39 protein-coding genes, 1 tRNA gene and 4 pseudogenes are annotated in these 45769 nt (G+C 59.5%); 22 read left to right on the top strand and 22 right to left on the bottom strand.

Going from position 1 to position 45769, the window contains the following annotated elements:
* Window positions 1-461, bottom strand: a pseudogene (locus tag M653_RS0126375) (flagellar motor protein MotB); the annotation flags it as partial.
* A gap of 196 nt (window positions 462-657) precedes the next feature.
* Between M653_RS0126375 and M653_RS0126370 the strand changes: the two are divergent.
* Window positions 658-1104, top strand: a complete 447-nt coding sequence (locus M653_RS0126370; protein ID WP_027146015.1) for a YcgN family cysteine cluster protein — start codon at window positions 658-660, stop codon at window positions 1102-1104.
* A gap of 148 nt (window positions 1105-1252) precedes the next feature.
* Window positions 1253-1642, top strand: coding sequence for a hypothetical protein (locus tag M653_RS01000000133585; RefSeq protein ID WP_027146014.1), 390 nt, complete (start codon window positions 1253-1255; stop codon window positions 1640-1642).
* Window positions 1643-1935: 293 nt separating this feature from the next.
* On the opposite strand, the gene M653_RS0126360 is transcribed toward M653_RS01000000133585, so the two are convergent.
* Window positions 1936-2646 (bottom strand): SIMPL domain-containing protein, encoded by a 711-nt coding sequence (locus M653_RS0126360; RefSeq protein ID WP_027146013.1) that lies wholly within the window; start codon window positions 2644-2646, stop codon window positions 1936-1938.
* Window positions 2647-2780: 134 nt separating this feature from the next.
* Here M653_RS0126360 and M653_RS0126355 point away from each other — a divergent pair.
* Window positions 2781-2856: transfer RNA gene (locus M653_RS0126355), tRNA-Ile, on the top strand.
* Window positions 2857-3047: 191 nt separating this feature from the next.
* Here the strand turns inward: M653_RS0126355 and M653_RS1000000137870 are convergent.
* Window positions 3048-3431, bottom strand: a pseudogene (locus M653_RS1000000137870) (tyrosine-type recombinase/integrase); the annotation flags it as partial.
* Here M653_RS1000000137870 and M653_RS1000000137865 point away from each other — a divergent pair.
* Entirely contained in the window at window positions 3333-3734 is a 402-nt protein-coding gene (locus M653_RS1000000137865) for a hypothetical protein (RefSeq protein ID WP_027146012.1), read from the top strand. The pseudogene M653_RS1000000137870 and the gene M653_RS1000000137865 overlap by 99 nt on opposite strands.
* Before the next feature lie 318 nt (window positions 3735-4052).
* Here M653_RS1000000137865 and M653_RS1000000136110 read toward each other — a convergent pair whose 3' ends face one another.
* The gene (locus M653_RS1000000136110) at window positions 4053-4301 is read right to left on the bottom strand and encodes a hypothetical protein (RefSeq protein WP_084636889.1); all 249 of its coding nucleotides are present in this window, start codon (window positions 4299-4301) and stop codon (window positions 4053-4055) included.
* A gap of 484 nt (window positions 4302-4785) precedes the next feature.
* On the opposite strand from M653_RS1000000136110, the gene hemN reads away from it, so the two are divergent.
* Window positions 4786-6120, top strand: a complete 1335-nt coding sequence (gene hemN, locus M653_RS0126340; protein WP_027146010.1) for an oxygen-independent coproporphyrinogen III oxidase — start codon at window positions 4786-4788, stop codon at window positions 6118-6120.
* A gap of 510 nt (window positions 6121-6630) precedes the next feature.
* Here hemN and M653_RS0126330 read toward each other — a convergent pair.
* The 5 genes and pseudogenes from M653_RS0126330 to M653_RS0126305 form a co-directional block, all read right to left on the bottom strand.
* Window positions 6631-7320, bottom strand: a complete 690-nt coding sequence (locus tag M653_RS0126330; protein ID WP_027146008.1) for a response regulator transcription factor — start codon at window positions 7318-7320, stop codon at window positions 6631-6633.
* Window positions 7321-7781: 461 nt separating this feature from the next.
* The gene (locus tag M653_RS01000000133575) at window positions 7782-8042 is read right to left on the bottom strand and encodes an exopolysaccharide production repressor protein (protein ID WP_245262363.1); all 261 of its coding nucleotides are present in this window, start codon (window positions 8040-8042) and stop codon (window positions 7782-7784) included.
* Between the two features lie 52 nt (window positions 8043-8094).
* Window positions 8095-8364: pseudogene (locus tag M653_RS1000000137860) on the bottom strand (ferredoxin).
* A 609-nt stretch (window positions 8365-8973) separates the two neighbouring features.
* On the bottom strand, window positions 8974-9420 hold the full coding sequence (locus M653_RS1000000136965) for a hypothetical protein (RefSeq protein ID WP_156938275.1): 447 nt from the start codon (window positions 9418-9420) through the stop codon (window positions 8974-8976).
* A 77-nt stretch (window positions 9421-9497) separates the two neighbouring features.
* Complete coding sequence (locus M653_RS0126305) at window positions 9498-11462, bottom strand: acyltransferase family protein (RefSeq protein WP_084636887.1); 1965 nt, start codon at window positions 11460-11462, stop codon at window positions 9498-9500.
* Between the two features lie 277 nt (window positions 11463-11739).
* On the opposite strand from M653_RS0126305, the gene M653_RS0126300 reads away from it, so the two are divergent.
* Window positions 11740-12210, top strand: coding sequence for a transposase (locus M653_RS0126300; protein WP_027146005.1), 471 nt, complete (start codon window positions 11740-11742; stop codon window positions 12208-12210).
* Window positions 12211-12529: 319 nt separating this feature from the next.
* Here M653_RS0126300 and M653_RS1000000136100 read toward each other — a convergent pair whose 3' ends face one another.
* The 11 genes and pseudogenes from M653_RS1000000136100 to M653_RS0126250 all read right to left on the bottom strand — a co-directional run bounded on the left by M653_RS1000000136100 (window position 12530) and on the right by M653_RS0126250 (window position 23471).
* Window positions 12530-13126, bottom strand: coding sequence for a sugar O-acetyltransferase (locus M653_RS1000000136100; protein ID WP_245262362.1), 597 nt, complete (start codon window positions 13124-13126; stop codon window positions 12530-12532).
* Window positions 13127-13469: 343 nt separating this feature from the next.
* A complete protein-coding gene (locus M653_RS0126295; protein WP_027146004.1) occupies window positions 13470-14453 on the bottom strand; it encodes a beta-ketoacyl-ACP synthase III in 984 nt (327 codons plus the stop codon).
* Window positions 14450-15709, bottom strand: a complete 1260-nt coding sequence (locus tag M653_RS0126290; protein WP_027146003.1) for an adenosylmethionine--8-amino-7-oxononanoate transaminase — start codon at window positions 15707-15709, stop codon at window positions 14450-14452. The genes M653_RS0126295 and M653_RS0126290 overlap by 4 nt, the downstream gene beginning before the upstream one ends.
* Window positions 15706-16344: a dethiobiotin synthase gene (gene bioD, locus M653_RS0126285; protein ID WP_027146002.1), complete on the bottom strand. Its 639-nt coding sequence runs from the start codon at window positions 16342-16344 to the stop codon at window positions 15706-15708. Before bioD ends, M653_RS0126290 begins: the two co-directional genes overlap by 4 nt.
* Complete coding sequence (locus M653_RS0126280) at window positions 16341-17486, bottom strand: 8-amino-7-oxononanoate synthase (RefSeq protein WP_027146001.1); 1146 nt, start codon at window positions 17484-17486, stop codon at window positions 16341-16343. Before M653_RS0126280 ends, bioD begins: the two co-directional genes overlap by 4 nt.
* On the bottom strand, window positions 17483-18481 hold the full coding sequence (bioB, locus tag M653_RS0126275) for a biotin synthase BioB (protein WP_027146000.1): 999 nt from the start codon (window positions 18479-18481) through the stop codon (window positions 17483-17485). Before bioB ends, M653_RS0126280 begins: the two co-directional genes overlap by 4 nt.
* Before the next feature lie 80 nt (window positions 18482-18561).
* A pseudogene (locus M653_RS1000000134700) lies at window positions 18562-18991 on the bottom strand (aspartate 1-decarboxylase).
* Window positions 18992-19048: 57 nt separating this feature from the next.
* Entirely contained in the window at window positions 19049-19930 is an 882-nt protein-coding gene (gene nadC, locus M653_RS0126265; RefSeq protein WP_032936148.1) for a carboxylating nicotinate-nucleotide diphosphorylase, read from the bottom strand.
* Between the two features lies 1 nt (window position 19931).
* On the bottom strand, window positions 19932-21473 hold the full coding sequence (locus M653_RS0126260; RefSeq protein WP_027145998.1) for an L-aspartate oxidase: 1542 nt from the start codon (window positions 21471-21473) through the stop codon (window positions 19932-19934).
* Complete coding sequence (nadA, locus tag M653_RS0126255; RefSeq protein ID WP_027145997.1) at window positions 21470-22444, bottom strand: quinolinate synthase NadA; 975 nt, start codon at window positions 22442-22444, stop codon at window positions 21470-21472. The genes M653_RS0126260 and nadA overlap by 4 nt, the downstream gene beginning before the upstream one ends.
* A 67-nt stretch (window positions 22445-22511) precedes the next feature.
* On the bottom strand, window positions 22512-23471 hold the full coding sequence (locus M653_RS0126250) for a membrane protein (RefSeq protein WP_027145996.1): 960 nt from the start codon (window positions 23469-23471) through the stop codon (window positions 22512-22514).
* A gap of 836 nt (window positions 23472-24307) precedes the next feature.
* Between M653_RS0126250 and M653_RS0126245 the strand changes: the two genes are divergently transcribed.
* Window positions 24308-24553, top strand: coding sequence for a DUF982 domain-containing protein (locus M653_RS0126245; RefSeq protein WP_027145995.1), 246 nt, complete (start codon window positions 24308-24310; stop codon window positions 24551-24553).
* Between the two features lie 132 nt (window positions 24554-24685).
* Here M653_RS0126245 and M653_RS0126240 read toward each other — a convergent pair whose 3' ends face one another.
* Window positions 24686-26338, bottom strand: coding sequence for an MFS transporter (locus M653_RS0126240; RefSeq protein WP_027145994.1), 1653 nt, complete (start codon window positions 26336-26338; stop codon window positions 24686-24688).
* An 894-nt stretch (window positions 26339-27232) separates the two neighbouring features.
* On the opposite strand from M653_RS0126240, the gene M653_RS0126235 reads away from it, so the two are divergent.
* The 3 genes from M653_RS0126235 to M653_RS0126225 all read left to right on the top strand — a co-directional run bounded on the left by M653_RS0126235 (window position 27233) and on the right by M653_RS0126225 (window position 30226).
* Window positions 27233-27922, top strand: a complete 690-nt coding sequence (locus tag M653_RS0126235) for an OmpW family protein (RefSeq protein ID WP_156938274.1) — start codon at window positions 27233-27235, stop codon at window positions 27920-27922.
* A gap of 338 nt (window positions 27923-28260) precedes the next feature.
* Complete coding sequence (locus M653_RS0126230; RefSeq protein ID WP_027145992.1) at window positions 28261-29292, top strand: LacI family DNA-binding transcriptional regulator; 1032 nt, start codon at window positions 28261-28263, stop codon at window positions 29290-29292.
* 577 nt (window positions 29293-29869) lie between these two features.
* Window positions 29870-30226 carry a membrane protein gene (locus M653_RS0126225; RefSeq protein WP_027145991.1) on the top strand — a complete coding sequence of 119 codons (357 nt, stop codon included), beginning with the start codon at window positions 29870-29872 and terminating at the stop codon, window positions 30224-30226.
* A 253-nt stretch (window positions 30227-30479) separates the two neighbouring features.
* Here M653_RS0126225 and M653_RS0126220 read toward each other — a convergent pair whose 3' ends face one another.
* A complete protein-coding gene (locus M653_RS0126220; protein WP_156938273.1) occupies window positions 30480-30776 on the bottom strand; it encodes a hypothetical protein in 297 nt (98 codons plus the stop codon).
* 297 nt (window positions 30777-31073) lie between these two features.
* On the opposite strand from M653_RS0126220, the gene M653_RS01000000133565 reads away from it, so the two are divergent.
* The 12 genes from M653_RS01000000133565 to M653_RS0126150 all read left to right on the top strand — a co-directional run.
* Complete coding sequence (locus M653_RS01000000133565; protein WP_051442809.1) at window positions 31074-31385, top strand: TrbC/VirB2 family protein; 312 nt, start codon at window positions 31074-31076, stop codon at window positions 31383-31385.
* A gap of 46 nt (window positions 31386-31431) precedes the next feature.
* Window positions 31432-31740 (top strand): VirB3 family type IV secretion system protein, encoded by a 309-nt coding sequence (locus M653_RS0126210; RefSeq protein WP_245262361.1) that lies wholly within the window; start codon window positions 31432-31434, stop codon window positions 31738-31740.
* Entirely contained in the window at window positions 31733-34081 is a 2349-nt protein-coding gene (locus tag M653_RS0126205; protein WP_245262360.1) for a DUF87 domain-containing protein, read from the top strand. Before M653_RS0126210 ends, M653_RS0126205 begins: the two co-directional genes overlap by 8 nt.
* A gap of 130 nt (window positions 34082-34211) precedes the next feature.
* The gene (locus M653_RS0126200; protein ID WP_027145987.1) at window positions 34212-35030 is read left to right on the top strand and encodes a type IV secretion system protein; all 819 of its coding nucleotides are present in this window, start codon (window positions 34212-34214) and stop codon (window positions 35028-35030) included.
* Between the two features lie 5 nt (window positions 35031-35035).
* Window positions 35036-36211, top strand: coding sequence for a type IV secretion system protein (locus M653_RS01000000133560; RefSeq protein WP_051442808.1), 1176 nt, complete (start codon window positions 35036-35038; stop codon window positions 36209-36211).
* Window positions 36212-36241: 30 nt separating this feature from the next.
* Window positions 36242-36916, top strand: coding sequence for a type IV secretion system protein (locus M653_RS0126190; protein ID WP_027145986.1), 675 nt, complete (start codon window positions 36242-36244; stop codon window positions 36914-36916).
* An 80-nt stretch (window positions 36917-36996) separates the two neighbouring features.
* Window positions 36997-37674 (top strand): TrbG/VirB9 family P-type conjugative transfer protein, encoded by a 678-nt coding sequence (locus M653_RS0126185; protein ID WP_245262359.1) that lies wholly within the window; start codon window positions 36997-36999, stop codon window positions 37672-37674.
* A gap of 15 nt (window positions 37675-37689) precedes the next feature.
* Complete coding sequence (locus M653_RS0126180) at window positions 37690-39102, top strand: TrbI/VirB10 family protein (protein WP_245262358.1); 1413 nt, start codon at window positions 37690-37692, stop codon at window positions 39100-39102.
* On the top strand, window positions 39099-40094 hold the full coding sequence (virB11, locus tag M653_RS0126175) for a P-type DNA transfer ATPase VirB11 (RefSeq protein ID WP_027145983.1): 996 nt from the start codon (window positions 39099-39101) through the stop codon (window positions 40092-40094). Before M653_RS0126180 ends, virB11 begins: the two co-directional genes overlap by 4 nt.
* A 1018-nt stretch (window positions 40095-41112) precedes the next feature.
* Window positions 41113-43161, top strand: a complete 2049-nt coding sequence (locus M653_RS0126160; RefSeq protein ID WP_027145981.1) for a hydantoinase/oxoprolinase family protein — start codon at window positions 41113-41115, stop codon at window positions 43159-43161.
* Window positions 43158-45293, top strand: coding sequence for a hydantoinase B/oxoprolinase family protein (locus M653_RS01000000133555; RefSeq protein WP_084636882.1), 2136 nt, complete (start codon window positions 43158-43160; stop codon window positions 45291-45293). The genes M653_RS0126160 and M653_RS01000000133555 overlap by 4 nt, the downstream gene beginning before the upstream one ends.
* A gap of 289 nt (window positions 45294-45582) precedes the next feature.
* On the top strand, window positions 45583-45769 hold a 187-nt coding region (locus M653_RS0126150; RefSeq protein ID WP_027145980.1), incomplete at its 3' end, for a transposase.

Here is a 45769-nt window from a genome sequence, read left to right as displayed (position 1 = left end):
TGCTGCTGCTGGTCGCGCTTTTTCCTGCGCGGCGACTGCTCGTCGGTGGCGGGTGCAGCCTGGCCGGCGGGAGCCTGCTCGGTCTGCTGCTGCTGGTCGCGCTTCTTCCTGCGCGGCTGCTGCTCGTCGGTGGCGGGCGCCGCCTCGCCGGCGGGAGCCTGCTCGGCCTGCTGCTGCTGGTCGCGCTTCTTCCTGCGTGGCTGCTGATCCTCGGCCGCGGGAGCGGACTGCTGGGCGGATTCCGTCTGCTGTTTCTGCTCGCGCTTCTTCTTGCGGAGCTGTTCCTCGTCGCTCTGCCCCTGGTCAGTGGGCGTGTCCTGCGCCAGGATGATCAGCGGTGTCCCCCCGCTTTGCATGGGGCCGAACGCGGCTGTCCCCTGAAGCGGGGACGCGCCTAACGGCGCGGATGCCATCAACAGGCCAAGGGCTGTGCCTGCCAGAATCCGTGGTTGGCGTTTCATCGAAATTCTCCTTGTGGGGTCCCATCCTTGCCGAAACCGCTTTTGACGAAATTGGTTCCAGTTGCCCATGGTTAGGGGGCGTACAGGGCTATTGGCCGGCCTTTTAAAGGCAACTTCATGTCATTCGGCCGGGTTCCGCCCTATTCCGGCTGTTGTCGCGCTTGACCTTGGCAGCGGCTGGGGCCACATGCCGGAAATGGAAACGCCGTTCTGGAAGACCAAGACGCTGGAAGCGATGAGCCCCACAGAGTGGGAATCGCTCTGCGACGGCTGCGGCAAGTGCTGTCTGTCGAAGCTCGAGGACGAGGACACCGGCGAAATCTACTGGACCAGCGTCGGCTGCCGGCTGTTCGACGCAGAAAGCTGCCGCTGTGCCGACTATGCCAACCGGCTGGCGCGTGTTCCCGATTGCGTCGGCCTGACGCCGCAGAATGTGCGCACCATCAGTTGGCTGCCGAGCACCTGCGCCTACCGGTTGGTGGCCGAGGGCCACGACCTTTACTGGTGGCACCGGTTGGTCTCGGGCAGTGCCGAAACCGTGCATGAGGCCGGCATCTCGATGCGCGGCCGGGTCAAGGCGAGCGAGACCGACCTTGCCGAACCGGAAGACTATTTCGACTACATGCTCGACGACGAACCCTGACGCGCGCAGAGGGGCCGGCGCTTTGCCCGCCGCATCACATGAACCGCGGATGAACAGCGAGTTCGTAAATAGTTCAGACAGGCCAGTGCATTCTCCCGCCATCGGTTTCACGAGGACGGGCGCGAGCCCGCGACAAGGAGAGAGAACCATGTATACCACCATCAAGACGGCAGCGCTTTCGGCTCTGGTCGGCCTCGGCACTCTGGCGGCCATCCCCGCCTACGCCGACAGCCTCTATCTCGGTTTCGGCAACAACAACGACCCGCGCTTCGGCGTCTATACCGGCGATGACGACGGCTATCGCCACCGCCGGGACGAGCGCCGCGACGACGAGCGCCGCGACGATTGGCGCCACGACGATTGGCGCCGCGGCTGCTCGCCGGACCGCGCCCTCGACAAGGCCGAGCGCATGGGGCTGCACCGTGCCCGCATCGTCGATGTCAACCGCCGCGTGGTCAAGGTGATGGGCCGTCAGTACGGCGACCGCATCGTCGTCGTGTTCGCCAACGAACGCGGTTGCCCGGTCATCTATCGCTGAAGAGATGATCTTCCGCAGATTGGTAGCGGCATGATCCTCTGCGAGGATTAGCAGCGGCATAATCCTCTGCGAGGATTAGCCGGGAGACCCTCTAGATGGTCGGTCTGGACACGCCATCTGCGATGGTCGGTCTGGGGGCATGATCTTCTGCGAAGATCAGCCTGGAGTAGCAGGGCCCCTGTCTATCGGACGGGTGCGGCTCGAAAAAACCTCGCGGGAGCGATCCCGCGGGGTTTTTCGTGCGTGCCAAGGGGTGACCGATGGCCGGCAGGACCGGCCATCGACTCAGCCGGTTACTTCAGTTCGAAGGTAACGGTGACCTGGACATTGTAGGAATTCTCGCCGGCCTGCACCGGCGCCGGGCCGGCCGCCGCGTCGAACGCCTTGGCGTTGATCGGCATCGGCGCCGGCCTGATGTTCTGATCCGTGATCTCAAGCACCCGGCCGAGACTGACACCCGCCGCCTGGGCCAGCGTCTTGGCCTTGGCCTCGGCGTCGGCGACCGCCTTCTTGCGCGCCTCGGTGACGGTGACCGCCGGATTGTCATTGGTGAAGGCAATGCCGCCGCCCTGGTTGACGCCGAGCGACACCGCCTTGTCGAGGATCTCGCCTGTCTTGTCGACGTCTCGTACCCGCACCGAGAGCGTGTTGGTCACCTGGTAGGCGACGAGTTCGGCGTCCTGGCCGCCGTCCGGCTTGTTGGTGTAGTTGTAGCGGGGGTTAATCTGGATGCCCGCTGTCTGCAGGTCGCGATCCTTGATGCCGGCGGCCTTCATCGCGGCGATCACGGCGGCCATGGCGTCATTGTTGGCGTCGAGTGCGGCGCGCGCCGTCTTGGCTTCGCGCATGACGCTGAGCGTCAGGATCGCCAGATCGGGCGCCACGGTTGCTTCGCCTTCGCCGGACACGATGATGCGGGGCGGCGTCGGCAGATCGGTGGCTCCAGCCATCGCCGGAAAAGCGATTGCAGCGGCGAGCGCGAAGGGCAAAAGATATCTGGTCATGAAAATCTCCTTGGTCTGCGATCAGGTCGCAGGGGTCGCGTAGAGCGCGATTATGGGTTGATTTGGGCGATCTGCGAAAGCCCGCCGGTAAAGCCTTGTGCCGCGATGCGAAAAACATTAATCCAGCCCGCGTGGGGCCTGTAGCTCAATGGTTAGAGCCGGCGGCTCATAACCGCTTGGTTGGGGGTTCGAGTCCCTCCGGGCCCACCATTATCGTTATTTATCAATGACTTACAGGTAGGTTCGCCAACAGGTTCGCCAAAAGGTTCGCCAAGTAGTGGTTTGCGGGTCACGAGACGCACGACTCGATCCATCCCCTGGACCGCCAGCCGTACCTGCGATGCCTCGCGCGAATAGAGCTCCGCATGATCGATATCGTCGTGCCCTAGTACGTCCATGAGCTGTCTGGTTGAGGCCTCGGCCTCCGCCAGATAAACACCGAGCGACTTCCTCAGACCATGTAGGGTCAGACCCTTCGGAAGACCGGCAAGCTTGCACCAATGCGCCATCATCCCAGTCAGTGATTTGGCGGAGAAGGGCTCACCATAGCCGTTGACCAGAACGGTCTCGCCGCGCCTGTCGGCTGCATCAAGGATCTCAGACAGCATCGGTGTGATCGGCACGAAAAGCCGTTTGCCACCTGTTCGTCCCTTGTTCTTGGCCTGAACGATATCAAACCCGTCGAGATGACGCTCGACACCATCGATCAAGACACTGCGGGTGACCCGCTGATCCCAGCGCAGGCCCGCGACGTCGCCGCGGCGGTTGCCGAGCCAAAGCGCCAAACCGTAGCAAGTGCGTGCTGCGGTGCCGAGCTGCCAACGGTTTTCGAATTGCGCCATCGCTTCGCGCGACCAGGCTTTCCAACCGGCATAGGCGGGCCGCCATTCGACCGCCGCAGTCGGATCGATTTCGATCCAATCTTGCCGCAGGGCGACATAGACCAGCTTGCGTATGCCCACCAGCAGGTGCTTGGCCTTATGGGGCGTGGCGATGAAGCGGCCAAGAAGCTCTTCAATATGGATACGTCTAAGGTTCTTAACCGCTACATCCCGCCACATGAGCGGGTGATCAGGGACCACTCGTAGTTCTAGAAATTCTTCGATCAGCCGCGTGTTCTTGCCCTTGCTGGCTTCGTCAAGCGCCAACCACTTGACTGAGATCTTCAACCGTTGAAAGGCCGCTCCGAATGTGTAGGGCAGGGCCGCTCCGGGCAGAAGGACGACGGGAGCCTTGGGAATCTTCCGGCCTTCGACCGCTGCTTGGTAGGCCTCCTTGAATCCCGGCTGATTGGGAGCTGGCAGACTAACCACACGCTCCTTCGTGCGATAGCGCCAGCGAACTTTGCCATGTCGGTCGGTGTAGGAGGAGAGGCCGGGATATTTGTCGGTCATGGTAGAATGAATCTATTCCCTGCGATGATTCCCTTGCAACAGGAAGTCGACGATATTCTCTTCATCGTCTCCCGGCAGATCGCCAAAGGCCGCTTCGAGTTTGAGCCGATCCCAAATCACGCGGCCGTCAACTTTCTTCGGCTTCGGCATGCGGCGATCAGCAACCATTTGGTCGAATTTGGTTATGCCCACGCCAACATATCGGGCGGCTTCTTCGCGTGAGAGACCGCGAGGAGGATAGGAGAGGGTGTCGCTTTTCATGACCTCTGCCCCGGTATGTGTCCACCTGTGGGCGGATTTCCGTTCCGAGATCAGGATCTAGATTGTATTAATCACCGTCGAAAGGGTGCCGATCAAGCTGTGCGGTAAATTGCGGTCAGGACGTATAAATAGGATGGTCGTGTGAGTTCGGGGGTTCGAGTCGAGAGAGCGCTACCGCCTTTCCCCCCATCCAACGACTTGCCAGTTCAGGATTCGTTGCTGCGGTTGAGCAGAGCCGTCTGCTGGTAATCAGTCCCGGCTCGCTCAATTGGCTCCGTTGTGACTGGCTGAGGTCTTGTCGACTAAGGCTTCACCTCGGCTTCGGCCAAGGCAGCAAACGGCGGTTTGCGGCCTGCGAAGAGGACTGCCAAGGAGGCACCGAGATCGCCTTCAGTCCGGCTAAGCCAAACCCATTGACATAGCGCAAAGACGTCGGAGGGCCCAGCTGCCACGATAATGCTATCTGAGGAAGGAACAGCGACCGTTGCAGAGCTCAATTGTGGCAAAATACGCCGAGGCTGGCCCGCCCTGGTACACCATCTATCCCGCTGCTCCGCATTTCTCAGCATCGGTCGGCGCCAAGGCTTGTGAGGAATGGCTGAGGCGCCTGCCTGCTAAAGAGCCCGTGTCGCTCTATCTCCATATTCCGTTCTGCCGATCGCTTTGCTGGTATTGCGGCTTCCCTACCACGGCCACTCGCCGGGATGCGCCGATCCTCGACTATCTGACGGTTTTGCGGGAAGAGATCCGTTTGGTCGCGGAGCAAGCGCCACAGGCGCTACCCGTCAGCGACGTGCACTTCGGCGGCGGAACGCCGACCCTGATCGGACCTGCGGGATTCCTGGCCCTGATGGAACTCCTGCGCCATCGTTTCGCGTTCAGGAAAACGGCTACGATCGCCATCGAGATCGACCCGCGCACATTCACGGGCGAAATGGCGGAAGCCTTAGGGACAGCCGGCGTGACCCGGGCGAGCCTCGGCGTGCAGAGCTTCGATCCCCTTGTTCAAAATGCGATTAATCGGGTCCAAACTGAAGCGCAGACGAAAGCTACGCTAGAGAGCCTGCGCCAGCACGGCATAAACTGCGTTAATGTCGACCTTGTCTATGGTCTCCCCAATCAGACCGTGCAGTCCTGTGTGCAGACCGCAGCCGCGGCGGTCGCCCTGCGCCCCGACCGACTTGCGGTGTTCGGCTACGCGCATGTCCCGATCTCCAGAAAAAACCAGCGCCTGATCGAAGAGGCCGCGCTGCCGGACATCGCTGCGCGCGCCGAACAAGCCGCGGCTGTGGCCGAGACATTGGTTACAGCCGGCTACCGCCAGATCGGACTTGACCACTTCGCCTTGCCGGACGACCAGCTCACGCTGGTGCAGCAAGCCGGTCGCTTGCGGCGTAACTCGCTGGGTTACTCAGCCGACACCCCCGAAACCGTGATCGGCTTCGGTGCGTCGGCCATTGGCCGTCTCGGAGATGGTTATGTCCAGAATGAAGTTGCAACCCGAACCTATAGCCGCAACATCAGAGCTGGCAGCCTGGCGACAGCAAAGGGCTGCCGACTCACCGGCGAAGACCGCGTCCGGGCCGCCATCATCGAGAGGCTGATGTGTGATCTGGAGGCCGATGTGCCAGCAATCTGTGCCGCCCACGGGTTTGACCCGATCCCTCTTCTCAATTCAGCTGAAGGGCTGGCCATGCTCGCCAAGGACGGAATAGTGGATATCAAAAGGGGGTGCATCCGCGTCAGGCAGGAGCACCGCTTTGTGACTCGGGCTGTTGCCGCCGCATTCGACACTTATCGACATCGCCCAGCCTGTTAGACCGGTCAAGGTGGGGAGCAGCCACAAGGGCATCACAGCTTGTCCTGATTGATACAGATCACCACTGGGAGGTAGCTAGACTAAGTGTGAGCTCATCCAGCCGACGAGAAATTGACCCTCTTTGCGCGTCGAAGAACACGATGGTATGGCGGGTGGAAGAGCGGGCGAGATCGTCATTCAGTCGCCATTGAGAATCTCGATGGGCGCCTACGTAGGACTCCCACCCCAATTTTGCACCGGTTCACATGCTTTGTTGGAGATCTGTATCTGATCAAATTTCATCCGCCGCAGCAGAGGGTGGCACAGCTGCGGCCGCTGCAGGTTGTCTCTGGCTGCGGCGACATCAACGTTCACAAGCCGGCGATCGCGGAGGGCGCTTCCGCGTGGCGAGCCATTCGAGAGGTTTCGGCTGGTTTTGCCAAACCGGTTTCCCGGCGCAGCTGACAGGCGTCCAGCGCCTCCTTTCTGATCCTAATGCTGATCTCGGCCTGTCAGACGCGAGCTTACCAACTACGGTTTCGGCGCCCTCTCATTCAGTTCAAGAGCATAACCGATGCCCCGTACCGTCCTGATAAGTAGCGTCGCACCGGACGCGCCTAAAAGCGCGCGTAAGCGATAGATTCCGACGTCAAGTGCATTGCTCGTCACTTCGTCGTCGAAGGCATAGAGACTGCCCAGCAGGAGCTCGCGCTGTGAAGTGCGACCAGCGCGGGTGAGCAGATGCTCAAGAATGCACAGTTCGCGTCGCGGGATCTTTAGAGGCTGACCACCGACCGAGACCTGGCGGCCGATTGGATCGAATGTGAGATTGCCAAACGTAACGTCGGAGTCGGCCTCCTGCCTTGATCGCCGCAGAACGGCTCGTATTCGGGCAATGAGCTCATCAGTCGAGACAGGCTTAGGCAAGAAATCGTCCGCGCCCCCGTTAAAGATCGCTATACGCGTATCTCGATCATCGAGGCTGCTCATGATGATGGCGGGAATAGAATGCCCTTCGCGCCTCAACCGCTTCAACCAGCCTAACGCACATCCGTCCGGCAGGGCTAACTCTAGCAGGAGAAATTCATAGCGCGCAAAACCAAATGCTACTGACGCCTCCTCGAGAGTAGGCACCACATCAACGGTGAAACCGTAGTCCAAGAGCGCTGCTTGCATCACCTGAGCAAGCTTTGCATGATGATCAACGAGTAGCGTTCGCATTTCGCATCCTATCGAAGAGGCTTGGCACGGATAGCGCTGTTGGCGCTGTTGAGGTGTGGAGCATTTTGTGAACTGGAGGTGCGCAATGTCCGCCTATCCTTCCAACGCATTGGCCGGCGTTGCAGAGCCTCCGGCCACCCTCTTGGTGGATTTCGGGCATGGCTCGGCCTGATGCGGGCTTCGCTTGGGATAGAGGATGGATGATACCCGCCGATTGTAGCCACAGGCCGCGAGCACGCACTTTCTTCCGTTGGCGGCTGCGAATGCAGGCGGCAGGAGCGTCCCTTTAACTCGGCAAAGGCCCCTCGACCGGCGATGAGGACGAAGCGAAAGGCGAGCTGCTGACGTTGGAACTCTCGTAGCATGTTCTCTCCGGCTGTGCGTGGCTGAGCTGAAACTGCTATCCACAAGTGTTCAAAGGGTCGTGTTCCAAAGGGAACCCGCCATCATCTTCTTGGCCGTCACGTGGCAAATCGCACGCCGATGCTGTGAAGAGGAAGGTTCAGTGCTCGCTGGCGCCGAACTTGTTGGCAGCCATCGAAATGATTAGCGTTTTGGGCAGCGCTCCCAAGCCAGCCAGACCGCCAGATCAGAAAGAGCACGCTTGCGAAATATCCTGCCTCGAAAAGCGGCGCGCAGGTTAGCGTCTTGACGATTGCCGCTCGGATGGAATGCGAGACGAGGTAAACAATGAGAGCGTTGGCGGGCAGGACCAACGCCATAACGTGGCAAAACATTCTCATGGGCACTGACGTTCTCCTGGCTTTCCGTCAGTCATGCTGCGCGGTGTTCGGCCGCAACATGGGTCTGGCAATTCTTCGCACAGACGTCGAGCCCAGGCTCCGCAGCCGATGCGGCGGCCGGCATGGTCGATGACCGTGATCATGCGATTGAGCTCGCCTTCGAAGTCCTCGTCGTCACAAATGCCGAGGATTTCACCCGCGTCATCGACGCCATAAAAAGGCATGACTCCGCGAGCAGGCCGCGAGCATCGGCCGCGGCGATGCAGATCGTGCCATCGAAAGCGGTCGGATAATCGGACATCCATCTGGAGCCGTCGCGGGCAACAAACGGGGCTGGTCATCGTAAATTCTCCACGCAGCGAGGTTCTCTCTTTTGGAGCCCCTGCCAACTCAGCAAAACGTCGAACGTTTTCCCGGTGACAGCCCTTATCTTGCGCCAGCCGACCGCGGAGGTCCTCGGCAAGGCCGTGCAAGTCTTCAAGGGACGCCGAAAAATAGCCACGTCTGCGATCTCAGTCGCATCGGCTGCGTTCAGATCCACGGCTTCAATAGGCCAGCGCCCCGTCTTGGGCACATTGTCTAGGGCGGCTAGCTTTCGAGAAGCTGACGAATATCAAAGGAATCGCGGTAAACGGGGGCGCCCCGAGAAACGACCTGAAAGGCGCTCACATGCGAAGAGCCAACACTGCTTGCCTGTCAGGGGATTCTTTCATTCCGGGTTCACGGTGTTCATAGCCTCGCATGACGCGGGTCGATCTGCGAGCCGGATCCAACTTACATACGGGCGCTGTTCTCAGCACCGACATTCCGCTTGCGACGAACAACGCCCACGCGGCTACGGCCCGCAGCCGGCGACCGCCTGGCCGAACAGAGCCCCTTGTTCCGGTTGACATGGCTATCTACGTTTGCATCAACACGTTGCGCTTCCGTGAGCCCGGCCGTCGCCCGCCTCTACCGGCGTGGGCGCATGGACAATCGCACATTCGAGTGGCTTACCTGGCTTATAGGTCAGCAACACGCGCAACCGCGCCTCACCGTAGATCCAGTCGGTCTTCGCCCGTTCGCCGACGGGAGGTGGCGGATCGACGACATGGCTTTCGATCCTCTCGGTTAGCACTCCGTGCTCCCAAAAGCCGCCGAGTCGGCTTCTGGAGACGGTGAGCCCCATCCGGTTCCGGTCCGCGCCTCGACCGCTCAGCTCGGCAAATCGCGCCAGCACGCTTGCGATGTGGCGAGCCGACGCGCCGCCACCGGGCGAGAGCCAAGTGATCAGCCATTTTCGCGCGTGACAGGTCCATGACACGAAAATTGCACCAAGATCGGACCGGATAGCCGATCGGTGTGCTGCAACAGGCATGTTCGGCCTCCATCGTACGATCTGATTTCCGACTCGCTTTGCCACAGCGCAGATCGCTGTCACTCCTGATATAGTCCCTAACGAGCAGCCCCGATCACCCTCTCAGCAAGTCTTGTCTGGCGAGCGATAATTTCTGAACCTTCATAGGAAAGGTGACCGCTGTCTCGGTAGAGGAATTTGCCATCTATTTCAGTTCTGCATGTTGTGTCGTCGCAGAGGAAGTCGTGGTAAGAGATAACTGATACGTCAGCCTTGGACGCCACTTGGTTCAGGAACTCGAGAGTGAGACCTCGGAACCGGCGGTATTCGCTGAGATCTATATTGCAGCCACTATGGCGCCCGAACAGGACACTGCCCCGGGCCTTTCGTTCAAGGCATTCGCCGATATCGAAGGTTCCGACTGGGGGTGGAGCAACAACAACAACTCGCTTTCCCAAGCCGCGGACGGCTTCGACGAGAGCCTTAATGCCCTCAACGGCTACAGCTAAAGAAGTTTCACGCTCCGTGGGCGTATCCGTCTTTAGATAGGCAGCGATGTCAAACGAGCTTGAGATGGCAACGGTCTTTATCTCCGGCCGAGTTTTCAAAATGCCCAAAACACTTTCATTGAATTGACTGCAGTCTTCGGCCGCGCGTGCATAGGGAGACGGTACGAGCCCTTTGATGAAGCTAGCCACTCCGATGGCTGGGGGGCACGCGCTCATCGTGAGCTGAGCCAGTCCGGCTCCCCCGACTGTTTTGGCCAAGCCGGGTACCAGCGCCATGGCAAATGAATCGCCCCAAACCAGCAATTCGGGCCTGTCTGTCGTCTGGCAGTCCTTGGGGATTTCCTGAGGAGGCAATCCGGGCCTGAAATCACATGCTCTTCCCAAACCATAATTGATCTGCCGGATCTTGTCGAAATCAACGTTGCTCTTGATTGCGACTGAGGGCCAGATGCCGAGGAGTAACGATGCTGCAACGAGCCCGGAGGTCAGTCGTAGACATGAGGTGTGGAATCCCCGCCTGAACGGCTCCTCCACGTATCGGTGAAGAGCCCAGCTCGCAACAAATGACGAACAAAGTCCCGCATAGATCGCAAGAGCAGGAGGCTCGCCCAGCCAAGCTGTGCGCACATAGACAAGAACGGGCCAATGGATCAGATAGAGCGAGTACGACACGTCCCCTATTTTTGCCATGCCTCGAACCACCACGTTGTCCGCGCTGGGCGCAAGCAGGAGGATCAAGGTTGCCCAGCAAACCAAGGCCGTATCCACGACCGGGTGCTGGTAACCGATAGGCAGGCTGGGAATAAAGAGGAGAAGTGTCAGCGCCGGGAGACGCAGTTTCGGAAGCTGGGCAGCCACGATAGGGATTGTGGGTAGCAAAGCCCCCAATGAACCGATGGCGAGTTCCCAAAATCGGGTCGGCAGAAGATAAAACGCAGCCGATGGATCGCGCGAGGCCAGATAGAGACATAGAGCCCAGCTTGCAACGAGGAGCGAACTAACTCCTCCCAGCCACCACTTCTTGGGAATCAAAACCAGGAAGGCAGGTAACAGCAGATAATACTGCTCTTCGACAGCAAGCGACCAAACATGAAGGAGAGGCTTGGTTTCGGCTGCCCCGGCGAAATAACCTGACTGAAGCCAGAGAGCGATATTGGCGGTAAATGTTAGCGCCCCGAGAACCTGGCTGCGGAACTCCCGCAGGCCCACCTCGGACAGGAAGAAAGGGGCAGCAATTGTCGTCAGCGCAATCACGGCATAGGCTGCCGGCAACAGGCGCTTGGCACGCCGATAATAGAATTCCCAGAAACTAAACCGCGATTGCTCAAGCTGCGTCCTGATGAGGCCGGTGATCAGGAAGCCCGAAATCACGAAGAAAACGTCAACGCCAAGATAGCCCGCGGCGAACGGTCCAAGCCGCGCATGATAGAAGACGACCAGCAAGACAGCAAGAGCCCGCAAGGCCTGGATATCCGTTCGGAAATATTGTTGCGTAGAGGATGGACTAGTTATTGATCTATCTTGAGTAACTGGCGGCTGCTGTATGGTATACATCTGGCTTCCTGGAAATGAAGATCGGAATATCGCGTCCCGATCATCCGTTGGACTTGACTGTCAGAGACAGACCATTCATTGGCAAAACAATGACAGGGAGCCCAACATTGGGCGCGGGCGGCTGCTTAAGTGCATGTGGTGGTGAGGCGCTTGGCCACTCTTCGTGGCATCACGTTCGGTGTAGGTGGTTAGACTCTCCGTCATTCCTGCGCCGCCCGACCGGCACCAGATTGTGAATTAGCGAAGCGGTAGGTAATTTGAAAAATTGTTTGTTTGGATGAAAAACATCCACACGGTGGATGGATCGGACATGCGGCAAGCTTTGCGGCGCTCTGATGCCGGTGCCGATCAGATCCGGCCGAAGGTGCCAAAGCTGGCCCCATCATGCATGAGGCGGATTTCTGTGCTCGCCTACAGGAGCTTCGCCGATTCGCATCGCGTCAAACTCTACAGCATGAAAACCGTCGAGCGGCTCGATGCCGAGATCAACTGGGGCACGGGCTTCGTCGGCAATTTTCCCAACGACCACGCAATCATCCGCCTGGTCGCGCCTTGCTACTCGAAGAATTTGAATGGTCGTGCGGAGGGCTCGCTATACGACGCTTGGTACATCAGTCAGCTTGGTACATCAGTCAGATGCGTGCGCTCGTCAGTTTACCGGCAGTGGCACGCTGATGTTTCCGGTACCTTTCGCGGAAGCGATGGCTCAGTAAGTCCCGGACGTGTTTCGAAAAGGACCAGGACTTAAGATGCAAGCTCAACGTTTGGCGTGGCCGCAGTGCGGGTGGGCATCACAAGAACGTCGCTCTCGAGATCCGCTGCCGTATCGAGGGTTCATATGCCCTGAGGGGTCGCGCTTTTGGCGGTTAGAAGGATGGCGCTGAAGCAACCACGAAAAGAAGCCTAGTCACATTGGTTTCCTTCCGACGAAGACAACCCAGCAGGGAGTCAACCTCCATCAGGAGTGAAGGCTAACTGATCCAATTGCCTACTCCTTTAAAAACTTACTTCACCCCTACACGATGCGCACTGACCCGTGCCGGAAAAGAAGAGTGTGACTGGTCAGCTTAGCCGCTGGCTGACGAGTAGGCTTCGCGCTCATCCGCAGAGATTTCTCGGATCACGCGACAAGGGTTACCAGCTGCAAACACTCCGGCTGGAATGTCACGTGTTACGATACTGCCTGCACCGATCACAGTGCCTGGTCCGATCGTCACGCCAGGCAGGATAATTGCCCCGGCCCCCACCCACACGTCTGATCCAATCTCAACTGGTTTTCCGTACAGTTGTTTCCGGCGAAGGGCAGCATCAAGTGGATGCATCGGCGTCAGGATTTGGACGCTTGGGCCGAAGAGCGCGTAATCACCTATACGAACTCGACAAGCATCGAGTACTATGCAGTTAAAATTGAAAAACACTTGCACACCTAGCTCTATGTTGGAACCGTAATCGCAGAAAAATGGTGGCTGTATCGACACAGTGTCTCCGCCTTTGCCGAAAATATGTTTACAAAGCGTCCGACGCAGGTCTTGGTCCGTATCACTGGAAGAGTTCATTTGCTGGCACAAAGCTCTTACCCTGTACCTCTCTGCAACGAGAGAAGGATCGAGAACATCGTAGGTCTCTCCAGCCAGCATTTTTTCAGTTTCGGTGCGCAGGGTCATTGAAGATCTCCTGGTGTAGAGGTTGTCGTCCAGCTTCTGACAGCAGGCTCATTTTTAGCTAGAAAACTAAGAGAAGGGGCATGGCAGGCCAGTTCCAGCTTATAGTCCCGCCGAGCCTACTGCGCACTTCAGTGCTGCGGCGACTCCACACTGCTTTTCCTAATGTGTGTTTCCCAAACATTGCAAATCGATTGCTATGATGGCGTCCATCGACGCCGTGAATGGCCGAGAGCCGCTCCCAGTTGGTCGGTCGTTCGATCAGGCACGGCGCGCCTCCAGCGATCTCGCGCCACGCGGCCAAGAAGGTCTATGCTCGTCAATGGCCCATCAGAGCACGGTCGGGCTAAACGCCAACCACCAGTGCCCCGCCGGCAAAGCCGGCACCAGCCGCCGCCAGCAGCAGTTTCTCGCCCGGATGAATGCGATTGGCGCCGTGAGCGATTGACAGCGACAGCGGTATCGTTGCGGCTGACGAATTGCCATGATCGGTGATGGTTTTGACGATGCGCGAGTCTTCGATGCCGAGCGACTTGCCCACCGCGTCGCAGATACGGGCATTTGCCTGGTGAGGCACAAAGCGGGCTACGTCTGCCGACGATAGGCCGGCCGCCCCCAGCGCTTGCCTGGAACAGCGGCTGATCATCTCCACAGCTTTGATGAAGACTTCGCGGCCGTTGGCGACGGTCATACGAGTTTCTGCAACGTCGATCTCGTCAGAAAACGGACGGTTGCTGCCGCCCGCCGGAATTTGGATCAGGCCATAAGCGGAGCCGTCCGAGGCGAGCGAGGAGCCGAGTATGCCGTGACCTGGGTCCCTCGAAGGAGCGAGCACCACCGCACCTGCGGCATCGGCAAAAAGGACGGCGCTTGCCCGCTCAGTCGGATTGATTCTGCGGCTCAATATATTGGCCGCGATGACGATGGCAGGCTTCTTGTTCAAGCCGACGAACCCGTCGGCAAAAGTCATGGCATAGATGAACCCCGCGCAGGCGCCGGCAAGGTCGACGGCGCCGGCGTGTTCGAGGCCGAGCATGTGCGCCACCAGCGGCGCACTCGGCGGGAGCAGATGATCAGGCGTCGAAGTGGCGAGCAGAAGCAGGCCGATCTCCTTGCGATCAACGCCTGCTGCCTCGAGCGCCTTGTCGCCTGCTTTTGTCGCCAGTCCAGAGAGGGTGTCCTGCGGTTCTGCCCAGAAGCGCGAGCGAATGCCGGTGCGCCGCTCGATCCAGCCGGGTTCCAGTCCTAGGCTCGCCTCGATCTCGGCATTGTTCACCTTGCGTGCCGGCACATGGTGGCCAAGCCCTACAATACGCGTCCTGTGATTCATGCGTTCGCAAGCTCGGTTGCCTCGTCTATTGTCGCGTAGAGCCGGTCGAGTTCGCCCGCCGTGACGCAATAAGGCGGCAGCACATAGATGATGTTGCCGAGCGGTCTGACCAGCAATCCGCGCTCGAGGAAAAAGGCGCGCAGCCTTGGGCCGACTTCGGCTAGATAGCCTGCGGTAGGGACGCGCAGGTCGAGCGCGGCAATCGTCCCGGTCGTGCGCACATTCTCAAAACGCGGATCCTGGCTGAAGCGCGCAATCATCTGCACCTGCATCCGCGACAGGGTGGCCACGCGCTGCGCCACAGGCTCATCCTTCCAGATGCCGACATTGGCGAGTGCTGCCGCGCAAGCAATCGGATTCGCGGTGAAAGAACTAGAATGAAAGAATGTCTTGGCCCGATCCCTGGAGAAATGCGCACGGAAGATCGCATCGCTGGCAAGCGTCGCTGCAAGCGGCATCGAGCCGCCGGTCAGCCCCTTCGAGGTGCACAATATATCGGGCGCGATCCCGGCCGCTTCGCAAGCGAACATGGTTCCGGTCCGACCCCAACCAGTCATCACTTCGTCGGCGATGAAAAGCGTTTCACAACGCTCGGCGATGCGCTTCAGTTCGGTGAGAACCCAGGCGGGATACATGAGCATGCCGCCCGCGCCGAGCACCAGCGGCTCGACGATGAGCGCGGCAACGCCGCGGTCGCACGTCAGCTGTTCGAAGGCATCGAGTGTTTTCTGCTCCTGGCCCGCGGCGGGGAAGGGGATGGTGTCTACCGCAAACAGCAGGGGCTCGTATGCTGCATTGAAGACACCGCGCGCGCCGACGCTCATGGCGCCGATCGTATCGCCGTGATAGCTGTGTTCCATGACGACGACGCGCGAACGCGGAGTGCCGTTGTTACAGTAGAAGCCGAGCGCCATTTTGAGTGCCACCTCAACACTTGTCGAGCCGCTGTCCGAATAGAAGACCCAGTCGAGCCCCGCGGGCGTCATGTCGATGAGTGCCGAGGCCAATTGCTCGGCCGGCTCGTGGCTGAGGCCGGCAAAGATCACCTGGTCGAGTGTCTCGGTCGCGTCCCGGATCGCCGCCATGATCTTCGGGTGACGATGGCCGTGGGTAACGACCCACCAGGAGGAGATCGCATCGAAAATGCGCCCTCCGTCCGATGTTTCCAGATAAGCGCCACCGGTCCGCGCGATCAGCGGCATGGCCGGTTCGACCGCGTGCTGGGTGAAGGGGTGCCAGACAGCTGAGCGGTTCATGCCGCGACCCCATTGAAAGCGGCCATGTCGAAATGTGTGGTGATGGCGACGCGGAGGGTGTCGGGTGTCAGCGGGTCGAGCAGGGGCAAGCGGCCAAGCACGCGCACCTGGCCTATGCCGGCGATCGTGCACTCGGTGTCGGGCCTCGCTTCACCGACAAAGGCAACACCAAGCAAAGGTATGTCACGGTGGCGCAGCGCCTCGATCGAGAGAAGCGTATGGTTGATCGTGCCAAGCGCGGTGCGCGCGCACAGCACGACCGAAGCTTGCCACCGGGCGAAAACGTCGATGAACAGGGTCTTGCGTGTGAGCGGTACCAGCAGGCCGCCGGCGCCCTCGACAACCAGCGGGCACTCGAGCTCCGGCAGGGTGAGGCGGTCAGGTTCAATCGTCACTCCCTCTAACTCCGCGGCGCGGTGCGGCGACAGCGGCTTCGACAGACGGTAGGCTTCCGGCACGATCCGCTCCGGTGGCAGCGCTGCCAGGCGGGCGGCGGCCTCGCTGTCGGTCCCGCCGTCCAGCCCTGACTGAACGGGCTTCCAGTAGGCGGCGCCAAGCGCTCCAGCCAGGCCGGCGCAAACGACTGTTTTGCCGATCCCGGTATCGGTACCGGTGATGACAAAGATCCTGCTCATATCGATATGTGCTCCCGTTCTTCGGCAAGTGCATTAAACAGCGCCGCAACATCGCACTCGTTCACGTTCAGTGTCATTGAGATCCGCAGCCGTGCCGTGCCTTCTGGCACGGTTGGCGGTCGAATGCCGCGCACGTCGAACCCGCGCATCTGCAGCGCCTCGGCCAGCGCCATCGCACGCGCGTTGTCGCCGATAATGACGGGCAGGATTGGCGAGCCGCTCGCGGGCAAACCCAGCATCTGAATTTTCTGGCCGGCAAGAGCCACCAACTTGGCCAGGCGCTCGCGCCGCTCGGGCTCGTCGGCGAGGATGTCAAGTGCGGTTGCAGCCGCTACTGCCATCAGCGGCGAGGACGCTGTGGCATAAATGAACGGCCGGCAGCGGTTGATGAGATAATCGCACAGCACCGCGGGCGCGGTGACGAGGGCGCCCGACGCTCCCAGCGCCTTGCCGCAGGTGTGAAGCACCAGGACATTATCGCGCCCCTCGAGATCTTGAGCGAGACCGCGGCCGCCCGGACCATAAACGCCAGTGGCGTGCGCCTCATCGATATAGAGGAATGCATCGTGACGGTCTGCGATCTCGATCAGTTGGCGCAGCGGCGCCCGGTCGCCATCCATGCTATAGAGGCTCTCGACCACGATCCAGGCGCGGCCCGCGCCGCCGGCCGCGCGCCAGGACTGGATTGCGTCTTTCACCGCATTCGGATCGTTATGCCCGGCAATCTTGACCTCGGCACGACCGGCTTGCGCCCCCTCATGCGCGCTGACATGGACGAGTTCATCCAGCACGACCAGATCGCCCTTCTGGGGCAAGGTCGTCAGCACCGCGAAATTGGTGACATAGCCGCTGCCGAAAAACAGCGCGCGCTCGGCGCCGAAAAAATCAGCTGCCTTGGCCTCCAGCGCCTCGTGCTCGGGCGTGTTGCCGCGCAACAGCCGCGAGCCGGTCGCACCGACAGGCGTACCGGCAGCAAGCGCTTCCGTAAGCGCCCGCGCAATGCGCTTCGAACGCGCCAGGCCGAGATAGTCGTTGGAGGCGAAGTCGAGCCCTGAGCGGGCGGTCAGGCTGCGCAACCGGTTCTTGCGGGCGAGCCCGCGCAGGCTGGCCTCGTAGCGGTCGAGCAAGGTTCGCCCGTTCACAGGGCTTCGCGCGCAACCGGCTTGATGCCGAGCCGGTGCAACAGGGCGCTGTCCTTGTCTTCTCCGGGATTCTCGGCGGTGAGCAAGGTGTCGCCAACGAAGATGGAGTTGGCGCCGGCGAAGAAGCACAGGGCCTGCATCTCGTCGCTCATCGCCGTGCGGCCGGCAGATAGGCGCACATCGGATTTTGGCATGAGGATGCGGGCGAGTGCGATGGCCCGCACGAATTCGATCGGTTCGATCGGATCGGCCTCTGCCAACGGCGTGCCGGCGATCGGGATCAGCATGTTGATCGGCACGCTCTCGGGCGGCGACGGCAGGTTGGCGAGTGTAACCAGCATGTCGATGCGGTCAGCCTTCTCTTCGCCCATCCCGACAATGCCGCCGCAGCAGACATTGATGCCGGCCTCGCGGACATTGGCGAGCGTGTCCAGCCGGTCCGCAAAGGTCCGCGTCTTGATCACCTCGCCATAGTAGCGTTCCGACGTGTCGATGTTGTGATTATAGTAATCGAGGCCGGCCTGTTTGAGCCGGTGCGCCTGGTCGAGGTCCAGCATGCCGAGTGTCATGCAGGTCTCCATGCCGAGACCCTTCACACCCTCGATCATGGCGAGCAAGGCGTCCATATCGCGGGCTTTTGGGCTGCGCCAGGCGGCTCCCATGCAGTAGCGTGTGGCGCCTGCGTCCCGCGCCTTCCTGGCCTCGGCGATGACGCTTTGAACCTCCATTAGCTTCGAGGCCTCGAGGCCCGATTCATGGTGCGCGGATTGGCTGCAATAGTTGCAATCTTCCGGGCAGCCGCCAGTCTTGATGCTAAGCAGGCGCGACAGCTGCACCTGGTTTCGCTCGAAATTCTGGCGATGGATCGTCTGCGCCAGGAACAACAGGTCATTGAAGGGCAGGTCGTGGATAGCTTCGGCCGCCTCCCGGGTCCATTGCGGGGGCATTCCGTCGAATGAGCTCGCCGCAGCGTTCGGGTACAATTCGCTGTTCATTCCACCTCCATTTTCCGAAAAAGCGTTGGCTGTAAGTCCCGTTCAGAGGAGACCGCTTGGGCCTCGGTCGGCCTGGTCCGTCATGATCTGCCCACCAGCGCTGGTACGGGCAGGGTATTGCAGGCCTCATCGAGAATGCAAAAGGTGTAGCCTCCATCACCGTTGCGCCCGACCGAGTAGCTCAGTCGATCAACAATGCGATTATCCTCATCGAAGGTCAGCACACGCGGCTTCAGCGCGATCAACTCAGCCTCCTGGATATAGACCGAGTTGCAGATGATGACTTGATCGCCAGGCTGGCAGGTGCGCGCCGCGGCCCCGTTGAGGACACAGCAGCGCGATCCGCGCTGGCCAAGGATCACATAGGTGGAGATCCGTGCTCCCGAATTCTTGTTCCAAAATGCCTGCTTCCTCGCAATGGTCGGGGTCGAGCGTGATTGAGCCATGGTAGTTGAGGTTGGCTTCGGTGACGTAGATGCCGTGGAGCTTGCCGGCGACGATCTTACGCATTCGTTATTCCTCCTACACGAACTGCCGTTTTTATAGGGGCGTTGCACCCAGGGTCCTTCAGTTCAGGCGTCTGTTGCAGTTGCCATCAATCGACGCATCAAGTCCGATGTCGAGGATCGGAGCACTGTGTGTGAGCCAGCCGACCGAGATGAGGTCGACGCCCGTCGCGGCAATCGCCCGAGCCGTTCTCGGCGTCACTCGGCCGGAAGCCTCGGTGATGGCCCGGCCGCCGACCATTGCCACCGCGCGGGCAAGATCATCGAGCGCCATATTGTCGAGTAGAACCGCGTCTATCCCCAGCGCGAGCACGGTTTCGAGCTGTTCAAGCGTTTCGACCTCGACCTCAATCTTTACCATGTGGCCTGCGGCAGCACGCGCCCGCTCTATCGCCGTGCGAATGTCCCCAGCGATGGCGATATGGTTGTCCTTGATGAGCACGGCGTGGTCCAGCCCGAAGCGGTGATTGGCGCCGCCGCCGACGCGCACGGCGTATTTCTCCAGCGCGCGCAGCCCGGGTGTCGTTTTGCGCGTGCACGCGATCTTGGCTTTGTGGCCGTGCACGGCCTCGACCAGCGCCGCAGTGGCGGTCGCAATGCCGCTCAAGCGGCAGAGGAAATTAAGCGCCGTGCGCTCGGCCGCCAGCAGACCGCGCGCTGGTCCGCACAGCTGCGCGATTGTCTCGCCGGCCGCGACATCGCTGCCGTCCGGGCGCCAGATACGCATGTCGATTGTCGGGTCCATGAGCATGAAAGCGAACGCTGCCAGGTCGAGCCCGGCAACAACGCCGACGTCCCGCGCCTTGAGCTCAAGCTTGGCTTCGCGATCGTGAGGGATGATCGCATCACTCGTGAGGTCGCCAGCTTGGCCTAAATCCTCCAGAAGCGCATTGCGAACGATCGGTTCGATGACGATTGAAGGAAGAGGCGAGAACGACACCATATCAGGAGCTCCCTGCCGACGCGAGCCATCTGTGCGCAACCGCAGTCTCGAATGCCGTGCAGAGCGTCAGCCGCGACGGGCGGGCGGCAGCTTCGCGCCCGGGGAAATCCGACCGGCAATGCGAACCGCGGCTCTCCTCGCGACGAAGTCCCGCGATAGCGATCAACATCGCGACCAACGCCGGATCGGCCGCAGCATGACCGCCAACGGCGATCGGCAGCAATGTCGTGATGGCTTCGCGCAGCGTGTTGCCGTTGCGGACAATCCCAAGCGCATTGGAGGCCAGCCGTCGAATAGACGAAGGGTCCGGCCGCAGGGGCGCGATCGTCGGAAGCCTGGACCACTGCCAGCCAGCGCCAGTGCCTGCTACGCTTTCAGCCACCCACACGGCCGTGGCGATCGCTTCGGCCAGCGAATTGCTGGCGAGCCGATTGGCGCCGTGCAGCCCGGTACATGCGACCTCGCCGCACGCCCACAAGCCGGCAACGGAGCTGCGGCCTTCAGCATTCACGGCGACACCGCCCATGTGGTAGTGCGCCGCCGGGCGCACCGGGATCGGCTCGACGGCAGGATCGATGCCGGCCTGGCGGCATGCCGCCTCGATGGCCGGGAAGCGTTTTGCGAATTTCGGGCCGAGGCATTGCCGGGCATCGAGGAACACACGATTTCCCGCCTCGAGCTGAGCGAAGACCGCCCGCGCGACCACATCACGCGATGCAAGCTCGCCGCCAGGCACGCCGGAGAGGAAGCGTCGGCCGTGCTCGTCGACGAGTATCGCGCCTTCGCCGCGCACCGCTTCGCTGACCAGCGGCATCGGCCGGTGTGCAGTTTCGAGCGCGGTCGGATGGAACTGCACGAACTCGAGATCGGCAAGTTCTGCCCCGGCACAGGCAGCGAGCGCCAGGCCCTGCCCGAACGAGGTAAGCGGGTTGGTCGTATCGCAAAACAAACCGCCGACACCGCCGGTCGCGAGCACGACGCGGCGCGTGGGTAATGCGACCACACCGTCGTGTCGGGCCGCCACTACACCTACGATTCCACCGGCCGAGACGATCAGGCGTAGCACATCTATGCCTTCCAGGACCGTGATCGACCGTGTCCGCCGCACCGCGGCGACCAGCACACGGAGCAACTCGCGGCCCGTGGCGTGGCCGGCCGCGTGCACGATGCGGCGGCGCGAATGCGCAGCCTCGAGCCCTAACAGCAAGGCTCCATCTAGGGTGCGGTCGAAGGAAGCGCCTAGACTGATGATGCCGTCGATCGCGCGAGGTATGGCCTCGACAACCCGCCTCACCATCGCTTCGTCACAAAGCCCATCGCCGGCGGCAAGTGTGTCGGCGAGGTGCAGTTCGGGGCTGTCGTCGGCGCCGAGGCTCGCCGCTATCCCGCCCTGCGCAAGGGTGCTGGAGGCTTCGGTTCCCATCGGCGTTCTGCAGAGAAGGACGACCGGTTGCGGCGCCAGGTGAAGCGCCGTCATAAGTCCCGCAACGCCAGCGCCGATAACGACTGGCGCGCCGCCGATGTCGTGCAAGTCGGCGGTCATATGGCGAGCATACGCTCGACCGACTGTCGAGCCCGATCCGCGATCTGCGGGTCGATCGTCACGACATGACGGTTCTGCTCGAGCGCGGTGCGGATGTTGGCCAGCGTGATGCGTTTCATGTGCGGACAGAGATTGCAAGGGCGGATGAATTCGACCTCTGGATGCTCAACAGCAACGTTGTCGCTCATCGAGCATTCGGTCATCAGCACGACCCGGCTGGGCTTGTTGCGCCCAACATAGTCCGACATCGCCGCCGTCGAGCCTGCAAAATCCGCCTCGGCGACAACGTTCGGCGGGCATTCGGGGTGGGCGAGCACGGTAATTCCCGGATGCGCCTCGCGCAATTCGCGGATGTCTGCCGGCGTGAAGCGCTCATGCACCTCGCAATGGCCCTTCCAGGCGATGATCTCAACGTCCGTTTGAGCGGCGACGTTCTTCGCCAGATATTCGTCCGGGATCATGATCACGCACGGCACGCCAAGCGACTCGACCACAGCCCGCGCATTGCCCGAAGTGCAACAGATGTCCGCTTCGGCTTTCACAGAGGCGCAGGTATTGACATAGGTGACGACTGGCACGCCGGGGTAACGCTCCCGCAGCAGCCGCACATCTGCGGGCGTGATCGAGTCGGCCAGCGAACAGCCGGCGCTGACATCCGGGAGGAGCACGGTCTTGGCCGGATTAAGGAGCTTCGTAGTCTCGGCCATGAAATGCACACCGGCGAGCACGATGACATCGGCGTCGACCGTCATTGCCTCCCGGGCGAGCGCCAGACTGTCGCCGACAATGTCTGCTACGCAGTGGAAGATCTCGGGCGTCTGATAGTTGTGAGCGAGGATCACGGCGTTGCGCTCGCGCTTGAGCGCCAGAATGGCGTCGATGTCGTCGGAAAACGCGGACCACTCGATCCGCGGAATCACGCGCTGGACGCGGTCGTACAAGGATGCGCTCGATGGCAACGCGGTGGTCATCGACACCTCCGGTTATACTCGACCTGAATATAAGACGCATATTCTTGCGGTGAGTATAAGAGGATTGTCAAGCCCGCGTGAGCGGCAATTTTGTCCCGGCAACGGCCCTCTCGTCGAGAACCGCATGGCGAAAGCGATAAAGCTTAGCTGGTCGACCGCCCGTATCGGCGGTGGTCTCGCCGGTTTGCTCGACCAACTCCTGCTGCTCGATCAGCCGACGAAAGTTCGGCTTGTGGAGGAGCCTGCCCGCCAGGGCTTCCACGGTTCGCTGCAACTGTAGAAGGCTGAAGACCGGCGGCATCAGTTCGAAAACCACGGGCCGGTACTTGATCTTGGAGCGCAGCCGCGCAATCCCCGTAGCCAGAATCCGGCGATGATCGGCGATCATCGATTCACCTGCAACCGACCGAGCGGCCGAAGACTGCCCGCCGGTCGCCTCTCCCACCATGGCTGCTTCGTAGAGCAGCTCATAACGCTGGAGCGTCAGTTCCTCATTCCATGTCCCGTCGTCGAAGCCGAAGGCAACCGCCGACCGCTGCCGGCGCTCTCGGCGTGTCTCATTGTCACCTGCGCTATCCGCCCACTTGAGCAGGCGCGGCCGCAAAACCTTCGACAGTATCGATGGAGTACCGGAGCGGTGGTCCTCCCAGGGAAAATAGTCGTACCATCTCTCCCAACGGCGCCTATCCGACTGCGTTGCCTCTTCTTCTCGAGTAAGTGCGAGATAGCTGATCGATATCACACGCTGGCCGGTGCCGACCCGGTCGCGATCGGCGAAGGTGTAGAGCTGCTCTATGTAGCCCAGCGGCTGCCCGGTCTGTTCTTCCACCCACGACCTGAGGCCCGACTGAAGGGAACGATGGCCGAGTTCGAATGGACCGGAGGGCAGCGCGTTTGCTCGGCCGATTGTGAGAACGCGAGGCTCATGATCGTTCACCGCGACAACAACGGCGATCAGGTCCGCTTTGATGTCGTTGGCGTTGCTCACCCCTGTGCCTTTCCTGATTCCTTTTGCGTGGTCGTCCATGTTCCCTGTTTTGTTGGAGCCGCTGCGAAAAACGAAGCGTTCTATAATCGATTTAATAGAGCCTGTACCAAGCCTGTCGGCACGTCAACAGCGCAGCCATGCCCCACCGAATTGCCCCCGATCAGCTTGGTCTTCGCAAAGGAGATTGCCGGCTGCTTCAGCCGCCCTTCCGGCCGCTCGCTCCTGCGCTGCTGAGGCGCGCCCGCGAGCGGCTTCGCCACCCCGGAGCTGCCCGAACAAACGCCATCAAAACGCCGCCGAGTTCGAAGACTGAGGTTGTCTTAAGGCTTGACGCCCCCTGACCGGCGAGGCGCTCCGTCGCAATAGTCTCACGACGGAAATCCAAACAGATTCGCCCTGTGAAGGGGGCTTCGGCTCGCTTTGGATCAGGTCCCGGGCGTCCGTGTCGGATGTCAAAATACCCCAGACGCTGGTGCGTCACGGCGGCTGGAAAGCTGTCGATTGCCCTCGTAGAGCAGCGCCGTTGGCTCCAGCGAAATTGCCGGGCAGCGCGCGCCTGCAGCACAGGAAGTGGGCGCAACAAACGGGTGTGAGGCGCATGCGGCGCAAGTGGCAGACACAGCGGATATAATCTCGTCACGAACAGATATGAGCCAAGCCGCCGCGTGCAGCACCTCGCGGCGTTGCAACCGACAGGGCGCTGGTGCATGGATATAGACGCGACAAAGTGGATCTTGGCTGTGTCATGCGTTCTGCACCGGACCGGCCTCCCGAGGGCACAGGCGAGCATGGGGGGCTAGTCTCTGGGTGGCCAACTGTGCGGGTTGCGAGGACCGAGCCTTATTTGCCGAGTGGCTCGGTGGAGGAGGGGTAAGATGACCGGCTCGAGATTTGCGAGGCCAATCGTCGTTCAGATTGGCCGTCGTGGTGCAGAGCGAATCGTGTTCGATGTCAACGACGTAGCCACAATCTTGCTGCGGGATTTCAATCGCAAAACCGAGAAACGGAAGATAGCAATGGACGCCTGTCTGCAAGTGTTGCGAGGTGAGGCCCATCCAGCTGTCGCTCGGCGTGCTTTCGTGGCCGCGGCGCTCGAAGCGCAAATTCTGCGTTGCGACTGAGGCATCAGGGCTTACTCACCGCTTTGCACTGCAAATTGAGACAAATCATTTGCCTCAACAGTCAGCGACTCCGCTATGTGGCTGGATAAAATGCGCCCGCCGCTGGTTTGTCGCCATTTGCGCGTAAGGCGCTCAAGGGCGGGAGAAAAACGGTGTCGGTTGATGCCGTTTACGAGCCTGGCCCGTCGGTCGCTCGATTGAAAGCTTTGTTTGAGGTGCAAGCTCTTTGGCACTCAATTCGAGCAGACGCTCGTCCAGTTCCTTATCCGCAGCGGTAAGTCGATGATTTAGACGTAGATAGTCCGTCCAGGTCGGCGTACGAAAAGTCTCTGTCCAACGGCAAGGTTCTTGAAGGTCGCGCTGCAGGGTCCAGTGCCGAGCACCGACACGACTTTGAACCCGTCGCCGTTCACGCATGTGCTCCAGGAAAGCCTCGACATGTTTTTCCGGTATCAAGTAGTCGATCTTAACGACGATCGGGCCGCTTCTTGGCTTCAGATCGAGGGCAACCGCAGGCGCATCGAATCCCTGAGGGTCTTGGTCTGATTCTCTCCATTCGCGGATGGGCAACAGGAACCCGGTTGCAGCGGCCAGCAACAGAGCTCCAGCGGAACTTTCAAGTGCCCAGCTCAGGGAATAAGTCTGAGCAACCGTGCCCCACAGCCAACTGCCGACTGCGATGCCGCCGGAGCAAAACGCATAATAGATCGACAGGGTGCGACCTACGACCCAGCGCGGGCTCGCCAATTGCACACTGACGTCAAGTCCAGTCCAAGTGACCACCCAACCCGCGCCGCCGAGCGTGAGCGCGATAGCGGCCACTGCAAGCGATGGCGTCAGAGCAAGTGAGAGCGCACACGCCGCGCAGGCAATGCAGGCGAGCGTGATCAGTCGCTCCTGAGAGAGCGTTCGTCGCAGGACGTTGTTGCAGATACCGGCGGCGAAGGCGCCGGTGCCGAAGCCGGCCATCAGGATGCCATACGCGATTGGCCCTGCGCTCAACTGATCGCGAGCAACCAGAGGAAGCAACGCCAGTATCGCGATGCTGGCCAACCCAAAAAGGGTCCCGCGTGCGATTGCCGCCTTGATCTCTGAAGACATCGCCGTAAAGCGCACCCCGTCATGGATGGCCGTGGCCATTGACTCGCGCGGGAGAGGTGAGGAGGGGACCTTCCATTTGCAGCGCTGTATGGTCCACAGCAGGGCCAGGTAGCTCAGCGTCGCCAGGGCGAAAGCGCTCAGAGGCCCAAAAGAGGCAACGACGAAGCCGCCAAGCGCCGGGCCGATACTGCGAACAGCATTATATCCGACCGATATTAGCGTAACGGCAGCTGGAACATCGCTCTTGCGCAGAACATCGCCAACCGAGGCATGCCAAGCGGGGTCGGTGAACGCCACGCCGCATCCCGCTAAAAAGCTCAATCCAAGGACAATCCAAGGGTCGACAAGTTCCAGCGACACCAGGCAGGCCAGCAACGCTGATGCCAGCGCTATCACGCACCAGCCAGCGAACATGACTTTGCGGCGGCTGAAGTTGTCGGCGATAGCCCCGGCAAACACAGACAGAAAAAAAGCGGGCAGCGTCGTTGACGCTTGTACCAGCGCCACGTTCAGATCGGACTTCGAGATCGTTGCCATCAGCCAACTAACCGCAACAGTCTGCATCAGCCAGCCAAGGCTGGAAACCTGAGTGGCCAGCCAAATCGATCTAAATGTCAGATTCTTGAGCGGCGCAAACGTTGTTGGAGATACTCCATCCGCATCTGCGCACGACGGCTTGCTCATCTTCTCCGAACCTTTGACCGTTTGCTGGTCCTGTTGACGCGCGTCCCCGCTTCGCGAATTGCCGTCGCCCAGGAGCTGGATGAGGTGCATTTCCTCCTCCACGGCGCAAGATGTTTTCGCCCGAACCGCTCTCGTGGTCGAAACGAATGTTTCTTGTGGAGGAATGATCGGACCAAGTTCTGCAAAAATAGGCGTCCATCTCCTGGGGCTGCAGCACCCGAGGTCTTTGAAGCCGATTGGCACGGTTGTAGATAATTCGGTCCTAGCCTGCAGGACAGATTGGAGCGTCGCTGGCCGTGACGTGCGCTGCGGTCGCGGCCAGCGAGCACGCTATGCCTGGGCAGCAAAGAGGTCGGTCACGTTGGCCGCCGCCACTCGCCGCAGACCGCCGGGATTGGCGTGCCCGGCGCAGCTGACATTTGACCCAGCAACCAAGGCAGCCGATCCGCCAAACGCTTCTCGGGCAGGGCTGTCGCAGACAGCTTTTCTTCCTGCCAAGCGGCTGCTGAGGGTCATGTCTCACCTGCGTGATTTGGTCAGGGAATCACGGCAGATTCATACCCCAGGCCCGTCGACGATCTGGGCGTTGTAGACCGCACGGAGCGGGTGATGCTGCTCACAGTCAAAGGAGCGGCATCGGATTGGGTTCGGCCGTGCCACGACCAGATCGCGGCAAGTCTGCGCACCTTGCGACTGCTTGCCGCGCAACAGGGCCATTCGATCTTTTTGGCCTATGCGTCGCCTTGCTGCCGGCGTCCGCGATCACATGACAGTTTTGTTAAGAAATGCGTCAGTTCAATCAATTTCGTTCCACTATTGATCTAGATCAACCGAGCGTCTGGTCACGGCTGACATTGCTGCCGCGCACGAATTTCGGATTTCAAGGAGAGCATGATGAGAGACTGGATAAGGCCGCGACACGGAATTACACTAGGCATCGCCCTTGTCCTGACAGGGCTGCAGCAGGCCGTGGCAGCGGATGTAGAAGTGGAGTGTGTGATTCAGAACACGGTCGACGTGGTCGAACCTAGCCCTTGGCAAGTTCGCTTGCGTGCGCTTGGGGTGATCACGGACGATAAGGGTAACGTCAACGGAATTCCCGGCTCCGGCCTCTCTTATTCGGATACGGTGATTCCGGAATTGGACTTTACTTACTACTTCACCGACAATCTCGCCGCTGAACTCGTACTCGGCACTACCTCCGCCAATATCTACGGTGAGGGAACGATCGGTAAGCTGAGCAAGATCGGCAAGACTTGGGTGCTGCCGCCGACCCTCACGCTGCAATACCACTTCACCCAATTCGGCGCTTTCAAGCCCTACGTCGGCGCGGGGGTAAACTACACGGTCTTTTATAACCAGGTGACTGGCAGTGCTGACGCTCTCGACGTCAAGAACACATTCGGCGGGGCTGTGCAGGTCGGCTTCGACTACACAGTGGATCAGCATTGGGGCGTCAATTTCGACGTCAAGAAGCTCTTTCTCGCGCCGAAATTTGACGCAGTGGTCGACGGCACGAACGTGACGGGGAGGGCCAAGCTCAATCCTTGGCTGATCGGCACAGGCGTCACCTACCGCTTCTGACAATTCAATCCAAGGCGGCGCCACGTCCCNAAATGGTGCCGCCAAGCCCTTCTTGATCGCCTGATGCGCACGCACCGGCGTTCGCGATGAGCCCACCGAGCCGCCTCGTGCGCGACGGCGAGCAGCGTACAGCCGTCTCTCACGCTCATGGCAATGCTCGCAAATTTCATCCGCACAAACGCTCATCCTGCAGTTTCGAAAAACGGACTCTCGGCGCAGCGCCGATTTCGGAAAGACGCAAGATTCTCGGATCGCGGCATCAATGTAAGCGCGAAAGGATTTTATTAAGCTCCATCATCGACGTATCCTCCTCCTTGAAATTCTGCTGACTCGGATTCATGGCCAAGCGACCAACGATTGTGGATCTCGCCCGCGAAGCCGGAGTCAGCGTGGCGACCGTTGACCGGGTTTTGAACGCCCGCCATCCAGTCCGGAAGCAGACTGCGCTGCGGGTCTACGAAGCGGCCAATGCAATTGGCTATCACGCGGCCGGCCGTGTCGAGCGGCGTGCGAACCCGGGTCAGCCGCGCTATCAGCTTGGCTTTGTCCTCAGAACACCGGCACAGCATTTCTACCAAGACTTCGCGCGCGAAATCGAAGCGGCAGTCAATGCGTCAGAGGCCTTCCACGGCACCTCGCTTATCGAATTCGTGCCATCGCATGTGCCAGGCGACCTGATCGCACGCCTCCAGAAGCTTGGGAGCCACTGCCACGCGATCGCCATGGTGGCGCCGGACCATCCGACGATCACGGCGGCCGTCGAAGAACTCAAAGCGAAGGGCATCCCAGTTTTTTCGCTGCTTTCCGATTTCGCCGCCGGCGTCCGCGAGGGTTACGTCGGCCTGAACAACCGCAAGGTCGGGCGGACAGCCGCCTGGATGTTCTCCAAAGCCGCAAAACGGCAGGGCAAAGTGGCGGTCTTTGTGGTCAGTGAGCGCTACCAGGCTGACGAGCTTCGGGAAATCGGCTTTCGCTCTTATTTTCGTGAGAGCGCGCCGATGTTCGACGTGTTTGACATACCCATGAGCCTCGAGACACGACGGATCACCTACGAGGCAACACTGGATGTGATCCAGAGTGAGCCCGAGCTCGTCGGCTTCTATGTCGCCGGCGGCGGCATGGAGGGCGCAATCTCGGCGATCAGAGAAGAAGGCAAAGACAGGGACATTGTCGCCATCGTCAACGAGATCACGCCGGAGTCACGGGCCGCTCTCGCCGATGGCCTCATCACGATGGCGCTCGCCACGCCATTGCGTCGGCTTTGCCGGGAGCTGATGACGCTGATGGCCCAGGCCATCGAAACCGGTTGCGCGACCACTCCGGGGCAGACATTTCTTCCGTTCGACATCTATCTCCCTGAAAATATATGAAGATAATACGATCTTGCCGACGTAGCGGTCGTGGTATCGCAACAGAGCCGTGCCCATCCTATCTCGAGGCCGGTTCGGCTAGCTCCCTTTGAGCCCAGCTCTGAGGCCTCAGCCGGCTGCGGGCGAACGGCTCTGAGTCCGGCCGAAGTCGATGCTCAACTCCTCGGTCCGCAGCCTAGCAGGGCCTTGCCGAAGCAGTCGGGTGAGATCCCCGGCGACCCTCTGTCAGCACGATCCTTCCGGCGGGTGAGGGCGGCGGCTCCTGGCCAGTGCATCTGGGTTCCAAGCATGCAGTTACGAGTCTTCCAGCCCAGCCCATTTTCTATGCGGCCGCAGCCCCGACAAACAGGAAGAGGCGTCTCGTGCAGCCCCGTTTCGGCTGTTGATGACGGCTCCGCGTAAGCCACTTCCGTCTGTCGGGCCGCTTCGCGACGATGTCCGGCTCTGACGCAGCCGGTGCAATCTACCCGGCTTTCCACTGGCGCATTTCTCTTGTATTTCACAAGCCGGTACCCATTTGGGGCGACATTAGTTCGGCCGGCGAATGATCCGGTTGATTGCGGTAATGGAGGATAGCTTGGACGAGCAGGATCCGAAGGAAGAGCCGATCGAGACAATGTTCCGCAATGGCACCATCACCGTCGTCGGCATCCTGCTCGCATTCTCGTTGGGCTTCGTCACGCACTGGGCGGCGAACCCGGTGCCGTGGCAACTGCATGATCTTTTCGCCGTCGTACCGATCCTGGGCGGCATCGTGCTGCAGATGCGGGCGCTTTCCATACTGCTCGACGTCGGTTCGCTACGCCGGCCGGTTTTCGACCGCGCTAACCGCATCTTCATGTTCGGCCTCGTCCTCACCGCATGCGGCGTCGGACTGGCAATCCTGCTCGACGTGTTCGAAATGTCCGTTAGAAGCACACTGCCAGCACGCTAAGAGGTTAAGCCTCCGATAGCGTCAGTCCGGATCCCTAGTCCGCGCAAAGCATCTGTTAATGCGATCCTGGCGTAAGGCTAAGCTCTTTCCCAGCTATACCCGTTCATTTGTCCTCACCTGATTTCGATAGGTGGCGTGAACTCTCCAACCCCACTGCTAACTAGGGCCTGGCCGACCTCGCACCACACGGCGCACCAATCCGGCCATGCGCACAACACCAGGCTCGCTGGCCGCGCCGGCTGCCGGCGCGACCTCACCAAACGGCCGAGACGCCCAACAAATCGGCACCGGCGAGGCGAGGCTCAAGGGAAGACGAACAGCCGGTGAGCTCGGTTATCAGTTCAGAATCGGTCGTGCGCGGCTGCCGGCCGAAGCATTTCGTGATCTGAGGCAATTGGTGCGGGAGCTTCAGCGATACCAGCAAGGCCCGCTCGTCGTCGCGTATACAGATGGTCTTGGGAATCTGACGCGGCTGGGTCACATCCGATTTAGATGCATGGCAAACGACCGGGCCATGGGCCGGGTGCTGTCCTGAACGATCGTCGAGCAAGGGGCAAGCCCCCCAAGTTCTCCAGGCCTTCGGGCTTTCATGATGGCGCGCATTCCCCGCAAGGATGGAGATCATCTCTTCTTTGTTACGAATGAAATATGCTCGGCGCTACAAATGAAACCCATTTCCCTTAGACAGCTGCACAGATGAATGGCAAATGTACCAACGAATGCGGAGAGAATATGGCGCCAGATACCGCGATCTCTTGAGGATCTTAGAAGAGGTCACTGGGCCGAAGACAAATGTCGGTTTGTGATTTGTCCAAAGTCTCTGGAAAGACATCCGGAAGAGGAAAAAATGAATAAGTTATTCACCAAGCTTGACTGCGGAAAAGTCTGCTCGATTGCCTGCACTGCGGCGTTCGTGACTCTAATTTTCGCCACTCCAAGCGCCGCTCAGGATTTCAACGGTGTGACGTCATTTCTTGACGCGATTGTGGCAGCGATCACCGGACCGATTGGCGTTGCGATCTCTGCCCTGGCTGTCATCGCCGTCGGCTTTTCATTCATGACCGGCCGGATGGACTGGACGTTCGCGGTGTCCGTTATCGTTGGCATCGCGATCGTCTTTGGCGGCGCTAGTTTTGTCCATGGCCTGAGCCCAAAATAATCTCGGTCCGGCGCCGTCGCCTGCTCATTTTCTGGAAGGCCGCGGGGTGCCTCGCGGTCCCAATGGAGTACAGACCATTCAACGTACAACGCTTTTCATAGGCCTGACGCGAGAGGTCGCCTTTGCGGGGTTGCCGATCACATATCTGGTCGTTCTCATATGTGCCGTCATGCTGGGCTTCCTCATCACCCAATCATTCATCTACCTGGCGGTGGTGGGTAGTATTGGTTACGGCGCGCTGCGTGCCCTTGCCGCCCATGATCCAAAAATAATCGATGTCTTCATCGCAACCGTGCAAAGCACGCGGATGAGCGCGGCACTGTTGAAAGGCGAAGGACTGGTCTACCGTGCTTGAGGCATCTCCCCGTCGGGCGATGCCACAAGGCGATCCCAAAACCGACCAACTTGCCAGCCAACTACCATATCTGAGCAGCGTGGACGACGTCACCCTGATGTTGCGGGACGGCGATCTAATGGGCGCTTTTGTCGTCGAAGGCGTCAATGCCGACACAATCGACAGCCGGCAGACAGCGGAGCTGAGTAACGCGTTTTCTCGCTTCATTGCCCAACAGCGCGGGAATGTTGGGTATTACGTTCACCGCATATCCGTTGCCGCTCGGCCCAACTTGCGGGCGATCGAAGGAGATGCGTTCAATGAGGAGATCGACCGGCGCTGGCGGCATTATCTCGAGAACATCGGGCTACGCGATCGCATCACGATGATCACCATGGTGATCCGGCCACCGAAAAAACTGACCAAACTTGTCAATTTGTTTGCCAACAAGGATAGCTACAGTCGTGACGAGGTCGCCGCGCGCGCGGTCCGCCTCGATCAGATGATCACAACCTGCATGGTCAGTCTAAGTGAGGCAAAGCCTCGTCGCCTCACGGTATTGGATGGCCGATGGCTCGGCATGTTGCGCACGCTGACCGACGGATCAAGTGGGCGTCTGATTCCGGGCAAGAGGTTTGTCCCGGTCGCTGATCTCCTGGCAACCTCGACAGTCACGTTCCGCGGCAGGGTCTTCGAGTGTGACCATCCGAACCCCGGCATCAAACGCTACGGCACCCTCGTATCCCTAAAGGATTATCCGACCGAGACCTTTCCCGGAATCCTCGACAGGCTCAACCTACCTTACGATACCGTGGTCTCACAGAGCTTTACTCCAATCGATAACATTGCCGCCCAAGGTAAGATCGCTCGTGTGCGCAAACAGATGAGGGCGGCAGAGGATGCGGCCGTCTCCCTGATGGCTCAACTCGAAATGGCCGAAGACGACGTTGCATCGGGTCGCGTCGTCTTTGGCGACCATCATTGCAGTATTGCGGTGTTCTGCGAAACTCGCGAGGAACTTGAGGAGGCCATGGCGTATGTCACACGCGCCATGCAGGAAGCGGGTGCTGCAATCGTGCGCGAGAGCTTCTCTGCCCGGGCCGTCTATTTCGCCCAGCACCCTGGCAACTTCAGCTACCGCACCCGTGCGGCTATGATCTCCTCTCAGAATTTCGCAGAATTTTGCGCCATGCACGGCTTGCCGAAAGGCAACCCACCGGAGCGATGTCCTTGGGGCGACTGCGTGACAATCTTCCCGACATCGAGCGGCGAAACGTTCCGTTTCAACTTCCACTTACCAGGCAAACCGGGTCAGCGCACGGTCGCTCACACGCTCGTGCTTGGCCAAACGGGGTCCGGCAAGACGCTCGGTGTCGCGTTTCTGCTTAGCCAGGCCCAACGGCTTGGCGCTCGCATGATAATCTTCGACAAGGATAATGGTTTCGAGATGGCGGTCCGCGCCATGGGGGGAACGTATTCCTCCGTGCGTATGGGCCAGGAAACAGGCTTCAACCCTATGCGGGCGGAGGCAGACAACCGCGGCACAGCGTGGCTGTCGGATTGGCTTATGGCATTGGCCAGCAATGAAGGAGGACAACTAAATCCGGTACAGGTTCAGGCCCTGAATGATGCCGTTCAGGCCAACGCGACAGCCGACCCTCGCCTCCAGAATTTCGAACAGTTCCGTAGCCAGCTGCGTGCGACGGACGACGATGGCGATCTCCATAACCGGCTTGGCCGGTGGGACGAAACCGGCCAGTTCGGCTGGCTGTTCGGCGGCAAGGAGGTCGATACGCTCGCTTTCGACAGTCGGATCACCGCATTTGACCTTACCGAAATTTTCGATAATGACGGCGTCCGCACAGCGTGGCTGAGCTATATCTTCCGGCGCGTGGAACGGCTGGTAGAAGACGAAGTTCCAACCCTGCTCGTCCTTGATGAAGCCTGGAAACTGCTCGACGATCCGTATTTCGAGCTGCGCCTCAAGGACTGGATGCTAACGATGCGCAAGAAAAACGTTGCGGTCGTTCTCCTGACCCAGCGCGTGTCACACCTCATCAACAGCGCCGCCGGCGACGCCATATTGGAGAGCGCCGCCACGCGTCTGATCTACCCCAGCTCCTACAATACCGAAGCCGAGCTCGCACCGCTCAACCTGACGCCCACGGAGAGCGCGTTCCTTCAGACAAGTAACGTTGGAAACCATCTCGTGCTGTTGAAATCGGGTGGTGACAGCGTCGTTCTCGACTTCGCGCTTGGGGCGATCGGTAGGGGGATCGATGTTCTGGGAGGCGGACGCGGGCAAAACGCGCCTGCAGAATGGCGCAATGTGCCTAATTTTCAAATGGAGATGCTGAAATGAGGAGGTCCCTGATCTGTCTCACATTGATACTCGTCCCCCTTACCGCCTGCCAATCGGTCCCGCCGATGCGGGAGAACAATTGCGTCTGCACCTGGGAAACCCTTGACCGTCAAGCGGAAGGAGCCGTGACATGAAACAACCATTCAAGGCTGTGGCTGGCCTTCTGCTCGGGGCCGGTCTGCTGCTTCACGAGGCTTACGCCCAAGAAACCGCGATCGCGCCTGTGCCGCTGCCTCCCATCGCAACGCTGCCTGCGGCGCCCGACGGCGCGCAGGCAAGCTACGACCAGAACGCTGTCGAGTTGCTGACATATATGGTTGAGCTGTCCCGGCTGATGGGCGGGGGCACCACGCAATTGCTCACGTCGGCGCACGTAGCCGAAAAGCTGCTAATCGGGATCCAGGATGCGGCTCAAATGCAGCTTGCTGCCATATCTGGCCCAAAGCCGTTCCCGCAGAGCAACAGCGAGGCAGACGTCGCGGCCCGCAAGGCAGGGCAAGGGCCTTGGGAAATGGCGAACGCTGCCTTGAACGGAGAGACGGTTGGCTCCGATGGAATTCAGGCAGCGCTGATCAAAATTCGCAAGCTATACCGCTTGGACGACGCATTTGCCTTACGCAACGACAAGCTCCTCAGCAACGTCATGGTCGCTCATTCAGCGGCTCAAGGCGCTGTCGCTGCGTCTGCCGCGGAGGACTCCTACAGGCGCGCCAACGACAGCATGGGCAGGATCAATGATTATGTCACAGCGCTCAGCACCAGCAGTGACTTGAAAACCAGCGTCGACATCAACACACGCGTGATGATCGAAGTCGCCCAGCAGCTGAACGAAACGCTTCGCACCCAAGCGGCGATCGCCTCGGTGGCAGGAACCTACCTCATGTCGGTCGGCGCCGAAGCCGCCGAACCGGACACGGTCAAAAACCTGTTTGGCGACTTTAACCGGTAATTATCATGGGTATCATTTCGACAGTTGCCCACACGATTGACGGCGCCCTCGTTGATTATGCGGAGACAATTTTCGTTGGAGTTGCTGACCCAATCAGAACGCTGCTTGCCGCCGTAGCTCTGATCGCGCTGTTGTTCATCGCGGTGAATCACATAACGCAATTCAAACCCGTGAACTATTCGATATACCTGCTGTGGGGGCTGCGTTATATACTGATATATTCTTTCGCGACCATGTGGGTGAATTTCCATGGCATTTATACTGTCCTGGTGGATGTGCCCAGCGACTACACTGCCATTATGCTACGCGGAGCGGCAAAGCAAATCCCGACAAAGAATAAGAATGTCCTCGATCCTGAGCGAATAACCGACACGTATTCTGCAATGGACGAGTTCGCCCACGCGATTTTCGAAATCAGCGGACACTACCTTTCGAATATTCCGGTCTTCAAGGTCGGCAAGGCACTCCGAAACGTCTTTATGGGTGTGCTCATTCTGATCGTTGGCGCTTTTTTTACCGCCGCATGCGCTATTATTGTCCTCATCGCAAAAGTAGGCTTCGCAGTGTCGATCAGCTTGGCGCCTCTGGCCATTATCATGCTGATGATGCCTCAAACCAGGCAACATTTCGAGAGCTGGACGCGCTTTACAATGGGCTTCGTGATTGTCCCGTTGCTCACCAGCGCACTGATGACTGTTGTTCTGTATGTCGCCGCCCAAATCCTGGCGAACGACGAGGGCGGATTCGAGTTCCCGACAATCATGATCGCCGTGACGGTTCTCCTGTTCATGGTCCCGACGATGGCAAGCACCCTAGCTTCTGCATCGGTCTCGGCCGTCGGCGCCGGGGCAGTGGGGGCCGTAGCTGGCATGGCTAAGAGTGCTCACAATAGCCTTCGCGCCTCAAACCGGTGGTTGGCAGATGGCGCAATGGCGGCAAGCACCGCGCGGGGCGCTGGCGCTTCGGTGGGCGGAGCGACGATGTCGGCGGTAAGATCGATGCACCAAAGCGCACACGTCCGGAGGCAGCGTTGGGATGATTTTCTTGCTCGCGGCATGATCGGACATTCCTCGCCGAAACCGGGTGGCAGGGGGGCCGCAGCCGACAGTTCTTCCGGTGGCGCCTCCCGCTCAGACGGCAACGGGGCCCTGTCCCCTGAGCAGGCCAATCTCTACCGCTGAAACGCACGCACACCAGAATAGGAGGGACGCGTGGCTGAACATGCAACGCAGCATGCATTCGAAGACGAGCTTTTCTTCAACCTTCGCGATCAGCGCAACAATTGGGCAAGAATTGCAGTTTGTGCCACCTCCGCAAGCCTTTTGTCGCTGGTAGCTCTCGTCATCGTACTGCCGCTCAAGGAAACCAAGCCGTATGTGGTGATGGTCGATAAAACCACCGGCGAGGCTGAAAAGATCGTCCAGGTCCGGCCTGCCTCACTCGAACAGCAGGAGGCTGTCCTTCAGGCAGAACTTGTTTCCTATGTTGTCGACCGCGAGACTTACGATCCAGCCGATAACAGGACTCGAATTCCAGACGTCATGGAGCGTTCATCGGACAACGCCGCGCAAACTCTCGCCCAGACCTGGCGCTCGGATTCGCCTCAATATCCGCCCAAAATCTACGGCAATGAGGTTCGGGTGCGTGTTGTGGTCAAATCTATCTCCTTGACCCCTTCGGACCGCCGCGACGTGACGGATCTCGCTCGTGTGCGCGTCATCAAGCATCGAGAAGAAAAGGGGCACGACACGGTCGAGCGCAGTTATGTGGTCACCGTGGGCTATCAGTTCAAACCAAAGGTAAATGCCACTTTGGAGTCTGTGTGGAAAAACCCGCTTGGCTTCAATGTTGTGGCCTACCGGATCGACGCGGAAGCCGCTAATTAAACATGCAATTTACCGAGATAAAAATGCTAAAGACCTTATCATTGTCACTTCTTATCAGCGCAGGACTTATGACAGCCGTCATGGCCGAGCAATCGCCTGTTGGATTTGCGGCCGATGCACGGATAAAGCGTTATGTGTACGACGAGCACAACGTATACAAGCTTAGCCTATATTTGAAATCGGTCACAGCGATCCAATTTGACGCCGGGGAGAAAGTAGAGTCGATCCTCATCGGAGACAGCGCGTCTTGGCAAGTGATCAAGCTGAAGATGGGCAACGTGGTCAGCCTGAAGCCCATTATCGACCAAGCCCTGACAAATATGACCATCTACACTGACCAGCGCGTTTATACGTTCGAGCTACGATCAGTCGGCGAGATAAAGGCGGGCATGAAGGCGGGTGCCGCGCAAGCGTTCCGGATCGTCTTCACCTATCCAGAGCAGTCCAGGGCGCCGGACAAGAGCCTTGCCCGTGGCGGACCGGTAAATCACAACTACATGGTCTCGGGCCATGCCCGGTTCCGTCCTCTCGCCGTAACAGACAATACACTGCAGACAACTTTCGTGCTGCCCAAGGGCGCACCCCGGCCCGCAATCTTCAGTGTCGGCAATCATCGCGAGGAAAAGCTGGTCAATTCGCGCACTGACGATGACCGTGTCATCGTCGACGGGACCAGCGACTATTGGGTGATGAGAATCGGCGATGACGCTGTCTGTGTCGGCAAGACAGACGCTGTGCAATCGCAAAAAAACAAGTGAGGAAAGGATTGGGACGTGCCGGATAGGTCGAGCGATATTGACACTCGACAAGATCGCCCTGCCGCTGATGCCTCTGTTGATGTGGACCGCGATAAACGCGTTGAAGAACGCCGAGCTCGCCACATTGCGCAATCTGAGCGTCAAAGTGTCGGCTGGGTTATGCTGGCCGGCATGTTGCTGTTTGGTATCGCCGCTGCTTGTGCCATTGCTGTTGGACCAACTCGAGCGCTGAACGCAGTTGGGTTTGGCGGCGAGGATGAGCAGAAGACCTCCCAGATCAATTTGGAAGTGGACCGCGCGATCCCGAACGAACAGCGGCTTGATATTCCAGCTGCCGAGGCGCCTGCGGGAACTGATCCAAGGCCCAGTCCCAACGCCGAGACGAACAAGCAGCTCGAAGAACTGCGCAAGGAAATCATTGCCGAAGCGAGGGCCAACAAAGGCTCAGACATTTCGCTTGCTGAGGTCCAGAAACTGCTCGAGCGGTACAACAAAGAGATAACGCAGAGGCTCCAGGACGAGCGCGAGAAGCGGAACCTGGAAGACGCACGACTCCGTGCCGAGGCGTCGCGTTTGGAAGAAGAGCGCGCACGTTCCGAGGAGGCCGCCAAGCTCGACGTCGAGAGGCGCCGTCAACTGGACGAGATTGCGACCAAGCAACGGGAATCGACAGGCGTTGTCGTCGATGAATCTGGAGCGGGCGTGGCTTTAGCCGAAGATGCGCGACAAGGGTCCCAAGACCTGAGCGCAAACGATCGTTTTCTAGCCTCTGCCGCCGGCTCGGAGGTAAAAACGTCGGTGTCTCGTGCTCTCCCTGCTCCTTCACATACGGTCGTGCAGGGCACCATAATCTCTGCGGTGCTTGAAACGGCAATTGATACTGAACTGCCGGGAAATATCCGCGCCCAAGTGATCGAGCCGGTCTTCTCCTTTGACGGTTCTCGCATTCTGCTGCCGGCGGGGACCAGCCTGATCGGCACCTTCAGTAATCGGGTGGATGTTGAGCAAAAGCGCGTGCTCATCGCCTGGAACCGAGCAGTCACTCCCGATGGCCAATCAATTGCCCTGGGCTCTACAGGGGCGGACCTGCTTGGTCGCGCGGGCACCGAAGGTAACGTGGACAACCGCTATGTAAAGAAAATAGGTGCAGCTGTCCTCATCAGCGCGATCACCGCTCTGCCCTCGATCATTCCCGGACTGACCAGCAGCAACAAGTCCTCCAGAGAAGGTGGTGCGACCATCAATATTGGGGGTGCCGGATCAGGAAATAGCGATGCTGGTGGCCAGACCGCATCTAAGATCGCTGGGGCACTCAGCGATCAAGGTGAGGATATCTTGAACAAATATCTCTCCCTCCCTCCCATCGTTCGTGTCCCTCAGGGCGAGGAAATTCGAGTCTTTGTCAATCAGGATCTCATTATCCGATGAATGACCACCAGCCCAGCCGCGATATCTCATATGTGGAGCAGTACCTGGGCCCGCTTCGAGACTACCTGGTCAATGACAATATCAATGAATTGGCGATCAATCCGAACGGGTCCATTTTCGTGGAGGCGGCCGGAGCGCTACACATGCAGGAGATCGACGTGGCCTTGCCGCCTCGTGCCATCAAGCGGCTTGGAGCACAGCTGGCAGGAGAGACCCGCAACGTCCTTGGGCCCGATCATCCGATCGTCTCCGGTCGAGTCGTGGTTTGGGGGAATTCGTTGCGTGTGCAGCTCGTAGTCGAACCTGCCGTCGAAATGGGCGTGTCCCTGACCATCCGTAAATATCTGAAGCGGACTTTGGACTGTGCCAAGATAGACTTCATCGACGGCGGCCAGATCACAGTGGATGCCAACCGCCGCGAGCGACACCGGGCAATTATGGAAATGGCCAGCGTCGGCAATTTGCATCATCTGTTTCGACAGGCCATCGATGAGAGATTCAACATTCTCATTTCGGGCGGCACCTCCTCCGGCAAGACCACAGTCGCGCGTGCCTTGCTGGCCATGTCAGACCCTGCCGAGCGGATCATCACCATCGAAGACGCACAGGAGCTTAACCCGCCTCACAAGAACCAAGTGGGGCTAATCGCAGATCGTAACGAGAGTTCCGCTCGCCGCCCATCGAGACTCTTGGAAAGCTGCCTGCGAATGCGCCCTGACCGCATCATCCTTGGCGAAATCCGCGGCATTGAGGCTTATGATTTTCTTGAGGCGATCAACACCGGCCACCCAGGTTCGATATCGACTATCCACGCAGACAGTCCCGAACTTGCTTTCGACAGGCTCGCACTCATGGTGATGCGCTCTGGCGTGCAGATGTCCCATTCGGACGTTGCCAACTATGCGAAAAAGACGATTGACCTGGTCATTCAGGTCGGCCGCCGGCAGGGCAGGCGCGGCGTACTGGAAATTCACCTGCCCTCGCAGAATTAGACTAGGCGTGAATCGCCCAAATGGGGATGGCCAGATCAGGATCTGCGTGCCAACGTCAACTGCCGTCCAGGGGTCGATCAGATCCTTGGAGCTTGGCGACTTTCGTCGTGGTTCGATCTTGGGGGCACGAAGGTGCAAGCGCCTGAACAGCAACGCTTGCCTGACGATCGGATGCCGCCTAGCCATCCAAAAATCAAAACCGCCGGCGGCGGTGCCAGCCACGCTCAGCGGTTTTTTTCTGCGTGCTCAATTGCCGATCCGCCCTACGGGTGTGTGCATATGCAGACGTTCTAAGTAGCTCATCCATGTCAAAAGGCCCCGGTGCAGACCAAAGCGCCAGGGCTTTCCTTGTGGGCTAGCTCGAGGACGTTGTTTAGGCTGTTCGCGGCGTAGCCTCGATCGAACTGCTGCTCGCCCATCGCGAGGGTCGACGCTCCGGAGCTTTCTCTTTGACGCGACCGGTCGGCGGCTCGCCCGACCATTACTCAGGAAGACCGGCGTTGGGCAACCGTTTCGGTCGTCGCTTATAGAGCCGGCGACTGTCCGCACAACGAAAGCTGGGATGGTGGCCCGCCTACGAGTTACGGTTTCGAATGAAGGGAAGCGGCGACATTGGTGTCGTGTCAGCACGCACCGTCTGGCACCCATCTTGCACGACCATTTCATCTTGGGAGAAGATGGAATGGTGTTTATCCAATTGCCTGCTCGACAGAGATTTGACGTTTCAGCGTCGCCACAGCCAAGCTGTTCAGGAAGGGCTCCTGGGTCAAGTCCGTCACGACATTCACATGTCGGTACGGTGAAAACGACCGGCTCTCTTTGCTTGTGATCTTCAGGCTGAGCCTCCAGCTGATTGGAGTCGAGCACCGTTCCAGAAACCGCTCGGCGATCATCTGGTTAGGTTTACAGTGCAAGCCGCTGGCGCCTCCAAACAGGGCCGACGAATCTCAGAATGCCCTGAGAACACTGCGTACCCGATATAGGCGTTTGCGCAGAAGCTAATGAAGGACTTTGAAACGTGACGCTCAGAATTGGTGTAGATATTGGCGGCTCATTCGCTGATTTCGCAGTATTGGACAGCCAAACGCGCAGCGTTCGTACACTCAAGGTTTTCTCTCGGCCCGATAGCCCGGGCACCGAGGTCCTCGACGGCATGCGAATGTTGGAGGACCGCTATGGCATCCGCCCCGAGGACGTGGATTATTTTACGCACGGGACCACAGTTGGCGTGAACGCCGTCGTCCAACGCAAGGGACTGCGCCTGGGATTGATCACAACCAAGAACTTTGAGGACGTGCTGGACCTGGCACGGCTGAAAAGCCCCGATATGTACCACCTCTTGTCAACCAGGCCGCAGCCACTCGTGCCTCGCGATCGCGTATTTGGTGTCGTCGAACGGCTGAATTTCGATGGGACGATTGAGATCGCAGTCGATGAAGCAAGCGTGCTCAAGGCACTCAAATCAATCGAGGCCGCACAATGCGAGGGAGTTGTCGTGTCGCTCCTGCATGCCTACCGCAACCCTGTGCATGAGCAAGCTGTCAAGGCGATCCTGCTCCACGCGCGCCCCGATCTGTTTGTCTCCTGCTCGCACGAAGTCTGGCCCATTATCCGCGAGTACGAGCGAACGTTGACGAGCGTGATTGGCGGTTACGTTCAGCCACGCGTCTCTCACTACCTTACTTGTCTGCAGGACGCTTTGACAAAGACAGGCGTCTCAGCGGGGCTGAAGGTTACGAAATCCAATGGCGGCATCATGAGCGCCGAGCACGGCAAATCGAACTGCGTGCAGATGATCCTGTCGGGAACCGCCTCCGGAGTGATCGGCGCTGCCTATGTTGCACAGCAATGCGGTATCCAGAACTGTATGAGCCTGGACATAGGCGGTACTACAGCCGATGTCGCTCTGATCGTCGATGGCCAGCCACAGTTCACCACAGGTGAGTACATTGGCGATTTCCAGATCCACATCCCGTCTGTGTCAGTCACCTCCATCGGCGACGGCGGTGGTTCGGTGGCTTGGGTCGACGAATTCGGTGTCCTGAAAGTTGGACCGGACAGCGCGGGCTCAAACCCGGGACCGGTCTGTTATGGGCGCGATGGAACACGTGCGACAATCACGGACGCATTCGCGGCGCTCGGGATCCTTGGCCAGTCCGAGCTCGCCTACAATACGGTGACGGTGGACCGCGAAGCGGCAACTCAGGCGATCGAGAAACTCGGTGCCAGCATCGGGCAAGACGGGTACCAGACAGCCGAGGCGATTATCAAGGTTGCAGTCTCAGGTATGTACGCCGGGGTAAGCCGGCTTGTGTCGCGCTTTGGTATTGATCCACAAGTGTTCTCGCTGTTGCCCTTTGGTGGAGCTGGGCCGATGCTCGCCTGCTATTTGGCGCGCACGCTCAACATGAAAGAAATAGTCGTACCCATAATACCCGGCGTTTTGAGTGCTCTTGGCGGACTTATCGCCGACACAAAGAACGATTTTATCAAGACCACTTACTGCACGCTCGATACTGATGCGTTGAGTCGGCTCGACAAGGATCGGCTGGCACTTGAGCGGCAGGCTCGTGAATGGCTTTGCGAAGAGATCGGTACCGACGAGAGCGCGCGGATTAGCTTGTCGGCCGACATGCGCTACCGCGGTCAATCGTTTGAAATCGACACTCCCCTGTCCGGCTTGTCGTTTGTTGAACAGGGTGCTGAATCGGTTCGGAATGCCTTTCACGAAGCCTACCATAAGCTGTACGGCCATCGAGACGACAAGGGCGTCGTTCAGGTTATCGCTCTGCGACTGGTAATCAGCGCCCCAACACCAAAACCGGACATGCTCAAGATAGTAGAAGACACATCCCAGCCTCGGCCTGCACAAACGATGTGCTGTTATATGGACGGCGAAATCCGGACCGTCCCGGTCTTTGAGAGAACGTCGCTCCGGGGGAAGCAGTGTTTCAATGGGCCTGCCATAGTCGTTCAGGACGACACAACGACCTGCGTGTTGCCCGACTTCATGGTTGCGGTCGACATGTTCGGAAATCTTATCATAAAAGCAGGAGCCCTGAAATGAAGGGTGTCGCTCAACTACGGGATCCATCGGCGAAAGAAGTAAACTGTCCGCCCAGTGACGGAGCGGAGGAGCAAATCCAGCAGTTCGACAAGGCGGAACTGCAAATCTTTGCAAATTACTGCGTGGCCGCCGCCGAGAGCATGGCTTTCGCGCTTATGCGCACGGCGCACTCGACATTCGTTAAGGAGACCGAGGATTTCTCCTGCTCCATAATGACACCTTCGGGCCTAACATTCGCATCGCCTCGAACGCTCGGTGCCACTTGGTATGCGGGACTTGACTATGGTCCATTGCTTGCACTCGTCCAGGAATACAGAGCTGGCGATATCTGGCTCACGAACGACGCTTATAGTGGCTACATCGCCACGCATACACCGGATATCGTAGTCTGGCGACCTGTATTCTATGGCGACAAACTGGTCTGCTTTGTTGGTGGACATATTCATAATACCGACATGGGGGGAGCGGTGCCGGCCTCCCTATCGAGAACTTTGACGGAAATTCACCAGGAAGGGATTCGGTTTCCACCCACTCGAATTGTTCGCGGTGGCGTGATCAATGAGGAGGTATTGGCGCTGATGGCGACAAACGTTCGAGCGCCCGAGCAGAATCGCGGGGACCTCAGCGCGCAATTGGCAAGCCTTGTTATTGGCGAGCGCAAGATCGTTGAAATTGTCGATAGGCTTGGTGCGGACCGTTTCGAGGCAGGAACAAAAGCCCTGCTGGCATATTCCGAACAGCAAGCGCGCGCCGTCGCCAGAACGATCCCTGATGGGGAGTATTTCTTCGACGACTACGCGGATGAAGATTCTGCTGTCAACGGCAAACCCATGCGTGTTGCCCTCACGCTTCGCATCAAAGATGGGCTTCTTGAATTCGACTTCACGGGCAGCGACCCGCAGCTTTCTTCGTCCTTGAATGTTCCTACCGGAGGCCATGAGCGCCACGCACTTGCTCTGGTCGGTTTGAATTACGTGCTCTATTCCCTCAATCCCGACCTGCTTCTAAACGCCGGTATGCTGCGTATCGCGCGCTGTATCCTGCCGGAAGGTACAGTTTTGAACCCTCACCCCCCCGCAGCCGTTGGGATGCGCAGCTTGACCTGCATGGTGCTCCAAGTCGTCGTGTTCGGTGCGTTCGCTCGTGCTGCTCCGGACCGGCTGCCTGCCTGCCCATCATCTGGCATGTCGCTCTTGAACGTGCGCACCATGGGCCATGATGGCCGCACGGTAATGGCGTCCATCGGACCGATTGGAGGCGGTGCAGGTGGGTCGATGTATGCAGATGGTTCCGATGGATCAGGGGCCAATTTCGCCTTCCTGCGAAATACACCCGTCGAAATCAACGAAGCCGAAGTCCCCATCAAGATCCGGCGTTATGGCTTGGTCCGCAACAGCGGTGGTGCTGGGCGCTATCGCGGCGGGTTGGGCACAGTGATGGAATTCCAGGTATTCGCTCCTGATACAATGATTACGGCGCGAAACCGCGATCGCTCATACTTCAGCGCTTGGGGATTGAACGGCGGCCTAGCGGGACGCACTTCCACTTTCACGCGTAATCCTGGCACCCCGCAGGAGGAAGATTTGGGGAACGCCGACCTGGTCTCCTGCATGCCGGGCGATGTGATCCGATGTGCGGGTGCAGGCGGTGGAGGGTACGGCGATCCTAGGACACGGGATCCGGATCGCGTGTTGGCCGATATGCGGTGTGGCTATTTAACGTTAGAAGATGCACGTGAACTTTATGCTGTCGCCGTATCTGAAGGTAAATTAGACAAAGAGAAAACACAGAAGCTGCGTGCACTGAAGGACGTTTCCATCGGCCAGGAACTATTCGACTTTGGAGTTTATCGTCGTGCACACGAACAACGATGGACAAGAGAACGTTATGCAGTGTTAACCGAGCGATTGATCCGGGTTCCAGTGGAATGGCGCTTCTTCCTAAAGCGTCGCGTGTTCGAGATGCTTGATCAACGTATCGCAGACGGAACGGCGACAGATGGCGCCAAGATGATCGATATCCTGTTCGACGAGTTGATAAGCCTCTATCCGCAGGTTGAGGACCATTGCACATGCCTGGTGCGCAACTGCACCGAGACTTGCGTGCGAGCGGGGTCATGCCCACCGCGCTAGGGGAGCCCCCGAGTGCAAGGGTCCCACTGAAGGGGCCGGCGCTCATCGCGTAGGGGCCGCGGCACCGATGGACTTTCGGGGATCTAGCCCCAAGCCGCCGCGACTGGTCTTTTCGCTACGCGACCATGGCTGCGTCGCGCCGCCAATGGGGCGATCGTTCCGCGGAGAGGTCATCAGCCAGGCCGCCTTGGCTGCCCGTTGCCTGTACTAGGGCGTAGTGACGATTTAACGGGTTGGGATTCCCAAGGAAGGGCAAATCAGATTCAACGCTGATTTTTGGAGGTCAGCGATGGACTGCGATGCGCTTCGAGAGGATCAGTGGGAACGGATCAAGGGCTTTGTGCCTGGCGGTACGAAGGGCAAGCGCGGCCCGCGCACCGACAACCGGAAGTTCCTCGATGCCCTGCTGTGGATGGCCCGCTCGGGTGGGCGCTGGCGTGATCTCCCCGAGCGGCTCGGCGACTATCGATCCGTGA

The organism is Mesorhizobium sp. WSM3626 (assembly GCF_000513935.1).
GTDB lineage: Bacteria > Pseudomonadota > Alphaproteobacteria > Rhizobiales > Rhizobiaceae > Mesorhizobium > Mesorhizobium salmacidum.
Note: the sequence above shows the minus strand (reverse complement) of the source record. Positions and strands in the feature narration are given on the sequence as shown.

Excerpts from the sequence above, each read along its gene's own strand:
- M653_RS0126370 (WP_027146015.1), top strand. The coding sequence starts at position 658 with ATGGAAACGCCGTTCTGGAAGACCAAGACGCTGGAAGCGATGAGCCCC.
- M653_RS01000000133585 (WP_027146014.1), top strand. The coding sequence starts at position 1,253 with ATGTATACCACCATCAAGACGGCAGCGCTTTCGGCTCTGGTCGGCCTC.
- M653_RS0126360 (WP_027146013.1), bottom strand. The coding sequence starts at position 2,646 with ATGACCAGATATCTTTTGCCCTTCGCGCTCGCCGCTGCAATCGCTTTT.
- M653_RS1000000137865 (WP_027146012.1), top strand. The coding sequence starts at position 3,333 with ATGACGCTCGACACCATCGATCAAGACACTGCGGGTGACCCGCTGATC.
- M653_RS1000000136110 (WP_084636889.1), bottom strand. The coding sequence starts at position 4,301 with ATGAAAAGCGACACCCTCTCCTATCCTCCTCGCGGTCTCTCACGCGAA.
- M653_RS0126330 (WP_027146008.1), bottom strand. The coding sequence starts at position 7,320 with ATGCGAACGCTACTCGTTGATCATCATGCAAAGCTTGCTCAGGTGATG.
- M653_RS01000000133575 (WP_245262363.1), bottom strand. The coding sequence starts at position 8,042 with ATGGCGTTGGTCCTGCCCGCCAACGCTCTCATTGTTTACCTCGTCTCG.
- M653_RS1000000136965 (WP_156938275.1), bottom strand. The coding sequence starts at position 9,420 with ATGCCTGTTGCAGCACACCGATCGGCTATCCGGTCCGATCTTGGTGCA.
- M653_RS0126305 (WP_084636887.1), bottom strand. The coding sequence starts at position 11,462 with ATGTATACCATACAGCAGCCGCCAGTTACTCAAGATAGATCAATAACT.
- M653_RS0126300 (WP_027146005.1), top strand. The coding sequence starts at position 11,740 with ATGAAAAACATCCACACGGTGGATGGATCGGACATGCGGCAAGCTTTG.
- M653_RS1000000136100 (WP_245262362.1), bottom strand. The coding sequence starts at position 13,126 with ATGACCCTGCGCACCGAAACTGAAAAAATGCTGGCTGGAGAGACCTAC.
- M653_RS0126295 (WP_027146004.1), bottom strand. The coding sequence starts at position 14,453 with ATGAATCACAGGACGCGTATTGTAGGGCTTGGCCACCATGTGCCGGCA.
- M653_RS0126290 (WP_027146003.1), bottom strand. The coding sequence starts at position 15,709 with ATGAACCGCTCAGCTGTCTGGCACCCCTTCACCCAGCACGCGGTCGAA.
- bioD (WP_027146002.1), bottom strand. The coding sequence starts at position 16,344 with ATGAGCAGGATCTTTGTCATCACCGGTACCGATACCGGGATCGGCAAA.
- bioB (WP_027146000.1), bottom strand. The coding sequence starts at position 18,481 with ATGAACAGCGAATTGTACCCGAACGCTGCGGCGAGCTCATTCGACGGA.
- nadC (WP_032936148.1), bottom strand. The coding sequence starts at position 19,930 with ATGGTGTCGTTCTCGCCTCTTCCTTCAATCGTCATCGAACCGATCGTT.
- M653_RS0126260 (WP_027145998.1), bottom strand. The coding sequence starts at position 21,473 with ATGACCGCCGACTTGCACGACATCGGCGGCGCGCCAGTCGTTATCGGC.
- nadA (WP_027145997.1), bottom strand. The coding sequence starts at position 22,444 with ATGACCACCGCGTTGCCATCGAGCGCATCCTTGTACGACCGCGTCCAG.
- M653_RS0126250 (WP_027145996.1), bottom strand. The coding sequence starts at position 23,471 with ATGGACGACCACGCAAAAGGAATCAGGAAAGGCACAGGGGTGAGCAAC.
- M653_RS0126245 (WP_027145995.1), top strand. The coding sequence starts at position 24,308 with ATGACCGGCTCGAGATTTGCGAGGCCAATCGTCGTTCAGATTGGCCGT.
- M653_RS0126240 (WP_027145994.1), bottom strand. The coding sequence starts at position 26,338 with ATGAGCAAGCCGTCGTGCGCAGATGCGGATGGAGTATCTCCAACAACG.
- M653_RS0126235 (WP_156938274.1), top strand. The coding sequence starts at position 27,233 with ATGAGAGACTGGATAAGGCCGCGACACGGAATTACACTAGGCATCGCC.
- M653_RS0126230 (WP_027145992.1), top strand. The coding sequence starts at position 28,261 with ATGGCCAAGCGACCAACGATTGTGGATCTCGCCCGCGAAGCCGGAGTC.
- M653_RS01000000133565 (WP_051442809.1), top strand. The coding sequence starts at position 31,074 with ATGAATAAGTTATTCACCAAGCTTGACTGCGGAAAAGTCTGCTCGATT.
- M653_RS0126200 (WP_027145987.1), top strand. The coding sequence starts at position 34,212 with ATGAAACAACCATTCAAGGCTGTGGCTGGCCTTCTGCTCGGGGCCGGT.
- M653_RS01000000133560 (WP_051442808.1), top strand. The coding sequence starts at position 35,036 with ATGGGTATCATTTCGACAGTTGCCCACACGATTGACGGCGCCCTCGTT.
- M653_RS0126185 (WP_245262359.1), top strand. The coding sequence starts at position 36,997 with ATGGCCGAGCAATCGCCTGTTGGATTTGCGGCCGATGCACGGATAAAG.
- virB11 (WP_027145983.1), top strand. The coding sequence starts at position 39,099 with ATGAATGACCACCAGCCCAGCCGCGATATCTCATATGTGGAGCAGTAC.
- M653_RS01000000133555 (WP_084636882.1), top strand. The coding sequence starts at position 43,158 with ATGAAGGGTGTCGCTCAACTACGGGATCCATCGGCGAAAGAAGTAAAC.